The 56,154-nt window shown below is 66.8% G+C and carries 48 protein-coding genes, 1 tRNA gene, 1 other RNA gene and 3 pseudogenes (2 of these 53 cut by a window edge); 20 read left to right on the top strand and 33 right to left on the bottom strand.

From position 1 onward, the window contains the following. Nucleotides 1–232 carry the 3' end of a hypothetical protein gene (locus NMQ03_RS03005; protein ID WP_255174325.1) on the top strand. It extends 545 nt beyond the left edge of the window, so 232 of the gene's 777 nt are visible here — the last part of the coding sequence; the start codon falls outside the window, past its left edge; its stop codon occupies nt 230–232. Between the two features lie 80 nt (nt 233–312). Here the strand turns inward: NMQ03_RS03005 and purL are convergent, their stop codons facing one another. Genes purL through purS form a run of 3 tightly spaced genes read right to left on the bottom strand, consistent with a single transcriptional unit; the run spans nt 313 to nt 3,645 of the window. Beyond that, on the bottom strand, nt 313–2,622 hold the full coding sequence (purL, locus tag NMQ03_RS03010; RefSeq protein WP_255174326.1) for a phosphoribosylformylglycinamidine synthase subunit PurL: 2,310 nt from the start codon (nt 2,620–2,622) through the stop codon (nt 313–315). Continuing rightward, nucleotides 2,619–3,392, bottom strand: a complete 774-nt coding sequence (purQ, locus tag NMQ03_RS03015) for a phosphoribosylformylglycinamidine synthase subunit PurQ (RefSeq protein ID WP_255174327.1) — start codon at nt 3,390–3,392, stop codon at nt 2,619–2,621. Before purQ ends, purL begins: the two co-directional genes overlap by 4 nt. A gap of 1 nt (nt 3,393) precedes the next feature. Next, a complete protein-coding gene (purS, locus tag NMQ03_RS03020) occupies nt 3,394–3,645 on the bottom strand; it encodes a phosphoribosylformylglycinamidine synthase subunit PurS (RefSeq protein ID WP_015935902.1) in 252 nt (83 codons plus the stop codon). Nucleotides 3,646–3,914: 269 nt separating this feature from the next. On the opposite strand from purS, the gene NMQ03_RS03025 reads away from it, so the two are divergent. Together NMQ03_RS03025 and NMQ03_RS03030 are read left to right on the top strand one after the other, a co-directional pair. Continuing rightward, the gene (locus tag NMQ03_RS03025) at nt 3,915–4,100 is read left to right on the top strand and encodes a hypothetical protein (protein ID WP_159633506.1); all 186 of its coding nucleotides are present in this window, start codon (nt 3,915–3,917) and stop codon (nt 4,098–4,100) included. Nucleotides 4,101–4,349: 249 nt separating this feature from the next. Further along, nucleotides 4,350–7,481 (top strand): S8 family serine peptidase, encoded by a 3,132-nt coding sequence (locus tag NMQ03_RS03030; RefSeq protein ID WP_255174328.1) that lies wholly within the window; start codon nt 4,350–4,352, stop codon nt 7,479–7,481. Between the two features lie 89 nt (nt 7,482–7,570). On the opposite strand, the gene NMQ03_RS03035 is transcribed toward NMQ03_RS03030, so the two are convergent. The 4 genes from NMQ03_RS03035 to NMQ03_RS03050 form a co-directional block, all read right to left on the bottom strand. Beyond that, nucleotides 7,571–7,903, bottom strand: a complete 333-nt coding sequence (locus NMQ03_RS03035; protein ID WP_255174329.1) for a serine protease inhibitor — start codon at nt 7,901–7,903, stop codon at nt 7,571–7,573. Next, entirely contained in the window at nt 7,900–8,805 is a 906-nt protein-coding gene (locus NMQ03_RS03040) for a 3-methyladenine DNA glycosylase (RefSeq protein ID WP_255175523.1), read from the bottom strand. The genes NMQ03_RS03035 and NMQ03_RS03040 overlap by 4 nt, the downstream gene beginning before the upstream one ends. Nucleotides 8,806–8,809: 4 nt before the next feature. Continuing rightward, complete coding sequence (locus NMQ03_RS03045; RefSeq protein ID WP_255174330.1) at nt 8,810–9,385, bottom strand: serine protease inhibitor; 576 nt, start codon at nt 9,383–9,385, stop codon at nt 8,810–8,812. A 75-nt stretch (nt 9,386–9,460) separates the two neighbouring features. Further along, a complete protein-coding gene (locus tag NMQ03_RS03050) occupies nt 9,461–9,934 on the bottom strand; it encodes a MarR family winged helix-turn-helix transcriptional regulator (protein WP_255174331.1) in 474 nt (157 codons plus the stop codon). Nucleotides 9,935–10,012: 78 nt separating this feature from the next. On the opposite strand from NMQ03_RS03050, the gene NMQ03_RS03055 reads away from it, so the two are divergent. Both NMQ03_RS03055 and NMQ03_RS03060 read left to right on the top strand, forming a co-directional pair. Continuing rightward, the gene (locus tag NMQ03_RS03055; RefSeq protein WP_255174332.1) at nt 10,013–10,249 is read left to right on the top strand and encodes a hypothetical protein; all 237 of its coding nucleotides are present in this window, start codon (nt 10,013–10,015) and stop codon (nt 10,247–10,249) included. 117 nt (nt 10,250–10,366) lie between these two features. Then, complete coding sequence (locus tag NMQ03_RS03060) at nt 10,367–10,582, top strand: hypothetical protein (RefSeq protein WP_159633488.1); 216 nt, start codon at nt 10,367–10,369, stop codon at nt 10,580–10,582. 82 nt (nt 10,583–10,664) lie between these two features. On the opposite strand, the gene NMQ03_RS03065 is transcribed toward NMQ03_RS03060, so the two are convergent. The 4 genes from NMQ03_RS03065 to ffs form a co-directional block, all read right to left on the bottom strand. After that, nucleotides 10,665–12,023, bottom strand: a complete 1,359-nt coding sequence (locus NMQ03_RS03065; protein ID WP_224024744.1) for an aspartate kinase — start codon at nt 12,021–12,023, stop codon at nt 10,665–10,667. Nucleotides 12,024–12,244: 221 nt separating this feature from the next. Beyond that, the gene (gene recR / locus NMQ03_RS03070) at nt 12,245–12,844 is read right to left on the bottom strand and encodes a recombination mediator RecR (protein ID WP_141158226.1); all 600 of its coding nucleotides are present in this window, start codon (nt 12,842–12,844) and stop codon (nt 12,245–12,247) included. 73 nt (nt 12,845–12,917) lie between these two features. Further along, nucleotides 12,918–16,664 carry a DNA polymerase III subunit gamma and tau gene (locus NMQ03_RS03075; protein WP_255175524.1) on the bottom strand — a complete coding sequence of 1,249 codons (3,747 nt, stop codon included), beginning with the start codon at nt 16,662–16,664 and terminating at the stop codon, nt 12,918–12,920. 21 nt (nt 16,665–16,685) lie between these two features. After that, nucleotides 16,686–16,782: signal recognition particle sRNA small type (gene ffs, locus NMQ03_RS03080), an RNA gene on the bottom strand. A gap of 393 nt (nt 16,783–17,175) precedes the next feature. Between ffs and NMQ03_RS03085 the strand changes: the two genes are divergently transcribed. Next, nucleotides 17,176–17,260: transfer RNA gene (locus tag NMQ03_RS03085), tRNA-Ser, on the top strand. Between the two features lie 79 nt (nt 17,261–17,339). Here NMQ03_RS03085 and NMQ03_RS03090 read toward each other — a convergent pair. Next, on the bottom strand, nt 17,340–18,275 hold the full coding sequence (locus NMQ03_RS03090) for an oxygenase MpaB family protein (RefSeq protein ID WP_255174333.1): 936 nt from the start codon (nt 18,273–18,275) through the stop codon (nt 17,340–17,342). A 600-nt stretch (nt 18,276–18,875) separates the two neighbouring features. Here NMQ03_RS03090 and NMQ03_RS03095 point away from each other — a divergent pair. Beyond that, nucleotides 18,876–19,181 (top strand): annotated as a pseudogene (locus NMQ03_RS03095) (M23 family metallopeptidase); the annotation flags it as partial. Between the two features lie 215 nt (nt 19,182–19,396). On the opposite strand, the gene NMQ03_RS03100 reads toward NMQ03_RS03095, so the two are convergent. Beyond that, nucleotides 19,397–20,059 carry a hypothetical protein gene (locus tag NMQ03_RS03100; protein WP_255175722.1) on the bottom strand — a complete coding sequence of 221 codons (663 nt, stop codon included), beginning with the start codon at nt 20,057–20,059 and terminating at the stop codon, nt 19,397–19,399. A gap of 95 nt (nt 20,060–20,154) precedes the next feature. Here NMQ03_RS03100 and NMQ03_RS03105 point away from each other — a divergent pair, with 95 nt between their 5' ends. Then, a complete protein-coding gene (locus tag NMQ03_RS03105; RefSeq protein ID WP_255174334.1) occupies nt 20,155–20,667 on the top strand; it encodes a glutathione peroxidase in 513 nt (170 codons plus the stop codon). Nucleotides 20,668–20,826: 159 nt separating this feature from the next. Continuing rightward, nucleotides 20,827–21,756, top strand: coding sequence for a phosphodiesterase (locus tag NMQ03_RS03110; protein ID WP_255174335.1), 930 nt, complete (start codon nt 20,827–20,829; stop codon nt 21,754–21,756). 85 nt (nt 21,757–21,841) lie between these two features. Here NMQ03_RS03110 and NMQ03_RS03115 read toward each other — a convergent pair whose 3' ends face one another. After that, complete coding sequence (locus NMQ03_RS03115; protein ID WP_255174336.1) at nt 21,842–23,479, bottom strand: stealth family protein; 1,638 nt, start codon at nt 23,477–23,479, stop codon at nt 21,842–21,844. Between the two features lie 76 nt (nt 23,480–23,555). Continuing rightward, complete coding sequence (locus NMQ03_RS03120; protein WP_255174337.1) at nt 23,556–24,485, bottom strand: hypothetical protein; 930 nt, start codon at nt 24,483–24,485, stop codon at nt 23,556–23,558. A 148-nt stretch (nt 24,486–24,633) separates the two neighbouring features. Between NMQ03_RS03120 and NMQ03_RS03125 the strand changes: the two genes are divergently transcribed. Together NMQ03_RS03125 and NMQ03_RS03130 are read left to right on the top strand one after the other, a co-directional pair. Beyond that, entirely contained in the window at nt 24,634–24,933 is a 300-nt protein-coding gene (locus tag NMQ03_RS03125) for a type II toxin-antitoxin system VapB family antitoxin (protein ID WP_026264985.1), read from the top strand. Continuing rightward, on the top strand, nt 24,926–25,600 hold the full coding sequence (locus NMQ03_RS03130; protein ID WP_255174338.1) for a LytR C-terminal domain-containing protein: 675 nt from the start codon (nt 24,926–24,928) through the stop codon (nt 25,598–25,600). Before NMQ03_RS03125 ends, NMQ03_RS03130 begins: the two co-directional genes overlap by 8 nt. A gap of 9 nt (nt 25,601–25,609) precedes the next feature. Here the strand turns inward: NMQ03_RS03130 and NMQ03_RS03135 are convergent, their stop codons facing one another. Together NMQ03_RS03135 and NMQ03_RS03140 are read right to left on the bottom strand one after the other, a co-directional pair. Beyond that, a complete protein-coding gene (locus NMQ03_RS03135; protein ID WP_255174339.1) occupies nt 25,610–26,260 on the bottom strand; it encodes a TetR/AcrR family transcriptional regulator in 651 nt (216 codons plus the stop codon). Between the two features lie 35 nt (nt 26,261–26,295). Further along, on the bottom strand, nt 26,296–26,994 hold the full coding sequence (locus NMQ03_RS03140; protein WP_255174340.1) for a DsbA family oxidoreductase: 699 nt from the start codon (nt 26,992–26,994) through the stop codon (nt 26,296–26,298). A gap of 214 nt (nt 26,995–27,208) precedes the next feature. On the opposite strand from NMQ03_RS03140, the gene NMQ03_RS03145 reads away from it, so the two are divergent. Continuing rightward, nucleotides 27,209–28,270, top strand: coding sequence for a glycosyltransferase family 4 protein (locus NMQ03_RS03145; RefSeq protein ID WP_255174341.1), 1,062 nt, complete (start codon nt 27,209–27,211; stop codon nt 28,268–28,270). A 57-nt stretch (nt 28,271–28,327) separates the two neighbouring features. After that, nucleotides 28,328–30,508, top strand: a complete 2,181-nt coding sequence (locus NMQ03_RS03150; protein WP_255174342.1) for a glycogen debranching N-terminal domain-containing protein — start codon at nt 28,328–28,330, stop codon at nt 30,506–30,508. A 4-nt stretch (nt 30,509–30,512) separates the two neighbouring features. On the opposite strand, the gene NMQ03_RS03155 is transcribed toward NMQ03_RS03150, so the two are convergent. Then, nucleotides 30,513–31,046 (bottom strand): GNAT family N-acetyltransferase, encoded by a 534-nt coding sequence (locus tag NMQ03_RS03155; protein WP_255174343.1) that lies wholly within the window; start codon nt 31,044–31,046, stop codon nt 30,513–30,515. Nucleotides 31,047–31,071: 25 nt separating this feature from the next. Next, a complete protein-coding gene (locus NMQ03_RS03160; protein WP_255174344.1) occupies nt 31,072–32,031 on the bottom strand; it encodes a D-2-hydroxyacid dehydrogenase family protein in 960 nt (319 codons plus the stop codon). 145 nt (nt 32,032–32,176) lie between these two features. Between NMQ03_RS03160 and NMQ03_RS03165 the strand changes: the two genes are divergently transcribed. Next, nucleotides 32,177–33,370 (top strand): CynX/NimT family MFS transporter, encoded by a 1,194-nt coding sequence (locus tag NMQ03_RS03165; protein ID WP_255174345.1) that lies wholly within the window; start codon nt 32,177–32,179, stop codon nt 33,368–33,370. A gap of 191 nt (nt 33,371–33,561) precedes the next feature. Here NMQ03_RS03165 and aceB read toward each other — a convergent pair. Both aceB and aceA read right to left on the bottom strand, forming a co-directional pair. Beyond that, nucleotides 33,562–35,214: pseudogene (gene aceB, locus NMQ03_RS03170) on the bottom strand (malate synthase A). Nucleotides 35,215–35,315: 101 nt separating this feature from the next. Next, nucleotides 35,316–36,632, bottom strand: a complete 1,317-nt coding sequence (gene aceA / locus NMQ03_RS03175; protein WP_255174346.1) for an isocitrate lyase — start codon at nt 36,630–36,632, stop codon at nt 35,316–35,318. A 150-nt stretch (nt 36,633–36,782) separates the two neighbouring features. Between aceA and NMQ03_RS03180 the strand changes: the two genes are divergently transcribed. After that, complete coding sequence (locus NMQ03_RS03180; RefSeq protein WP_255174347.1) at nt 36,783–38,294, top strand: helix-turn-helix transcriptional regulator; 1,512 nt, start codon at nt 36,783–36,785, stop codon at nt 38,292–38,294. Nucleotides 38,295–38,496: 202 nt separating this feature from the next. Here the strand turns inward: NMQ03_RS03180 and NMQ03_RS03185 are convergent, their stop codons facing one another. From NMQ03_RS03185 to NMQ03_RS03195, 3 genes are read right to left on the bottom strand one after another with little or no spacing between them, the layout of a single operon-like run. Continuing rightward, a complete protein-coding gene (locus NMQ03_RS03185; protein WP_255174348.1) occupies nt 38,497–39,507 on the bottom strand; it encodes a TAXI family TRAP transporter solute-binding subunit in 1,011 nt (336 codons plus the stop codon). Between the two features lie 5 nt (nt 39,508–39,512). Next, a complete protein-coding gene (locus NMQ03_RS03190; protein WP_255174349.1) occupies nt 39,513–40,952 on the bottom strand; it encodes a HAMP domain-containing sensor histidine kinase in 1,440 nt (479 codons plus the stop codon). Then, nucleotides 40,949–41,620: a response regulator transcription factor gene (locus NMQ03_RS03195; RefSeq protein ID WP_255174350.1), complete on the bottom strand. Its 672-nt coding sequence runs from the start codon at nt 41,618–41,620 to the stop codon at nt 40,949–40,951. Before NMQ03_RS03195 ends, NMQ03_RS03190 begins: the two co-directional genes overlap by 4 nt. 237 nt (nt 41,621–41,857) lie before the next feature. Between NMQ03_RS03195 and NMQ03_RS03200 the strand changes: the two genes are divergently transcribed. After that, entirely contained in the window at nt 41,858–43,252 is a 1,395-nt protein-coding gene (locus tag NMQ03_RS03200; RefSeq protein ID WP_255174351.1) for an MFS transporter, read from the top strand. 193 nt (nt 43,253–43,445) lie between these two features. On the opposite strand, the gene NMQ03_RS03205 is transcribed toward NMQ03_RS03200, so the two are convergent. Further along, entirely contained in the window at nt 43,446–43,664 is a 219-nt protein-coding gene (locus NMQ03_RS03205; protein WP_255174352.1) for a hypothetical protein, read from the bottom strand. A 98-nt stretch (nt 43,665–43,762) separates the two neighbouring features. On the opposite strand from NMQ03_RS03205, the gene NMQ03_RS03210 reads away from it, so the two are divergent. Together NMQ03_RS03210 and NMQ03_RS03215 are read left to right on the top strand one after the other, a co-directional pair. After that, on the top strand, nt 43,763–44,386 hold the full coding sequence (locus NMQ03_RS03210; RefSeq protein ID WP_255174353.1) for a TetR/AcrR family transcriptional regulator: 624 nt from the start codon (nt 43,763–43,765) through the stop codon (nt 44,384–44,386). A gap of 84 nt (nt 44,387–44,470) precedes the next feature. Continuing rightward, on the top strand, nt 44,471–46,219 hold the full coding sequence (locus NMQ03_RS03215) for a pyruvate dehydrogenase (protein WP_255174354.1): 1,749 nt from the start codon (nt 44,471–44,473) through the stop codon (nt 46,217–46,219). Between the two features lie 105 nt (nt 46,220–46,324). Here NMQ03_RS03215 and NMQ03_RS03220 read toward each other — a convergent pair whose 3' ends face one another. The 8 genes and pseudogenes from NMQ03_RS03220 to NMQ03_RS03255 form a co-directional block, all read right to left on the bottom strand. After that, nucleotides 46,325–47,182, bottom strand: coding sequence for a hydroxymethylpyrimidine/phosphomethylpyrimidine kinase (locus tag NMQ03_RS03220; protein ID WP_255174355.1), 858 nt, complete (start codon nt 47,180–47,182; stop codon nt 46,325–46,327). A 46-nt stretch (nt 47,183–47,228) separates the two neighbouring features. Next, nucleotides 47,229–48,167: a hypothetical protein gene (locus NMQ03_RS03225; protein WP_255174356.1), complete on the bottom strand. Its 939-nt coding sequence runs from the start codon at nt 48,165–48,167 to the stop codon at nt 47,229–47,231. A gap of 156 nt (nt 48,168–48,323) precedes the next feature. Then, a complete protein-coding gene (locus NMQ03_RS03230; RefSeq protein ID WP_255174357.1) occupies nt 48,324–49,073 on the bottom strand; it encodes a dienelactone hydrolase family protein in 750 nt (249 codons plus the stop codon). A gap of 35 nt (nt 49,074–49,108) precedes the next feature. Then, nucleotides 49,109–50,395 (bottom strand): tRNA guanosine(34) transglycosylase Tgt, encoded by a 1,287-nt coding sequence (tgt, locus tag NMQ03_RS03235; RefSeq protein WP_255174358.1) that lies wholly within the window; start codon nt 50,393–50,395, stop codon nt 49,109–49,111. Between the two features lie 39 nt (nt 50,396–50,434). After that, nucleotides 50,435–51,163 carry an SRPBCC domain-containing protein gene (locus NMQ03_RS03240; RefSeq protein ID WP_255174359.1) on the bottom strand — a complete coding sequence of 243 codons (729 nt, stop codon included), beginning with the start codon at nt 51,161–51,163 and terminating at the stop codon, nt 50,435–50,437. Nucleotides 51,164–51,280: 117 nt separating this feature from the next. Then, nucleotides 51,281–52,307, bottom strand: a pseudogene (locus NMQ03_RS03245) (DUF6707 family protein). 88 nt (nt 52,308–52,395) lie between these two features. Beyond that, complete coding sequence (locus NMQ03_RS03250; RefSeq protein WP_255174360.1) at nt 52,396–52,935, bottom strand: NUDIX hydrolase family protein; 540 nt, start codon at nt 52,933–52,935, stop codon at nt 52,396–52,398. Between the two features lie 9 nt (nt 52,936–52,944). Next, a complete protein-coding gene (locus NMQ03_RS03255; RefSeq protein WP_255174361.1) occupies nt 52,945–53,703 on the bottom strand; it encodes a VOC family protein in 759 nt (252 codons plus the stop codon). 105 nt (nt 53,704–53,808) lie between these two features. On the opposite strand from NMQ03_RS03255, the gene NMQ03_RS03260 reads away from it, so the two are divergent. Together NMQ03_RS03260 and NMQ03_RS03265 are read left to right on the top strand one after the other, a co-directional pair. Then, nucleotides 53,809–54,411, top strand: coding sequence for a YdeI family protein (locus tag NMQ03_RS03260; RefSeq protein ID WP_255174362.1), 603 nt, complete (start codon nt 53,809–53,811; stop codon nt 54,409–54,411). 132 nt (nt 54,412–54,543) lie between these two features. Continuing rightward, nucleotides 54,544–56,154 carry the 5' portion of a glycoside hydrolase family 32 protein gene (locus NMQ03_RS03265; protein WP_255174363.1) on the top strand. Its footprint extends 51 nt past the window's final position, so the window shows 1,611 of its 1,662 coding nt (coding positions 1–1,611); it begins with the start codon at nt 54,544–54,546; its stop codon lies beyond the right edge, outside the window.

A 56,154-nucleotide genomic window follows, 5' to 3' on the forward strand; every position in this document is an offset into this window, starting at 1 on the left:
CCATCAGCCGGACCTGTCCTACCGCAAATACAAGATCGGAATCGAGTACGAGGGCGACCACCACGGCGAGGACAGCCAGATCGCCAGGGACATCACACGCTCCGAACGGTACGCCGCGTTGGGGTGGACTGAGGTCAGGATCTCCAAACGCCACATGGTCAACGATGCGAAACCGGCCGCGGCCAAAGTCCTTGTTGCTTTGGCCCAGGCCGGCTGGCGAAGGGGTTCTTAAAAACGATTGCTCCGCAACCGCCGTTTTGAGGGTTCAAAAGGGCGGTTACGGAGCAGTCGACGGGTGGGTGCCGGTGGAGACTAGCCGAAGTACTTGGGCAGGGTTCCCTCGTGGGCTTCGCGGAGGGCGTCAAGGGAGAGGCTCTCCACGCCGTTGATCTCCAGCTTGCCACTGGCAGCGTCCACTACGCCGATGCGCGTGTGCGCGAAGCCGCGGGCGGTGCACATGTCGGTGAAGCGGACTTCCTCGGACCGCGGGACGCCCACAATGGCGCGGCCCTGGGACTCGGAGAAGAGCGCCGTGAACAGGTCCACGCCGTCCCGGTCCATGATGTCCTGCAACGCGATCCGGGCGCCCACGCCGTAGCGCAGCGAGGACTCAACCAGCGCAGCCGCGAGGCCGCCCTCGGAGAGATCGTGCGCGGAGTCGATCATGCCGTCGCGCGAAGCGTTGATCAGGATCTCGCCCAGGGCGCGTTCTGCCTCAAGGTCAACCTTGGGCGGCTGCCCGCCCAGGTGGCCGCGCATGTTGGCCCACTCGGAACCGTCCAGCTCGGCGCCTGTGGTGCCCAGCATGTAGATGGCCTGGCCATCTTCACGCCAGCCCGACGGCGTGCGGCGCGCGACGTCGTCGAGCTTGCCCAGGACTGCCACCACGGGGGAGGGGTGGATGGGCGTGGTGCCCGTCTGGTTGTACAGCGAGACATTGCCGCCGGTGACCGGGATGCCCAGCACCATGCAGGCGTCGGACAGGCCGCGGATGGCCTCTGCCAGCTGCCACATGACGTCCGGATCCTCCGGGGAACCGAAGTTCAGGCAGTCGCTGACGGCCATGGGAATGGCGCCCGCGGTGGCGACGTTGCGGTAGGCCTCGGCCAGTGCCAGCTGCGCGCCGTGGTACGGGTCCAGGTAGGTGTAGCGGCCGTTGGCGTCGGTGGCCAGGGCCACGCCCAGGCCGGATTCCTCGTCAACGCGGACCACGCCGGCGTCGTCGGGGAACGCCATGGAGGTGTTGCCGCCCACGTACCGGTCGTACTGGTTGGTGATCCAGGACTTGGAGCACATGTTCGGCGACGCCACGAGCTCAGTCACGGCCGCAGCCAGCTCAGCCGGAGCGGCCGGGCGGCCGGCATCCTGCACCGAACCGGTGAAGGTGTCAGCCTGGACGGAATCCTGCCACTCGGGACGGGCGAACGGGCGGTCGTAGACCGGGCCGTCGTGCGCCACGGTGCGGGGATCGACGTCGACAATCACGTCGCCTTCCCAGGTGATGATGAGGCGGCCGGTGTCGGTGACCTCGCCCAGCCAGGAGTACTCCACGGCCCACTTGTCCATGACGGCCTCGAACGCTTCCACGTTCTCCGGGGTGACCACGGCCATCATGCGTTCCTGCGACTCGGACATCAGGATTTCGCCCGGGGTCAACGTGGGGTCGCGCAGCAGGACGGAGGTCAGCTCAACCTGCATGCCGCCGTCGCCATTGGAGGCGAGCTCGGACGTGGCGCAGGAGATGCCCGCCGCGCCAAGGTCCTGGATGCCTTCCACCAGGGAGCCCTTGAACAGCTCCAGGCAGCACTCGATGAGGACCTTCTCCGCGAAGGGGTCGCCCACCTGCACCGCGGGGCGCTTGGAGGGCTTGGTGTCGTCAAACGACTCGGAGGCGAGCACGGACGCGCCGCCGATGCCGTCGCCGCCGGTGCGTGCACCGAACAGGACCACCTTGTTGCCCTTGCCGGAGGCGTTGGCCAGGCGGATGTCCTCGTGGCGCATGACGCCCACGGCGAGGGCATTGACCAGCGGGTTGCCCTGGTAGACGGAGTCGAACACCATCTCGCCGCCGATGTTGGGCAGGCCCAGGGAGTTGCCGTAGCCGCCGATGCCGGCCACGGCGCCGTGCATCACGCGCGCGGTGTCCGGGTGGTCGATGGCGCCGAAGCGCAGCGGATCCATCACGGCCACCGGGCGGGCACCCATGGAGATGATGTCGCGGACAATGCCGCCGATGCCGGTCGCGGCACCCTGGTAGGGCTCAACGAACGACGGCGAGTTGTGCGATTCGATCTTGAAGGTCACGGCCCAGCCGTCCCCCAGGTTGGTCACGCCGGCGTTTTCGCCGATGCCCACCAGCATGTCCTTCTTCATTTCCTCGGTGACCTTCTGGCCGAACTGGCGCAGGTGGTTCTTAGAGGACTTGTAGGAGCAGTGCTCGCTCCACATGACGGAGTACATGGCCAGCTCGGCGCCGGTGGGGCGGCGGCCCAGGACCTTGACGATCTCATCGAACTCGTTCTGCTTCAGGCCCAGCTCGGCCCAGGGCAGCTCGGTGTCCGGAGTCTTTGCAGCGTTCTCGACGGTGTCGATGTTGAACTTCTTGGTGGTTTCGGTGGTCACTTGTCGCCTCCCACAATCTTGTTCAGTACGGAGGTGAAGAAACCGAGTCCGTCGGTGTCGGACCCGCCGATGCCGTCCAGCGACTCGGGGCCGAAGCCCGGTTCCACGGCGTGCTCCGGGTGCGGCATGAGTCCTACCACGTTGCCTGCGGCGTTCGAGATACCGGCGATGTCGCGGCGCGAGCCGTTCGGGTTGAAGCCCACGTAGCGGAAGACGACGCGGCCCTCGGCCTCAAGGGCGTCCAGGGTTTTTTCGTCGGCGATGTACTGGCCGTCCTGGTTCTTCAGCGGGATGGTGATCTCCTGGCCCGCCTGGTAGTCCAGGGTCCACGCCGTGTTGGTGTTTTCGACCCGCAGTACCTGGTCGCGGCACAGGAACTTGAGGTGGTCGTTCTTGATCATCGATCCGGGCAGCAGGTGCGACTCGGTGAGGATCTGGAAGCCGTTGCAGATGCCCAGGACGGGCAGCTTGGCGTCGGAGTTCGCGGCGTCGATGATTTTGGACATCAGCGGCGCGAAGCGGGCAATGGCGCCGGCACGGAGGTAGTCACCGTAGGAGAAACCGCCGGGGATGACCACAGCGTCCACGTCGCCGAGCCCGGTGTCGCCGTGCCAGAGTTCGACGGCGGTGGCACCGGCCAGGCGCACGGCGCGGGCGGCGTCCCGGTCGTCAAGGGTGCCGGGGAAGGTAACGACGCCGATCCGGGCGCCGGCAAGGCGCGGCTCCGCCGCGACGGCCACAGCCTCGCCAATCAGGGGAAGTTCAGTCATCTCAGGCCTCGACGACCTCGACGTTGACGACGTCCTCGATCACCGGGTTGGACAGGAGGGTTTCGGCGGCGTCGCGGGCCTGGGCCAGGATTTCCTCCGTCACCTCGCCGTCGACCGTCAGTTCGAAACGCTTGCCCTGGCGGACAGAGCTGAAGCTGGTGAAGCCCAGCCGGGGGAGAGCGCCAACGATTGCCTTCCCCTGCGGGTCCAGAATCTCGGGCTTGGGCATGACGTCAACAACGATCCGGGGCATCCGGCAACTCCTGTGCGTGAGCTTGGGTAAGGGCGCAGCGGAGTGGTGCCGTCTCACGCCGTACCGGGGTGTCGGGGACAAAGGGTCACCTGCGTTGGTTCACCATGAGGTCGGGCGCTCCGCGAGCTTGCTTTACCATTCTACCGGCCCGGGCGCATCCCTTTGAATCGCGGGGTTCCGTGCGGCGGAGCCGCGCAAAACTCCGGGGCCGCAGGGCCGTTCTTTGGCAGGTTCTGGAGTTGCCGGGAGGCCTTCACTAGGATTGCTGGATGGCTGAGAATTCGAAGTCCGTGCTGTTGCCGGTGGTTGCCGCTGCCGTGTTCGCCGGTCTGGGCCGGATGGTGTTCCAGAAGGTGAAAGCGGACCGGCTGGCCCGCGAGACCCGGGTTGCCGGACCCGTGGATGAAAAGACCAGGCAATGGATCAGTGATGTGGTGCGCACTCCCCGGCAGTAGCGCGGGCAGGCTTCCTCCGCTCCTTGCAGGGCGTCCTTCGGGGCGCCCTTTTTTAGTTCCCTAATCCTTCAGGGGTCCCCGTATGACAAGCGAAATTTTCCTGAATGTGCCCTATGTCATATCGCGCTATCAGTCTGTACTCTGTGAACAGTCTGGTCGCGGCAAATTACAAAACTTGTAATTCCCTCTGCAGTGCCAGTCATTGGGGCGCCCACCAAGTATGGGCCGCACATCGTGAAAGGGTTGCACGTGAAATCAACTGGAAAGAGCCCTTCGCGGGCTGGGGGACTCCGGAAGGCGGCCGCGCTGGCCGTCGGGCTGCCCCTGATCCTGAGCTCGCTGGCCGTGGCTCCCGCTTCGGCGGCGCCTGGCGTCCAAGGCCCGGGAAATGTTTCCTCCAGCGCAAAGGACAGTCAGTTCAAGGACGGCCGGTACATCGTGGTACTCGCCGGCCCGGCCGCCGCGGCATACGAAGGGGGAGCTGCAGGGCTTGGTGCGACCAAGCCCCAGCTGGGCAGGAAGCTCGACGCCGGCAGTCCCAACTACAAGGCGTACGACGCCCACCTGCGCAACCAGCAGCGGGACGTTGCAGCGGCCCAGGGCGTCACCCCCGCCAAGCAGTACACCGCAGCCCTTAACGGGTTCACAGCGGAACTGACCGCGGTGCAGGCCGCCGCACTGTCCAAGGACAGCAGGGTCCTGGCCGTGGCACCGGACGTCGAGAACAATCCCGACTACACCACCACCGACTTCCTCAAGCTCACCGGCCCCGACGGCGCCTGGGCCCAGCAGTTCGGCGGCGAAGCCAAAGCCGGCAAAGGCGTCGTGGTGGGCGTCATCGACTCCGGCTACGCACCGGACAACCCCTTCCTCCAGGGCGAACCGCTGAAGCCGCTGCAGGGCGACCCTCAGGTCGGCGTTCCCTACCGCACCGCTGACGGCAGGATTGCCATGCTCAAGGCGGACGGCACCACCTTCGAGGGCGAATGCCAAAAAGGCCAGGGGACCGGGGCATCCTTTGACGGATCCCTCTGCAATTCCAAGGTCATCGGCGCCCGCTATTTCGCGGATTCCTTCCTTCAGTACGTGCCCCCGGCAGAGCGTGCCCCGGAAGAGCAGATCTCCCCGGTGGACGTGGGCAGCCACGGCACGCACACCGCCACCACGGCCGCCGGCAACGCCAACATCGAACAGGTGATCGACGGAGCCAGCTTCGGAAAGAGCTCCGGCATAGCCCCGGCCGCCAAGGTATCGGTCTACAAGGTCTGCTGGGAGGACACCAACCCGGACACCGGCGGCTGCTACTCCTCGGCGTCGGTTGAGGCCGTGGACGCAGCCATCAAGGACGGCGTCGACGTCCTGAACTATTCCATTTCGGGCAACAACAACAGCACTACCGACCCCGTGGCACTGGCATTCCTGAACGCTGCGGCCGCCGGGATCTTTGTCTCGGCCTCCGCGGGAAACTCCGGCCCCACGGCCTCCACGGTGAACCACGCGTCCCCGTGGCTGACCACGGTTGCTGCGTCCACCTTCCCCAGTGACCTGCTGGGAACCGTCAAGGTGTCCGACGTGTCGCTGTACCGCGGCGCGTCGATCATGAAGTCGGAAGTGGCGGACAAGCCCGTTGTCGTGGCTGCTGCTGCCGCGGCCCCCGGAGCGGCCAACCCCAACCTCTGCGGTCCGGGAACCCTTGACGCCGGCAAAGTGGTAAGCAAGGTAGTCGTCTGTGACCGCGGCGTGGTGGACCGGACCGCCAAGAGCCAGGAAGTCCTGGCCAAGGGCGGCGTGGGCATGATCCTGGTCAACCTCACCAGCAGCTCCGAGGACGCCGACAACCACGTCATTCCCACCGTCCACGTCAACGCCCCCAAGAGCCTGGAACTGAAATCCAAGCTGGAAGCCAACCCGGCGCTGACCGTCAGCCTGGTCAAGGGCGACCTGACCGGCCTGCCCCCGGCAGCCGCACCCCAGATCGCCGGCTTCTCATCCCGCGGACCCACCCTGGCATCCGGCGGTGACCTGCTGAAGCCGGACATCTCTGCCCCCGGCGTGAACGTCCTGGCCGGCGTCTCCACCATCGGCAACCACGGCGCCCAGTTCGGATTCATGTCCGGTACCTCCATGGCAGCCCCGCACATCTCCGGTTTCGGCGCCCTGGTGCTGGGCAAGCAGCCCAAATGGACCCCCGCCAGGGTGAAGTCCGCCATGATGACCACCGCCTATCCGCTGGTCAACGCCGACGGCACCCCCAACACGGATCCCTTCCAGGGCGGCGCCGGTCACATCGACTCCACCCGGGTGCTTGATCCCGGACTGGTCTACGACTCCGGCATCCAGGACTGGCTTGGCTTCCTGAACGGACAAGGGGTGCAGACCGGAGCGCCACAGGCAGGCACCATTGCTGCCCGCGACCTCAACCTGCCCTCGATCGCCCTGGGCAGCCTGGTTGGAGAGGTCCAGGTGAAGCGCAAGGTGACCGCCCTGGTGCCTGGCATGTACCGTCCCGAGGTAAACATGCCGGGCTTCAACGTCAACGTCGAACCCAAGGCCCTGAACTTCGCCAAGGCCGGCCAGACCCGTGACGTAACCCTGACCATCCGGAACGTCAGCGCGCCAATGGGCAAATTCAGCACCGGAAGCCTCACCTGGAAGGGTCCCCGGACGGTGACGTCACCAATCGCCATCCGTCCCGTCGACGCCCAGATCGCCCCGTCCTTCTCCTTCAGCTCGGCTACGGGCACCGGCAGCGGCGCCATGGAACTTGTCTCCGGCTCGGACAACCCCATCGCCGTAGGCGTGGAAGGGCTGGCGCCGCTGGGCCAGACCGCCATCACCAAGACCCCGGGCGCGTATGCCCCGACGAATGATGCGCACAACGCCCTGGTCCAGGTAAACGTGCCGGCCGGCACGTCGTTTGCCCGGCTCGGCATCCAGGCGCAGTCGAACGACGTCGACTGGGACATGGTGGTTTACGCGCCGAACGGAGCGGGTGGCCTCACGGCCACCCAGGTGGCAACGGCATCCGCCAGTGAGTTCCTGGACCTGGAATCACCCCGTCCCGGAACCTACTACGTGGTGGCCAACCTGTACGCCACACCTGACAACGGCCCCGCCACTGCCTCCGTCCAGGCCGTGACATTTGCGGGGGACGCGGGCAATCTCACCGTGAACCCGAACCCCATCGTGGCGCCGAACGGAACCGCCACCTCGGCGACGCTGAACTGGACCGGCCTTGCTGAGGGTTCCTACCTCTCACGGTTGAGCCTTGGCAGCAACGGCATCAAGACGTGGGTGAACGTGCAGGTGGGACCGGGCTCCGCGCCCGCCCCGACTGGCGCTCCCCAGCTTGGCCTGGCGCAGGCGGTACCCGCCACCTGACCGGGAAGACATGGGGGGAGGTCCCGGGTGGTCGTCAGGCTACCCGGGACCTTTTTCGTTCCGGCCGCTTTCGTTCCTGCCGCAGGAAGCTACGTGGCCGTCCCGCCCAGCAGGGGGCCCATGGCCTTCCAGCGTGCGATTTCGCAGCCGTCGGTACGGGAGAAGGTCGATTGGACGGCACGCCCACGGTACATACCCGTGACCACGGCAACCTGCGGGCCCCCGTACTGCTGCGTGCACAGTTTGGGCGGCCCCGGCTTGGGGAAAAAGATGTCTTCGCCGAACCGCTCCACGGCGGCAAGGGCCGCCACGGGCTCGGGCAGGGTGGTCCCGGCAGCCGGGTGCCCGTCCTTTGATACCAGCCGGAACACGTGTTCGGGAGCGTCGGGGTGGTCACGGATGCTGATGGTCAGGTCTATCACCGTGGCGCTCCTTCCGCGATGACCCCGAGTTCCGCTGCCAGCCGTTCGCGCAGGGTACCCGCTTCCGCTGCGAAAGAGCGTTGGTGCTCAACATAGGCGGCCTTGCCATGGGGCGTCTCAATGGGGATGGCGGGATACCCCCAGTCGGCCAGGTCGTACGGCGATGCCTGCATGTCCATAGCCCTGATCCGCCAGGACAGTTCGAAGCAGTCCATCACCAGCTCGCTGGGCAACGCCGGCAGCAGTTTGTAGGCCCATTTGTAGAGGTCCATGTTGGCATGGAGGCATCCCGGCTGCTCCATGTGCCGCTGCGATTCCCGGCTGGGTGAATGCTCGTTGAGCGGGATGGCGTCCGGGGTGTAGAACCGGAACGCGTCGAAGTGGGTGCAGCGGATCCTGTTGTCCTCCACCACCTTGTCCGTACCGGCCGCACCCAGCCGCAGCTGCAGGTATTCATGGCGGAGGTCGAACTTGTCCTGGCGGTAGACCATGGCCCACTCGTGCAGGCCGAAGCAGCCAAACTGCGCCGGCCGGGCGGCGGTCCCGCGGAGGATGATGCCGGCGAAGGCCACTGCATCCCTGCGGTCGGCCAAAAAGGCGTGCCGGTCGAAGGTGACCGCGGTGCTTCCTGCAGGCAGCCCCAGGGAGGCAAGCTCGCCGTCGTCGAGCGTCCGGTAATGCTTCCAGCCGAGCCGCCCGGCTGCCTGGGCGCCGGTGAGGACGTCGCCGGCACCCGGGTGCCAGCGCTTCAGCTGGCCGGGTTTCTGGGTGTAGTAGGTGAAGAGGAAGTCCTCCACCGGGTGTTTCTGTCCCGTGGACCGCCGGGCCAGGTATGGATCGGCATAGCGGCTGACGCGCTGCAGGTGGGCCTCTTCCCTTGCCTGCGCACTGTCCGCCGCCAGGAGCTTAAGAGGCTCCACCGGATGCGCCCAATACGTCCTTGGCAGCGTCCCATGTGCTGATCTCGCATCCGTTGGTCCGCGAAAACTTTGAATCCACGGCGATGCCGTCCACCATGCCCGTGACGGCGGCCGTCTGGGGGCCGCCATACTGCTGGGTGCAGGGCTGCGCGGTTCCCGGTGCGGCCGGAGCCGCGATGGCCGGATTGGCTTTCAGGGCCGCGCAAGCGGCAGCTGCGTTGGGATGGCTGCTTTCCGCGGCCGTCTCGCCTGAGGAGCAGACCAGGGTGTAGTTGACTTCGGGCGCGCCCGGGGACGGCACCAGGGTGATGGCGAGTTCAGCGTTCCCCTGCCCCGGGCCATTGCCAGGCCGTGACGTGGCGGGCGCAGGAGCCGGCACTGACGTTTCGGTGTCGGGGGAGGGGGCTGCGGAGCCCGCGGGAGAGCTTCCCGGGGCCGTGGAGGTTGAAGCGGTGGAAGGCGCTGTTGCCGTGGACGTGCCGCTGTCAGGAGTGCCGCTGCAACCGGAGATCAGCCCAGCGCCGACCGCCAGGAATGCCGCGAGCATCCGAAATTTCCGCATCAGGCCACCTCTCCTTCGTCCAGTAATTCTAGTCGCTTGGCGTACGGCGGCAGGTTTCCGTTTGGCCGCAATCATTCACTGGGAGGTGGCGGCGATTAGTCCCATCATTGACGCGTGCAGTTCGGTGACCTGCCCGCGGGTCAACCCCAGACGCTCCATCATGGTCCCCGGCACCTGGAGCGCCTGCTCCCGCAGGGCGGCGCCTTTGGGTGTCAGTTCGACGGCGAGGGCGCGCTCATTGCCGTCCGCACGGCGCCGGGTGATGAGTTCCGCTGCTTCCAGCCGGCGCAGAAGCGGGGAGATGGTGGCCGGTTCCTGGGCCAGGGCTTCACTGATGTTCCGGACAGTGCGGGGGCTGTCTTCCCACAGGCAGAGCATTACCAGGTACTGCGGGTGGGTGAGGTTGAGCTTCTCGAGCACGGGCTTGTAGGCGCCCACCACGCTGCGGGCAGCCACGGTAAGCGCAAAGCAGAGCTGATGCTCGAGCAGCAGGTCTTCCTCGTGGGCTGACTCGGTTTCTTTTGAGTCCGTTGCCGCTGTGGCAGTCATTGGTCCTCCGATTGTTAGTGCACTAATGATTAGTGTACATTGGCGTTAGGTTGGGTAGTGAGTGGAAGGAACCTCTTCATGGGCAGGTCCGCGGACAAGGGCAACGCCTCCCAGCGCTTCATGCGCGCCACCGGGAAGTTGAGGGCCGTATTCGGTCCCGCCAGCCGCACCGCGCTGGCGCATGACATGACGGACGAGAACCGCCGCCTGCTGGCCCAGCGCCAGGCGGAGACCCAACAGTGGGAGACCATCACCAGGCCGGACGGCAGCACCTATGTAGTGCCGCGGAATCCTGAAGACCGCTCCCTGCGGTAGCGATTCCTTCGCTTTACGCCGGAGCCTTTTCCGCGTCCCGGGCATAAAATGGGGGCACTGGCCCCTGCCGGGGCCGGCTGCACTTTCGCCCGATGGTCGGGAAGGGGGTGGAAAACAGTGGCACATGTCCTTACCAGTTTCATGGGCCTGACTGACAGGCTGCGCTTCGTCTTTGGTCCTGCCACCCGACTGGACGCCGACGCGCCCGTGGTGCACAAACACGACGAATTCGAGCAGGCCTCCGAAGAGGACCTTTCGCATTTCGTGGTGGAAACCGACTCAACCGGCCACCACTACGCGGTACGCCGCGAAGATTTGGAACGCGAAACCTGATTCATCCTGGTGCTTCCAGAGACAGAAAAGCCGGGCTGCCTTCTCCTTTTGGGGAAAGGGCAGCCCGGCTTTTCGTTGGCGATCAGCGGCCGGTGCCGCCGTATACCGTCGCTTCGCTTTCGGTGTCGAGCCCGAATGCCTTGTGGATGACCCGCACGGCCTCGTCCAGCAGATCGGCGTGCGTGACCACCGAGATGCGGATTTCCGAGGTGGAGATCATGTTGATGTTGATGCCGGCGTCGGAGAGTGCCTTAAAGAACGTGGCGGAGACACCGGGGTGGGACCGCATGCCGGCGCCGATCAGGGACAGCTTGCCGATCTGCTCGTTGTATTCGATGGCCTCGAAACCGATCTGGTCCTGCGCGGCGTGAAGGGCGGCCAGGGCATCGGCGCCTTCAACGATGGGCAGGGTGAAGGAGATGTCGGTCTTGCCCGTGCCGTGGGTGGACACGTTCTGGACGATCATGTCGATGTTCGAGTGCGCGTCGGCGATGACCTGGAAGATTGCGGCGGCCTTGCCGGGGATGTCGGGGACGCCGACTACGGTGACCTTCGCTTCGGAACGGTCATGCGCAACGCCGGAGATGATTGGCTGCTCCAAGGCAACTCCCTCTTGAGTGGTGATCTTGTCGTCGGCGCTGGGGATGACCCAGGTGCCTTCATGCTGGCTGAATGAGGAGCGGACGTGGAGCGGGACGCCGAAGCGGCGGGCATATTCCACGCAGCGCAGGTGGAGGATCTTGGCGCCGGAGGCCGCGAGTTCCAGCATCTCCTCGCTGGAGATCGTGTCGATTTTCTGGGCTGACGGGACCACGCGCGGATCGGCGGTGAAGATGCCGTCCACGTCGGTGTAGATCTCGCAGACATCCGCTTCGAGGGCTGCCGCGAGTGCCACGGCCGTGGTGTCGGAACCGCCGCGGCCCAGCGTGGTGATTTCGTTGGTGGCCCGGGTCATGCCCTGGAAGCCTGCCACGATGGCGATGTTGCCCTTGTCCAGGGCGGTGCGGATGCGGTGGGGGTCGACGTCGATGATCCGCGCCTTGCCGTGGATGCCGTCGGTAATCATGCCGGCCTGGGACCCGGTGAAGGACTGGGCGGAGGCGCCGAGCTTGTTGATGGCCATGGCCAGCAGCGCCATGGAAATGCGCTCGCCGGCGGACAGGAGCATGTCCATTTCGCGGGCGGGGGCGGAGTCGGTCACCTGTGCGGCGAGGTCCAGGAGCTCGTCGGTAGTGTCGCCCATTGCCGAGACGACCACCACGACCTCGTTGCCGGCCTGCTGGGCATCAACGACGCGCTTTGCAACGCGCTTGATGCCGTCAGCGTCCGCGACGGAGGAGCCGCCGAACTTCTGCACAATGAGTTGTTTGGTCACCGCGCCGGAGGCGGGTGCCGCCAGCGGCTGTGTTGCGTTGTGCACTTCGGTGGTGGGCGTACTCATGCGCGTACCTTCATCGGATCAATTGGAGTTCTGGAGGCCAGGCAGCCTGACGCTGGACGGCGCGGCTTTCCTCCACAGTTTATCGCCGCCCCCGGAGGGACGTTGAATTGTGACCACATTCCGGCCATGGGGTGCCGCGCCAGCCGCGGACAGGGCTGTGGACAGGGCCGCGGCACGTCCGGCCCGGCGAGGAGTACGACGGCGGGAGGCCGCCGGGTGCCTCAGCCCAGGGCGTTCCGGCGTCCTTCGAAGGCGCGGCCCAACGTGACCTCGTCGGCATACTCCAGGTCGCCGCCCACGGGAAGCCCGGAGGCAAGGCGGGTCACTGCGATGCCGATCGTCTTAAGCATCCGGGCCAGGTAGGTGGCCGTTGCCTCACCCTCCAGGTTGGGGTCGGTGGCGATGATGACTTCCTGGATCTCACCGTCGTTAAGCCGGGTGAGCAGTTCGCGGATCCGCAGCTGCTCCGGTCCCACACCCGCGATGGGATTGATGGCCCCGCCCAGCACATGGTACCGGCCACGGAATGAACGGGTGCGCTCCACCGCCAGGACGTCCTTTGACTCCTCCACGACGCAGATCACGGCGGGGTCGCGGCGGGGATCGCGGCAGATGTTGCACAGCTCCTGCTCCGTGACGTTGCCGCAGACGGTGCAGAACTTCACCCGTTCCTTGACGGTGGTGATGGCCTCAACCAGCCGCTTCATGTCCTGGGGGTCGGCTTCAAGAATGTGGAATGCCAGCCGCTGTGCGGACTTGGGCCCCACGCCCGGAAGGCGTCCAAGCTCATCGATCAGCTCCTGGACAGCACCTTCGTACACGTTTCCCTCTTTAGCTTGGTGTGAATAGCGGATGGATCAGTCAGATGGCAATGCCCGGCGGCAGGCCGGGCCGTCAATAGCGTGGCGTAACCGGGCTTCCGTCCAGGGACCGCTCCTCGATCAGTTTCCCGCCCAGGATGCGTTCGACGGCGGCCCGGCCGAAGACACCTGACTCCTCGATGGTTTCATCGTCGGCGCTTGGTATGTCCTGGACGTAGGCACTCGGGGCGGCGGCGGCCCTGGCAGGCGCCTTGGCGCGTCCTGCCTCAGCTTCGGGGCTGTTGGACAGCCGCTGGTACAGGCTTTGCCGCGTTTCCGTTCGTCCGGCCGCCGGTGCAGAAGTCCCTGCAGAAGCCGGCGCGGCATTTCCTGGCTGTGGCCGGGAGGGTACGGCCGGTGCCTGCGTAACGGAGGCATGCGCCACCGCCGCCTGTGCACCCGGTGCCTGGGAAGCGGTTGCCTGTGTAACCGGTGCCTGAGCAACAGTGGCCTGGGCAGCGGAAGCATGTGTGACCGGTGCAGGTGCGGCGGCCGCCATGGCGAATTCGGGTACCGGAGCGTGGTCCGGGGACTGGGCCTGGTACGCACCCGCAGCCGGCTCCGTCCGGCCGGAGCCGAAAACTGCCCCCGCGGCCCAGTCTGGCCCCGCTGCCGCAGCAGCCGTGGCCGTCGAGGCCACGGGAATGGAGGGCGGCACCTGGGCGGTTGCGGGCTCGTAATGGGGGACGGCGGCGGACGCCCCAATGTTGTCATTCGCGGATGCAGGTGTTGGCTTGGCGCCGACGTTGCTCTTGTCTCCCACTACCCATATGCCGGGTGCCTGTTCCACGGCCCGGGTCCAGGGATCATGGGCGGCACCAGCATGCTGGGAAGCCGGTTGGCCAGCGGGTTGGGAAGCGGTGCTAGAGCCTGGCCCGCCGGGCGCAGTCCCCTGGGGGCGCGCGGCAGCTGCAGGGTGGGCGCCGTCTGCCGCCTGGTCGATGCCAGTGGCAGGGGAGGGTGGTGCCGTCCGGTTGCCCGGACGGGCGGAGGGCTCCCAGTCCATGGGGGGTTCCTCATCCAGCGGGGGAGCGTCCTCATCCCGCGGCGGTCCCCAATCGTCATCAGAGTAGGAGTAGTCGCCTCCGGCAGGCGGGTACGCGGGGTGTGCGGAATTCGTGCCGGAGGTGTCGGCAGCGGTTCCTGCAGCCCGGGCGCTGGCACCGGCGGTGGCACTGGGGCCAGACCCCGCAGGATCCATGCCGTGGTTGCCCCGCGCGTTGGCGTCGGCCGCCGGGCGTGCCCCCGGAGAGGTGGCAGCCGGAGAGGTTGCGCCCGGAGAGGTGGCACCTGCAGGGGCGGCCGTGGGTGCGGCCGAAGGGCTTGCGGCGACAGCGGAACTTCCCGAACTGCCGTAAGGGGCGGTGCTTCGCGCGGCGGGGGTGCTGCCGGCAGCGGCCGGGCTTCCGGAACTACCGCTCAGCGGCATTCCGGTGCCCGCCGCTGCTGCGGGTACGTGAACCGCTGGGGATGCCTGGGCTGGGGCTGGGGCTGGGGCTTGGGCCGGAGCAGGAGCCAGGCCCCAGGCAACGTCAGCTGAGGTGGCCGGAACCACCGGGCTGGCGGGAACTTTTGGGTTTGGCTCAGAGCTCGCTTGGCTGGCGCCGCCGGCAACCGCCTGGATCTGGCAGTCGATGCCGACGGTCTTGTGGATGGCCTGGCGCAGGTTGTCCGAATGGTCCGCCCTGCCGAAGGCGCCGGCAAGCCCGGACGTGGTGAAGGACAGGGTCAGGACACTGCCGTCGAACGCCTGGACCTGCGCATTGGGTTCAACGAGGGCCCAGGTGCTGCGCTTGATTTTGGACAGTGCCTGCAGGACATCCGGCCAGGCCCTGCGAAGGACCTCCACGTCGCCCATGGCCGGGGGGTTGGCTGGGGCGGACCCGCCGGGTGCTTGGTGATGCGCTGCGGGAGCCTGATGGACAGGGGCCTGCGGTCCTGGCACCTGCTGGCCTGGCATTTGAGCGCCGGGGGAGTTGCTGCCGGGCCCGTGGGTGGCAGGCACCTGGTCGCTTTGGGCCTGCGGCCGGTCCGGGACGCGGGGCGCAGCGGACTGGCTGGGCGCTGGCCGGTCTTCCTGTCCCCGCGGCGCTGCATTGTCGTGGCCCTGCGGCGCTGAGTTGTCCTGGCCCTGCGGCACTGCCTTGTTTTGCGGCGCTGAAGAGGCCCGCTCGGCGGGGTTGATGGTCCCCGCGCCTGCGGCAGAACCTTGGGAGCCCTGTGGTGTCCGGGGCCGGGACGGTTCCTCGACGGGCCAGTCGCTGGTGCTGACCCGAGGTGGTGTCAGGGGACTGCGGGCGCCGTCAGAGGCGGGAGCACCCTGTCCGTCCCCGGAACCGGGCATAGCGGGAGCCGCCGGTCCGGCCTGGGCCGACGCGGATTGGGCAGGGGCAGCCTGGGCTGCGGAAGAGTGGGCCGCAGCAGTATTGGCAGAAGGCTCCGGGGCGGCCGAGTCGTGCGCGCGCTGGGAATCCAGCGGGGAACCGGCGGGAGTGGCAGCTGGTGCCGTTGGCTGGACTGCCGCCGCTGGTACCTCCGCCGATGCCGGCGTAACCGTGGCGGGAGCGCCGACGTCGTTTCCGGCGTAGTTCAACCGCCGTTCCACCCGGTCGATCCGGGCTGCCATGCCGCGCTCATTCTGTTCAGCGCTGGGCAGCAGGATCCGGGCGCACAGAAGTTCCAGGTGCAGCCGGGGGGACGTGGCCCCGGTCATTTCGGTCAGGGCCGTGTTGGTAACATCAGCGGCCCGGGAAAGCTCCGCCGCGCCAAGGTTATGGGCCTGGTTCTGCAGCCGCGCGATCTGGTCCTCCGGCATCCCGCGCAGGATGGCGTGGGCGCTCTCGGGCATGGCCTGCACGATGATCAGGTCGCGGAAGCGCTCCAACAGGTCCTCTACAAACCGGCGGGGATCGTGGCCGGTCTGGATGACCCGGTCCACCGCGCGGAAAACGGTGGCGGCATCGGAAGCAGCCACGGCTTCCACGACGTCGTCCAGCAGTGAAGCGTGGGTGTAGCCGAGCAGGGCCACGGCGAGCTCATAGTCCAGCCCGTTGGGTCCGGCGCCTGCCATGAGCTGGTCCAGGACGGAGAGCGAATCGCGGACGGAGCCGCCGCCGGCGCGGATGACCAGAGACAGGACGCCAGGGGCGACAGGAACGTTTTCCTGGCGGCACAGGAGCTCCAGGTACGCCATCAGGGGCTCAGGCGGCACCAGCCGGAACGGGTAGTGGTGCGTCCGGGAACGGATGGTTCCAATGACCTTGTCCGGCTCCGTGGTGGCGAAGATGAACTTGATGTGTTCCGGCGGCTCTTCCACGATCTTCAGCAGGGCGTTGAACCCGGCGGAGGTGACCATGTGGGCTTCGTCGATGATGAAGATCTTGTAGCGGTCCCGCACCGGGGCGTAGGTGGCGCGCTCGCGGAGGTCCCTGGCGTCGTCAACACCGCCATGGCTCGCGGCGTCAATCTCGATGACATCAAGGGAACCTGAACCGCCACGGGCCAGTTCAACGCAACTGGGGCAGGTCCCGCAGGGGGTGTCCGTGGGCCCTTGGGCGCAGTTAAGGCAGCGGGCCAGGATGCGGGCGGACGTGGTCTTGCCGCAGCCCCTGGGGCCGGAGAAAAGGTAGGCGTGGTTGACGCGGTTTTTCCGCAAAGCCGTCATCAGCGGCTCGGTGACATGCTCCTGGCCAATAACGTCAGCGAACGAGTCGGGACGGTATCTGCGGTACAGGGCGGTAGTAACTGTCACAGAGAAAACCCTACCAATCCGGGCTGACATCATGCCGCCCTGTGGGGGAATAGTAAAGACCCCCCATGCACCCGCCAGAGCCCGTCTACCCTTGCTACCTTCCGGTCCTGGGGGAGTTCAACAGGATGACGCCACATGAGGGGCCGTCAGATACTTTACCCGAACATTCGGTCCGACTCGAATCGGACCCGGCGCCGCCGGCGGAGGCCCTGGCCCGTTGCCGGTGCCCTGCCCGTGGATGCCCGGGTACGGATGTCCATTGCTTATCCCCGCCCCAGCCGGGATCATGGCTATGTACACCGATTGGGGCAATCTCAAGGTTGTGAGCTGCGTGGCCTGGCTTAACGGGGCTGGACCCGGCAGCTCAACGGTGCAACAGGGAATGGGCGCATTGGGGGCGTCCATTTTCAGGTTAAGGCAACCATCGCCGTACCCCTTTGAGGCGGGATGCGGCCGGCAAAAAACCGATGCCGGATGGGCCAATTGGGCGATGCGGAAAACTTCAGGTAATCTAGTACCTGCTTTTGATTCAGAAGCAGTTGGAGAATTCGCCTAGCGGCCTATGGCGCACGCCTGGAACGCGTGTTGGGTTAACGCCCTCGGGGGTTCAAATCCCCCATTCTCCGCCGGTCAAGAACCCGGCCCCGGTAACCCGGGGCCGGGTTCTTGCTTTTTCCGCCTCCGTTACAGCCTTCTGGTTGGTGGTCAGGCCAGATCTGCCAGCGGTTCACCAAGCCGCCTCAGGCGCTGCCTCGCTGCTGTTTCGCTGGGACCCATCCCCCTCCGGGGACCGCCCAGGGCCAGGTGGACGACGCCGAGCACCACCTTTGTGGTTAACCGCACGGGCAGGGGAAACGGGCCCAGCCGTGGAAGAGAGAGCCCCAGCATCTGGCGGTACCGGGGTTCCAGGCTGTAGACCGCAGCGGCAAACAGGATCCGGTAGCCAGGCTTCAGCAGCGGATGCAGGGGCGCATTGCGGATGAACTCCACCGTCTCCTTGACGCGGCCGTCCGCCCGCAGCTCGCCCTGCGCGTACCAGCGTTCCAGTTGGCTGCGCATCTGCGCTTCCGTCAGCGGCGGGTCTTCCACACCCATCAGCCGCCCGGCCTGGGCCCACTCCCGCACGTAGGCGTCCTGGCCGCCTGGGATGGGGCTGCCCCAAATTCTGTGGGCTGCGAGGAAGCCGTCCGTGAAGGCCAGATGGATCCAGTTGGCCAACCCGGGATCGTTGGCACTGTAGGTGCGCACTTCGCCGTCGTTGTCCTTGTAGTTGCCCTGGACAGGCTCATGCAGGCGGCGGACGCGCCGTGTTGCCTCCTCCGCGGCGTCCGTGGATCCATAGGTCACCGTAAAGATCCAGCGGATGGTGTTGGCCAGCCGGCGCAGGGGATCGTCACGGAAGTTGGAGTGCTCGTGCACCCCCGCCAGCGCGCCGGGATGGAGCGACTGCATGAGCAGCGTGCGGATTCCACCCACGATGGGCGTCATGGAGCCGTGCACCGCCCACACTGCCGAGCCGGGCAGGTGGTAGCCCACGTCGTCGCCCTCGGCCAGCTTGAGCGTCCAGTCCGGCGGGGCGTCGGCCCTGCCCGAGAAGGTCTTCTTGATTTCGTCCTGCCAGGTACGAAGGACATTGCGCATGAGACATTGTTGCCCATTTGCGCCACGCACGGCTGGATCCGGCAGAGACGCGCAGCTCCGCCCCCTAACGACCCACAAAAAACCCGCATTGTCCGGCTACGGGGTTTCCACGCCTGCGGTCCTGTGGTCCCATGGGACATACCGTCGAGACACCGTGCGGCAGGCCACGTCGTGGAGTCAGTCAATTGGGCAAGAATTCCGTGCCCGGCAACAGCAAGCCGGACCAGCGTACCCTTCCCCCCGTTGCCCGGGCCGTTGCTGCTGCCGGCGTGCTGGCGGCGTCCGTCTGCGCCGTCAACCTTTCCGCCGGCTCCGCTGAACCGCCACAGTTGGCGCGATCGGTTGCCGGAACCGGCACCACTCAGGGCAGTGCCGCCCCGTACGGAACGTCCGGAACGGCGAAGCTCCGGGAAGGGCACAGCGAACCAGCCCCCACGGCAACAGACCAGCTTGGCGCCGCTGCCCTTCCGCGGCCATCTTCTCCAATCCACCTGTGGCATTGGCCTTCCCGCACACGTCCATTGGCGGCGTCGACCAGAGCGCCAGGGCGGCCCTCACGCTGGGCCCGGCCGGTGCCGCAGGCCCTTGCCCGGCTTCCTCATGGCGCCCCTGCAGCTACTGGACCCGAGCTCGCCGTTCGGGTTCCGGGTCAGCCCGATCAGCGGGGCAGCGGGAGACTTCCACCTGGGCCAGGATTACGCAGCCCCCTGCGGAACTCCCGTCTACGCCGCTGACTCCGGTGTTGTGCGGGCGGCCGTCTGGCACCCCTGGGGCGGCGGCAACCGGATTGAGATTGACCACGGCGACGGGCTCATCACCACCTACAACCACCTCGAATCCATTGGTGTGCACACCGGCGACCAGGTGCGGGTGGGCCAGGTCATCGCGCGTGTTGGGACCACCGGATGGTCCACGGGCTGCCACCTGCATTTCGAGGCAATCCTGAATGGCCGCTACACCAACCCCTTGAGATGGAACTTCCTCCAGCTCCGTGCAGTGGACCAGGCCCTTCCGGCTGAGATGGTTTCGTACGTGCCCGGCACGGGGTTGTCCGGCGGCAGGATCAGCTGGACCATCCCCCTCCAGGTTGACCCGGGAGACGGACTCCCCGCAGCCGGGCTTCAGGTTTCACCCTTCCCGCCGCTTTTCGTACCAGGCCCGGCACCCTCGCCATCCCAGGCAACGGGCATCGTGCTGCCCGCTCCGAACGTGCAGTTGACGACGACGGGCCCGCTTACCGCTGAACCGTCGGTAAGTGCCGCGCCGCCTTCGCCCGCGGCGGCACCCAGCGATCCGTCGACGATCCCTGCAAGCCCAACGCTGGCTCCGTCACCGACCGAGCCATCGCCGTCGCCCGCTTCGCCAACCCCTACTTCACCAAGTCCCACGCCGACGCCCGCTCCGACGCCGACGCCCGCTTCGCCAACCCCTACGTCACCAAGTCCCACGCCGACGCCCACTTCGCCAACCCCTACGTCACCAAGTCCCGCGCCGTCGCCTTCGCCGTCTCCCACTGACCCTGCCAGCCCAACGCCCACGCCGACGCCCACGACTTCACCGACTCCCGTCCAGCCCACACCCACCGAACCGGCTCCGGCGCCATCGCCGGTTGAGCCTGCGCCCGCTCCGGCCCCGGCCCCTGCGCCCGCCCCGGCCCCCGCTCCCGCCCCCGAACCGGTGCCAGCACCGGTTGAGCCCGCCCCGGCACCCACCACTGCCGCCCCGGCGCCTGCCCCAACCCTCCCGCCCGCGGAGCCTGCCCCAACGCCGACCCCAACCCCCACCCCTACGTCGACTGAACCAGTACCGACGGCGCCCCCGGCCTAGGGAATTTGCACCCGGAACCCGTACGGCGCCCCACCGGCACCGAATCCCTTGCATGAACATCTCTCCTCTGACACGCAGCCAGCGACCCCTCTATCCGATCCCGCTGATCCTGAACGATGGCACCAGGACAAATTTCGGCCAGTTCAAGGGAAAAGTGGTGTTGGTGGTCAACGTGGCGTCCAACTGCGGCTTCACGCGGCAGTACGCCGCCTTGGAGGCCCTCTACGGCAAGTTCCGCGACCGGGGGTTCGAGGTCCTGGGCGTTCCGTGCAACCAGTTCGCAGGGCAGGAGCCCGGGACCGACAGCGACATTGCGGACTTCTGCGAACGGAATTTCGGTGTCACGTTCACGTTGACGGCCAAGGCAGAGGTCCGCGGCAGAAACCAGCACCTGCTCTATTCAGAGCTCACCAAGTTCAAGACCGGGCTGCTGCCGGGGCTGGTGAAGTGGAATTTCGAGAAGTTCCTGGTCAACCGCGAGGGGGACGTGGTGGCGCGGTTCGCCCCCACGGTCGAGCCCGACTCGCCAGAGATCCTCGACGCCATCGAGCAAGCGCTCGGATAAAGGGTGGCCAGCCGAATTTGCCCTGCAAAAGCGCAGTTCTTTTAACTTTTTCCACATCAGCGGCGGAGATTTACCCCATGTTTGCCAAATGTCTGATTGGATAAATATTACTGAAGGGTACAAGGGAAGAACGGCTTCCCACCGACCATAGAGGTAGCAATGGAGCACATCGAGGCCGAACATCCCCGGCCACGCCACTTCCTACTCCACCTGAGTGATCCCCACCTGTTGGGAGGTCCAGAACCCCTCTACGGAACCGTCGACAGCGAAGCCAGGCTCGCCCAGCTCTTCGATGAAGTCAAAGCGTCCGGGGCCAGGCCGGAGGCCGTGATCTTCACGGGCGACCTTGCCGACAAGGGCGATGCCGGGGCGTACGTGAAGCTTCGGGCCATCGTTGAGCCGGCCTGCAAGGAAATGGGCGCCCAGGTCATCTGGGCCATGGGTAACCATGACGACCGGGCCAACTTCCGCAGGGGACTCCTTGACCAGCCGGGCAGTGACGAGCCGGTGGACCACAGCTACTTCATCAACGGGCTGCGGGTCATCACCCTGGACACCACGGTCCCGGGTTTCCATCATGGCGAGCTGAGCCCGGCGCAGCTGGAGTGGCTGGCCCGCCAGCTTGAAACTCCTGCCCCGGACGGCACCATCCTGGCCCTCCACCACCCTCCGGTCCCGTCAGTGCTGGACCTCTCGGTGCTGGTTGAACTGCGCGACCAGGCGTCCCTGGCCGCAGTGGTGCGTAATTCGGATGTCCGCACCATCCTTGCGGGCCACCTGCACTACTCCACGACGGCGAGCTTCGCCGGCGTTCCCGTCTCGGTGGCGTCGGCTTCCTGCTACACCCAGGACCTGAACGTACCTGTGGGCGGGACCCGCGGCCAGGACGGCGGCCAGGCGTTCAACCTGGTGCACGTGTATGAACACACCATCGTGCACTCCGTGGTGCCGATGGGCAGTGCCCCCACCGTTGGCGAGTATGTGTCTCCCGAAGAGACCGCCCGGCGGCTGGAGGCTGCCGGGATCCGGATCCCGGAAACCACCAAGCAACGCGGCAGCACCAAGCTCGGGGTGCCTACCAGGCGGTAGCACCCCTCCACACAGCACTGGGGCCGGCTCCGTCAGGGCGCCGGCCCCAGTGCTTTGGGCTTGCGGGGGTCGACGCGCGGCCGTCCTACTTCTCCCAGGGTGCCTTGATGGGGAAGTACCTTTCCAGGAAGTCCGTCACCACTTCGGCGCGCTCGTCCGCGCTGACCTCAGGAAAGCTGCCGTCGTTCAGGCAGAAGAAATCCATGTTCCGCTTTGCGAGCAGCTTGGGCAGGTACTTCAGGCCCGAGCGCATGGTGGTGTCCACGTAGCGCACCTTCGCGGCAGTCTGCGTTACGGCGCGGCCGGTCAGCAGGGCGTAGTAGTGGTAGAAGGAATTGGTCACGGAGATGTTGTCCGCTGCACGGAACCGGCTGGCCGCCGTCTTGCGGAACTCCTCCGGGAACTCCTCCTCCATCTGGCCCACCACGCTCCGCCGCAGGGGCGCAGCGGTGTGCTCCAGGTGGCGGGTGGTGATCCGGCCGAACCGGTTCCACAGGAGCTTGCGGTTCACCCGGGCGGCGTTCTCGAACCCGCTGCGCTCGGCGTCGTTCTCGCCCAGGCCAATCCTGGTTTCCGCCTCGATGAACTTGGTGATGCCGCCGGGCGTGAAGAACATGTCCGGGCCCACCGGCCGGTCAAAAAACATGTCGTCGTTGGAGTAGAGGAAGTGCTCGGACAGCCCCTCGATGTGCTGCAGCTGGCACTCCACGGCCTGTGAATTGTGCGTGGGCAGCACCGAGGGATCGGAAAAGAACTCCTCGCTCCGGACGATGGTGACGGAAGGGTGCTCCGCCAGCCAGGAAGGTGCGGGGGAGTCCGTGGCGATGAAGATCCGGCGGATCCAGGGCGCGAACATGTACACGGACCGCAGTGCGTACTTGAGTTCATTGATCTGCCGGAACCGGGCTTCATGGTCGTCGCCTTCGCCCAGGACATGTCCCTTTTGCTGGGCGCGGCGGGCCGCGATGTATTCGGGAGAGCTGCCGTCGACCCAGGAGAACACGATGTCGATGTCGAAGCTGATGTCGCTGGCATGGTCGGCAAACATGTTCTCGATGGTGGGCCACGTGTGTCCGTAGCGTTCCACGGTGCCCCGGACCGCATCCTGGCGCAGCAGCGTCCTGCGGGTCAGGGAGTTCTCGATCGGAAGAATGAGCTGTTCTCCCTCGAAGGACCACAGCTCAATCTGGACGCCGGCGGAAGCGCCGAACTCGAAACCGCCCACCGGCTCCACCCGCGGCCGGTACAGACGGAAGATGCGTCCCTGCCGGTTGGGGGACAGCTCGCCGTCCGCCACCAGGACGGACGTCTTTTTCTTCGCGTCCACGGTCATGGAGTAGAAGGGCTCGTCCCGGCACGCCTCCACCAGGGCAGCCCGGAGCTTCTTCCGGTCTTTCCAGTCCAGGGCCAGCACGGGGCGGTCATTGTTGCCGCGGACCAGGAGGTACGCCAGGCCGGCGTTTGCCAGGACGTTCCGCAGGAACAGCAGGTCTTCCACCATGGCCTGGTATGGCGTCCTGGTGTCATTGATCAGGGCATAGCGGCCCTTGTGCCGGACGACGTCGGCCCGGTGGCTCAGCCGCCGTTCTGCCGCCGCCGATGTGATCTCGGCGTGAAATTGTTCTTCCACTGACGCCTGGGCGCCGTAGTAGACCTCGTCCTGGACCGGTGCTTCTGTAATGGTTGTCTCCGTGCTGGTGGAAGTGGGCATTCTTACCTGCATGATAGTCCTGCCTGGGTAACGGAAGGTTTCGCGGCGTTATTGCGGCGGCGCGGGGAATTCCCGGCCCGGCAGGGGCTCAGGCGTCCAGCGCCTCCCGCCAGGCCCGCAGGAAGGCGCCGCCGGCGTCGTCGTGGATCACCGTGGACTCCAGCCCCAGGTCCGCTGCCGTCAGCACGGGGTAGGGCTTGCTGGGCACACCGTCCGCGGGCCGGACGTCCACGTGCTTCACGGGATGGTCGTTGTGGTGCAGCCAGTCCGCCATGGCGTAATCGGTGCGGGAATCGCCCACGGTCCGCCACGCCTGCGGGGTGATGCCCTGCGCCGCGAGGAGCTCCACCGCACGGCTGGCGCCCAGGTCCTTTCCCAGCCGCACGGACTCAATGTCCGTGGAAATAATGGTGGGATCGACGCGGTAGTCCACCTCGTCGTCGGAATTTGGCACGTGATGGTCAAGCCGGACAACGCCCAGCCCGTGGCGTGCCATGAGTTCCATCGCCTCGGCGTCGAACAGCTTCTGCTCCGCCAGGTAGTCAGCGCTGGGCACATCGATGTGCTGCTCCACTGACACCATGGCGCGCTTGGTCTCGTCAAAGAACATGTGGGCGGCATAGTCCTCCGCCACCAGCCGGCGGATGTCATCCCCGTACGCTGCCGGGACGGCGAGTTCCCGGTCCACGTGGATGGGGCCGGGGCCTGCGGAGGTATAGCTGAACCAGACCGCGCCCTTTTCGCAGACGGCGTGGATAACGGTTCCCGCCGGGATGCTTACCGCGATCATGGGTTCCATTACCTGTTCGCGGATAAAGGCGTCGGAACGGCCGGTGTTGAAAATGACAGGAATCCCGGCTGCTGCGAGGGCCACCAAGTCCAGGATGATGCCCGGCTTTACGTCCCGTGTCACCGGGCTGGCCACCGGCCCGTCCACGTCCAGCAGGAGCGCCAGCGGTGGTGCGGACGGCAGGCGGATTCCGGGTGCGGACACGGCAGGGGACTCGGATACTGTCATGGGTCCATTCTGTCAGCAGGACCGCCGCCGTCCCGTGCGTGCACCCGCCGACCCGGGCGTGTGGCGGTATGGTCACTGTTTGGCTACAACCTGGCGCGGGCCAGCCCTGCTACTTTCGCTGGGGCACCACGGTGCCTACTGTGGCATGGTGATATTCAAAGCTGTGGGCGAGGGCCGCCCTTACCCCGACCATGGTTACAGCACTCCCAAGCAGTGGGCATCGCTGCCGCCGCGGCCGGTGCGGCTGGACGAACTGGTGACCACCAAGCGCACCCTGGACCTGGAAGCGTTGCTGGCGGAAGACTCCACATTTTTCGGTGACCTGTTCCCGCACGTGGTGCAGTACCAAGGGACCCTCTACCTGGAGGATGGCCTCCACCGCGCAGTGCGGACCGCCCTGCACCAGCGCACCGCGATCCACGCCCGGGTCCTGGTGCTCGATGGCTAGCAAGCGGCCCAAGGACCCCGGCATCCTGCATGGCCACCACGTCGTTTCCGGACCGGAGCTGCGCGCCGCCATGGAAGCGGCACGGGACGCCGACGAGACCGTCCGGGTCCGCCGCCGCGTGCTGCACGGAGTGGTGCTGGTCCTGCTGATCGGAGTGATCGCCGCAGGCATCATCGTTGCCCTGGCCATCATCAACGGTAAGCTGAAGCTGCCCTCGGCCGAGCCCGCCCCGACCCCGGTGTCATCCTGTCCGGCCTCAATGTTCGATTACACGCCCACCGACAAGATCAACCTCAACGTCTACAACTCCACCAGCCGGCCCGGCCTTGCCCGCTCCGTTGCGGACGAACTGCTGGCACGCAAGTTCGTGGTGGGAAACGTATCGAATGTCAACGCCGGCTACCGGGGCGTGGCCGCGGTGGTGTCAGGCGCCGCAGGCCAGGCGGCGGCGTTCACGGTGCAGCGCCATGTGCCCGGATCCGATTACTTCCAGGACGGCAGGACAGACGCCAGCGTGGACGTCATCCTGGCGCAGGATTACAAAGCGCTGGTCCCACCGGAACTGGTGGACCAGACACCGGGAAAGCTCAGCTGCCCGCGGGAGAACCGGCGCACGGCGGACACGGACAAGCTGCCCGTCATGCCCGCCGCCGCTCCTACGCCCTGACCGCCGGACTCAGCCGGTCACAGCCGGGAGCTGTCCGACGCGCACGGGCTTACCGCCGTCGTCGAACCTGGCGCCAGCGCCCAACTGGATGAAGCGCACGGTCCGTGCCACGCGCGCCTCCAGTTCCGCCGGCTCGTCGCTGCCCCTCGCGGCACTTGAGGACAAGGTGCCCAGGATCAGCTGGGACTGCTGGCCCACGTCCGCCACCGGCAGGTAGCCCTGCTCCATGCCGTCACGCAGGATGCCCTGCAGCAGGACGCTGAGCTCGCCCACATGGTCCGAGAGCTTGGCAAAGGACGACGGCGACAGCACCGCCCCCATGGCAGGCCCCGGCGGGAGGTGGCGGCGGCTGAGGTCAACCACCTGGGCGCGGACGTACAGCGCCAGCCGCTCCACCGGGTTCTCCAAACGGTTCAGCGATTCGCGCAGGTCGGAGAGGAACTTCTCGGTCTCGTCCAGGGCATAGGAGATCAGCAGTTCTTCGATGTCCGCGTAGTAGTTGTACACGGCGGTGCGGCCCACACCTGCGTGCCGGGCCACATCCGTCATGGTCAACCCCGGAAGGCCGTGGGTGAAAAGGAGCTCGCCGAAAGCGGTGAGGATGCGGCGCTGGGTGTCCGCGCGTTGTTCGGCGTTGCTGGCGGCTGAAATCCTGGGCATGCAGACACTTTACCGCGATGTGTCAGTAAAAGATGCTAAACCGCGCAGCCGTCCGGGCCGCACGCGTCAGCTTCCGAGGAATTGACCAGGACCAGCGGGTTGGCGTCCTGCCAGGCCTGGTTAAGGGCAGCGGTGAACGTCTCCGTGGGCTGGGCGCCGGACAATCCGAACTTCCGGTCGATTACGAAGAAGGGAACGCCGCTGATCCCGAGGCCTTGGGCCTCCTGGAAGTCGAACCGGACCTCGTCCGAGTACTTGTCGGTGGTGAAGAGTTCCTCCACCTCGTTGGTAAGCAGGCCCAGGTCCGCGCCCACGGACGTGAGGTAATCCCGGCTGCCAATGTCCTTGCCGTGCTCAAAGTGGTCGCTGAGCAGGCGCTCCTTGGCCGCATCCTGCCTGCCGTGGGCTGCCGCGAGGTGGATCAGGCGGTGGGCGGTGAAACTGTTGGCCACCACAACCTTGTCGAACCGGTAGTCCAGGCCTTCACCCTTGGCCTGCTGGGCCACGTGCTCGAACATCTGCGAGACCTGCGGCGCGGGCATTCCCTTGCGGCTGCTCAGGTACTCCAGTTCGGTCCCGTCGTAGTGCTCCGGCAGTGTTGGGTCCAGCTGGTAGCTGCGCCACACCACGTCGACGGCTTCACGGTGGGGAAACGCTGCCAAGGCAGCTTCGAACCGGCGCTTGCCGATGAAACACCAGGGGCAGGCAACGTCCGACCAGATCTCAATCTTCATGTCCTGCATAACCCGGCCGCCCGGACAGCCATTCCGGCGCTTGCCGTGAGATGGGCCACATTCAACCCTTGTGGCCGGGGCATTCGTGGGCAATAGTTCTGAAGTAGGTGAAGCAGACGCCATGGAAATGTCGAACACCGCGGGGCAGGCATGCCCGGCGGCGGCAGGTGCCTTGCGGCTGGGGAGCTCGGGCCTCGTCATCTGGAGGCCAGATATGCGTATCGGAGTTATTGCAGGACCGTGGATTCCCATTCCACCGGGTACCTATGGCGGCATTGAAAGAGTGGTGGACACCCTGGCGCGCGGGTTCGTCGCCGCGGGCCATGAGGTGTTGCTGGCGGCCCCTTCCGAAAGTACCTGCCCTGTACCGAAGGTACCGGGGATGCGGCCAGCATCCCGGGATGAGCTGGGCTTCACGATGTCCGAGCTCAGCCATGTCATCCGCGCATACAAGGGACTCCAGGATGTGGACATCATCCATGACCACACACTGGCCGGGCCCCTTTACGCGCACAGGCCTCCTAAGGTGCCGGTGGTAACCACCATCCACGGGCCGCTCCACCAAGACGCCGAAGACCTGTACCGGGCCATGGCCCGGGACGTCGCCATCGTGGCGATATCGCGGGACCAGGCGTCCCATGCCCCGGAAGTCCCCGTCACGCAGGTGATCCATCACGGCATGGACGTTTCCGCCGTCCCGATCGGAAGCGGGCGCGGCGGTTACCTGTGCTTCGTGGGCCGAGCATGCGAGGACAAGGGGCTGCTGGAGGCAATAACCATCGCACGGCAGGCAGGTGTGCATCTGAAAATCGCTGTGAAAATGCGGGAGCCCGAGGAGATCCGCTACTTCCGGGAGGTTATTGAGCCGATACTTGGCCCCAACGAGGATTTTGTGGGGGAGGTGGATGACGCCGTCAAGTACCGACTGATGGGTGAGGCGCTGGCCTTCCTGAACCCCATCCAGTGGTCCGAGCCTTTCGGCCTGGTCATGATCGAGGCGATGGCCACCGGAACTCCCGTCATCGGCACGCGCATCGGCTCGGCCCCGGAAATTGTTGAGCACGGCCGCACCGGCTTCTTGGGGGATACCCAGCAGTTGAGCGGCTTTATTGAAGCGGCCGCCGGCTTGAGCAGGGAACGGTGCCGGGCATCAGTGGAGGAGCGGTTCAGTGCCCAGCGGATGGTGGCACAGCATCTCAGGCTCTTTGATGACCTGCTGGCCGGGAGATTGCCGGGAGGGGTTCCGGTTACCACGCCTGTGCACCAAAATCGATAAGGGGGCGGGCGGCCATTCGGCTCCCGGCAGCAATCCGCCTGAGAAGGGAGTCCTTCCATGACCGCCTGGAACGAAGATAATGAGGCCTCGGGCTCCGACGTGGGTGCCGTCACCGTTCTGGAAGGTTCTTCGTTTTGTATTTCGGCGGGGACCGGCGACATCAGTCACGACGGGGGCACGAACGGGGCGTTCTACCAGGACACCCGGATCGTTTCGCGCTGGGTGCTGCGCATCAACGGCTCGCGGCGCGAACCATTGTCAGCCCAAAAGCCGCAGCCTTTCGAGGCGACATTTGTTGGCCGCGCCACCTGGCCGGGAGGCCGGTTCGACAGTCCCCTGGTAGTCCGCCATGTCCGCCACATCGGGCCGGGCCTGCAAGACGACATCACCCTGCAGAACTACGCTGCGGAACCCGTTGAGTGTGCCATCGAACTTCTCGTGGACGCAGACCAGGCCGACCTCTTCGACGTGAAAGGCGGCCGGACAACAGGACCCGATGACACAACCCGCACCGTGGTGGATGGAAAGCTCATCATTGAAGCATCCCGGCACGGCCAGCAGCGGGGTTCCGCCATCGGGGCCCGGGGTGCTGAGGTGGAGACTGACGGGCTACGGTTCAACGTCACCGTTCCGGCCCGCGGCAAATGGAGCACCAGCGTCATCGTGGTGCCGCTGGTCAATGGGGAAGCCCCGGAAAAGCCCTTCACCGAAGGCCAACTCCCGCACCACCGTGAGGGCGTGCGGCGCCACCTGGCGTGGGAGGAGAACGTTCCGCGGATCAGCATCGAGGACACCAGCTTCCAGAACGTGCTCAACCGCAGCCAAAGTGACCTTGGTGCACTCCGCATTTTCGATGGCCGCCATCCCAACCGCGCCGCGGTCGCAGCGGGGGCGCCCTGGTTCATGGCGCTGTTCGGGCGGGACTCGCTGCTCACGTCCTACATGAGCATGATGGTCAACCCCAATCTTGCCCTGGGCACGCTGCAGACCCTGGCCGGTATCCAGGGGAAGAAGGTGGACGTGGACTCCGAGGAGGAACCGGGCCGCATTCCCCATGAGGTGCGCTTGGGCGTCACTGCCGGCCTGTCGCTGGGCGGCACCGCGTACTACGGCACGGCCGACGCCACTCCGCTCTTCGTATCCACCCTGGGCGAGTTAAGCCGGTGGGGGTTGTCACGGGATGCGATCCAGCCGCTGCTGGCGCACGCGGACCGCGCCCTGGAATGGATTGAAAGGTACGGCGACCGCGACGGCGACGGCTTCGTTGAATACCTGCGGCCAAACGACCATGGCCTGGTCAACCAAGGCTGGAAGGACTCCTGGGACGGCATTAATTTCGCGGACGGGACCATCGCGGAGGCCCCGATCGCGCTCTGCGAAGTCCAGGCCTATGTCTACTCCGCCTACCTTGGCAGGTCGCTGCTGGCCCACTGGACCGGAGATTCGGACCTGGAAAAGCACTGGGCCGACAAGGCGGCAGCCTTCAAGGAGGAGTTCAACAAGAAGTTTTGGCTTCCTGACAAGGGCTATTTTGCGGTGGCGCTGGACAAGGACAAACGGCACGTCGATGCGCTGACGTCGAACATCGGCCACTGCCTGTGGACGGGTATCGTGGACGAGGACAAAGCAACGTCCGTCATGGAAAACCTGATGTCCCCGCAGATGTTCACAGGCTGGGGTATCCGCACCCTCGCCTCCGACATGGGCGCCTACAACCCCGTCAGCTACCACAACGGCTCGGTGTGGCCGCACGACACTGCGCTGGTAGCCACGGGGTTGATGCGTTATGGGTTCGTGGACGAGGCCAAGAGGGTGGCCCTGGGCATCCTCGATGCTGCCCAGCATTTTGACGGTAAGCTGCCGGAGCTGTTCTGCGGGTTCGACCGCGGCGAGTTGCCGGGCCCCGTTCCCTATCCCACCGCATGCTCACCGCAGGCCTGGGCCGCGGCCGCACCGGTGCAGCTTGCACGGATCCTGTTGCGTTTCGACCCTGTGTTCACCCGCGGGGTGGTGCACTTGGCGCCGATCCTGCCGGAGTCCGTGGGTTCGTTCAGGGCCGAAAATGTCCTGCTGGACACCAGCCGGGTGACCATCAGCGCCACCGGATCGAGCGGCACCATCGAGGGCCTCCCGCCTGGGCTGAAGCTCCTGGCCGAACCGCGGCCGCCGCTGGCCTACCCGTTGGAGGAACCACTGGCAGGCCCAGGCATCCGGAGGCTGCATCAGCCGGGAACGTGAGCGGTTATGGCAGGGGACGCTCCAGGACGAAGTCGTGCTCCACGGTGCTGCCCAGCCGGAACGATTTGGTACCCACCTTCCGGAATCCGGACTTCCCGTAGAAGCGGATGGCGCGGACATTCTGGCTGTTCACACCCAGCCAGGCCCCGGCGCCGCCGGAAGATGCGGCCGCCTGGAGGCTTGCGTGCATGAGTTCTGCGGCCGCGCCCAGCCCGTGATAGTCCGGGTGGACATAGCATTTGCTGATTTCCACGGACGGCAGCAGCGTCAGCACGGAAGCCACGTCCGGGTCCGCTGCGGGCCTGTCCACCAGGAGGCTGTAGCCGCAGAGCTGCCCGTTGGTGTCGATGACCAGGACGGTGATGTCCGGGTCGGCGAGGTAGCCCTTGAAGTGCTCCTCGCTGAGCGTGTTGGCCAGGTGGGCGGCAATGTCGGCAGGTGACGACGACGCCGGGCAGGCCAGCGGAAAGGTGACGGCTGCCAGCCCGGCGAGGGGGCCGGCGTCGTCCGCTGTTGCCGTGCGGATGATGTGGGTCATTCGGTTGCTCCGGTAGTAAAAAGGGTCAGGCCGTGAGGGTTCGGATGGGGGAGCCGGCAAGCCAGGCGGTGACGTCCTCCAGGGCGCCGCCGTAGAACTGGCGGTAGCTTTCCTGCGTGACATAGCCCAGGTGGGGGGACAGCACGGTGTTCGGGGCGGCCAGGAGCGGGTGGTAAGCCCGCAGGGGTTCCTGGTCGAAGACGTCCAGGGCGGCGCCGCGGATCCATCCTTCGTTCAATGCCCTGATCAGGGCTTCCTGGTCAACGAGTGGCCCCCGGGCGGTGTTGACGAGGATGCCCTCCGGTCCCAGCAGCCGCAGCTCGGCCTCGCCCACGGTGTTTTCCGACCGCGGGGAGAGCCTCAGATGGAGGGTGGCGACGTCGGCCACCGTGAAGAGCTCCTCCTTGGACACCAGCCGGGCCCCGGCCTCTTTGGCCGTCTCCGCCGTGAGGTTCTGGCTCCACGCCACGACGTCCATCCCGAAAGCCTGCCCGTAAGCGGCCACCCGCCGGCCGATTTTGCCCAGTCCCACGATGCCCAGCGTCTTGCTTACCAGCTCAAAGCCCACCGTTGACTGCCAGGTACCCGCCCGGAGGGAGCTTTCCTCGGCAGGAAGGTGCCGGGCGATGGCCAGCAGGAGGGCCCAGGTCAGTTCGGGCGCGGCCGTGGGTGAGCCGGGCGTGCCGCACACCGTCACCCCGTGCTCGGCCGCCGCCGCCACGTCGATGGCGGCATTCGCCATCCCCGTGGTGACCAGCAGCTCAAGCGCCGGCAGTTTCTCGAACACTTCGCGGGGGAACGCCGTCCGCTCCCGCATCGCGATCACCATGGTGGTGTCCGCCAGCGCCGAAACCAGCGCGTCGCCGGAAGCAAAAGGCTCCCGGTAGGACGTCACCGTGACCCCTTCGGCCTCCAACGCCGTGAAGTCGGCGAAGCCGTGGGCCACGTCCTGGTAGTCATCGAGGATGGCAAGGCGGTGCGTCATCGGTGTCCTTCGCAGTGTGTCCTACGTCCTTGGGTCACGTTCATCGTATGGCAGGGCCGTCCGGGAGGGTGCCTGAAACTCCAGCACCGCGGAGCGTGATAGCAATGGGAGTGATGAATCCACGCCCATTCCCGATTTTGACCCTGTGAGCAGCCGCGTCCTGTCCCGCGTCCCGAAGAGCTGGGTCCTGCTGGCCTGCATCGGCCTGCTGGCGCTGAACCTCCGTGGCCCGTTCGTGGCCGTTGCGCCCCTGGTGGACCTCATGCAGGCGGAACTGCACTTTTCGCCGGTCATGCTGGGGCTGCTGACCAGCATCCCTGTGCTCTGCTTCTCGCTCGCGGCTCCGCTGGCGTCCCTGGCCGCCCGGAAGTTCGGTGCCGAGTTCGCCGTGACGCTGACCATCCTGGGGGTCCTGGCCGGCGTGCTGCTCCGCTCCGCGGGAGGACCGGTCCTGGTGGTGGCCGGCACGGTGGTCATCGGGGTGGCCATCACCATAGGCAACATCGCGGTGCCATTGATCATCCGCCGCGATTTCGCTCCCCGACGGCAGGGGACCGCGATGGGAATCTACACCGCAGCCCTGAATATCGGGTCCTTCCTGACCTCGGTGATCATGGCCCCGCTCGCGGCAGTGACCGGGTGGCGGCTGGCCTTGGGTGCCGTCGCCGTCCTGGCCGTCGCCGCGGTGGTGGTGTGGGTGCTGGCAGTGGGGCCTCGGACGGCTTTCCTGGCCGAGGCCGAAGACGGCGGGGACACGCCCCGGGCCCCGGCAAGCCGTTCCGGCTGGACTACCGCCGGGCTCACGGCCGGCTTCGGCGGCCAGGCGTTCTCCTATTACGGCGTCACGGCATGGCTGCCGAGCTACCTGCACGACGAACTGGGAATGAACGCAGCCCAGGCCGGCGCCGCGTCCTCAATCTTCCAGATCCTGGCCATCGTGGGCGGACTCGGCGTGCCTTTCGCGGCCAAATACATGAATACGACGGCGGTGGCGGTCACCCTGGGTACGTTGTGGCTTGCCGTTCCGGTGGGGCTGCTGTTCCTGCCGCAGCTGTGGTGGCTGTGGTCCACCTCCGGCGGGATCGCCCAGGGCGGCGGCATCACCCTGATCTTCATCGCCATCATCAAGCTGGCCCGCGACCAGGCCTCGGCCGGTCGGATGTCCGCCACTGTCCAGGGCCTGGGATACTGCCTCGCCGCCGTCGCGCCGCCGCTGGTGGGCTTCGTCCACGACAGCTCCGCATCGTGGACGCCGGCCCTGCTGGTCATCCTCGTGTCGGTGCTGACCTTCTTCGTCAGCACCACCCTGTCCGTGCGGCAGGTGCCGAAGGGGCGCTAAGGCGAGGCCCGTCGTCGGACGTTCCCTTAGACGCCCGCTCACTGCAGCAAACAAGGCAACGCCCGCCCACTCTCCCTGGGGAAAGTGGGCGGGCGTCATACGGGGTGCTCCGTTGCCGGACCGGCGCCCCGGATTTCGGGGGGCCTGTTGCGAAGGGCGTGCCGGCCCGGCAGACGGAAGTACTGGTGGGGTCAGGCCGCGGTGAGCTCCTCGACGGTGGCCTTTTCACGGGCCTCGGTCAGGTAGCGGGCGTAGGCCGGCAGGGTGAGGAAGGACGGGAACTCACGGCTGAGCGTGACCTCCTCGAAGATGTCGCGGGCGTCCTCGAACCGGTCGCCGTCGAAGCGCTCCAGCCGGGCGAATTCCTCGTCCAGCAGTTCCTCCACCCACTCGTGGCTGATGATCTCGCCGTGGTCCGTGATGGCCCGGGCGTAGATCCACTGCCAGAGCTGGGACCGGGAGATCTCGGCGGTGGCGGCGTCCTCCATGAGGTTGTGGATGGCCACCGCGCCGTTGCCACGGAGCCAGGATTCGATGTAGCGGATGCCTACCTCGATGTTGTTCCGGATGCCCTGTTCGGTGATGGTGCCGGTGGTGGCGGCAACGTCGATCAGGGCGCGGTCGTCCGGGGTGACGTCCTCGCGGAGCCGGTCCAGCTGGTTGGGCTTGCTGCCCAGGACGCCGTCGAACACTTCGCGGCACACGGGCACCAGGTCGGGGTGGGCCACCCAGGAGCCGTCGAATCCGTCGTTGGCCTCGCGGGTCTTGTCTGCGCGGACCTTCTCCAAAGCGTTGGCGTTGGCTTCGGGGTCCTTGCGGTTGGGGACGGCTGCTGCCATGCCGCCGATGGCCATGGCGCCGCGCTTGTGGCAGGCGCGGACCAACTGTTCGGTGTAGGCGCGCATGAAGGGCTGGGTCATGGTGACCTGGCCGCGGTCCGGCAGGACGAAGCGGGGGCCGCGGGTGCGGAAGTTCTTGATCAGGGAGAAGATGTAGTCCCAGCGGCCGGCGTTCAGGCCTGCGGCGTGGTCGCGCAGTTCGTAGAGGATCTCCTCCATTTCGAACGCTGCGGTGATGGTCTCGATCAGCACCGTGGCGCGGATGGTGCCCTGCGGGATCCCGAGCAGGTCCTGGGCCAGGATGAAGATGTCGTTCCACAGCCGGGCTTCGAGGTGGTTCTCGATCTTGGGCAGGTAGAAGTACGGTCCCTTGCCCTGGGCGAGCAGGCGGCGGGCGTTGTGGAAGAAGAACAGGCCGAAGTCCACGATGCCGCCGGCGATGGGCTGGCCGTCGATGAGCATGTGCTTTTCCGGCAGGTGCCAGCCGCGGGGCCGGACCACAATGGTGGGCAGCTCGCCGGCGGGGCGGAGCTTGTATTCCTTGCCCTCTTCGGACGTGAAGTCGATCCGGCGCTCCAGGGCGTCGGTGAGGTTCAACTGGCCCTTGATGACGTTCCGCCACGTGGGGGTGGAGGAGTCCTCCATGTCAGCCAGCCACACCTTGGCACCCGAGTTCAGGGCGTTGATGGTCATCTTCTTGTCCACCGGGCCCGTGATTTCGACGCGGCGGTCCTCCAGGCCGGGGGCCGGGGGCGCGACCCGCCAGGACGGGTCATTGCGGATGTGCTCTGTTTCCCTCAGGAAACGGGGGTCCGCTCCGGCGGCGATGTCAGCCCGCCGTGTGCGCCGTGCCTGGAGCAGCTCCTGCCGCCGCTCGGCGGTGGCCCGGTGCAGCTTCGCAATAAAGGAGAGTGCGTCCGGGGTCAGCACCTCGTCCTGCCGTCAAATCGGCTGCGCGGTCAAGGTAATGCCGTTGATCGTAAAGCTATCGGTGAAGCTGTTCATGGGAATCTCCTGGTAACCCCGGTTGCTCTATCACTTTTGGTTGCCAAGGCGGCCTGTTAGGAGCCAAAAGTGATAGAGCAACGAGCGGGAAAGGCTGGGTTTTAGTGGAACTGTCCCTCTTCGGTCGATCCGACCAATGCGAGGGTGGACGCGTTCGGGTTGAGCGCCGTGGAGATGGTGTCGAAGTAGCCGGTACCGACTTCGCGCTGGTGCTTGGTTGCGGTGTAGCCGCGGGACTCGGAGGCGAATTCCTTTTCCTGGAGTTCGACGTAGGCGCTCATGCCTTCACGGGCGTAGCCGTGGGCGAGATCGAACATCGAGTAGTTCAGGGCATGGAAGCCGGTCAGGGTGATGAACTGGAACGTGAAGCCCATGGCGCCGAGTTCACGCTGGAACTTGGCGATGGTGTCGTCGTCCAGGTGCTTGCGCCAGTTGAACGACGGCGAGCAGTTGTAGGAGAGCATCTGGTCCGGGAACTCGGCCTTGACGGATTCGGCGAACTTGCGGGCCAGCTCCAGGTCCGGCGTGCCGGTTTCCATCCAGATGAGGTCGGAGTACGGGGCGTAGGCCTTGGCGCGGGCGATGCAGGGTTCGATGCCGTTGCGGACCTTGTAGAAGCCCTCCGCGGTGCGCTCGCCGGTGATGAATTCCTGGTCGCGCTCGTCGACGTCGGAGGTGATCAGGGTGGCGGCCTCGGCGTCGGTGCGGGCGATGACGACGGTGGGGGTGCCGGCGACGTCGGCTGCCAGGCGGGCCGCGTTCAGCGTGCGGACGTGCTGCTGGGTGGGAATCAGCACCTTGCCGCCGAGGTGGCCGCACTTCTTCTCCGAGGCGAGCTGGTCCTCCCAGTGAACACCGGATGCGCCGGTCTGGATCATGGACTTCATGAGTTCGTAGGCGTTCAGCGGGCCGCCGAAACCGGCTTCGGCGTCGGCAACGATCGGGACCAGCCAGTCCTCGACCGTCTGGACGCCTTCAGAGAATTCGATCTGGTCTGCCCGGAGCAGGGCATTGTTGATCCGGCGGACCACAGTGGGGACCGAGTTGGCGGGGTAGAGGGACTGGTCCGGGTAGGTGTGGCCGGAGTTGTTGGCGTCCGCGGCGACCTGCCAGCCGGAGAGGTAGATGGCGCGGAGTCCGGCCTTGACCTGCTGCACGGCCTGGTTGCCGGTGAGGGCGCCCAGAGCGTTGGTGTAGCCGCCGGTCTTATGCTCTTCGGTGAGCTGCTTCCACAGCTTCTCCGACCCGCGGCGGGCCAGGGTGTGCTCTTCGGAGACGCGGCCGCGGAGGCGGACGACGTCGGAGGCTGAGTAGTCCCGGGTCACACCTTCCCAGCGGGGGTTGGCGGCCCACTCGAGCTCCAGGGCGGCGGCCTGCTCTTCGGGCGTCTGCTGGGTGGGCTCAAATGCTGCAGTCATCGTTGATCTCCTTGATTGAGCTCCGGACGGGGTAGGTGGGAACCGCGTCGTTGAGGTTCCCACCGGCCTTATCCGGTGCGGTGTTTCTTTCCGTGACAACTACTTTTCAGCACTTTCAACCCCCTTTCTAGATAAAAAGCATGGAAAGAAATGCACTTCTTCACGTATTCTTCAGAAATGGCGCCTTCAAGTTGGAACAGGGACGTTTCCCAGCCACCGTCAGCCGCCGCAGCGGAACTGGACGTCATCGCACTGGGCCGCCGCGTCCGCCATCTCCGCAAACAAGCCGGGCTCACGCTCGATGACCTGAGCGCCGCCGTCGGCACCGCTCCCAGCCAGCTAAGCCTGATTGAAAACGGCAAACGCGAGCCCAAACTGACGCTGCTCCAGCACCTCGCGGGCGCACTGAACGTCAGCATCGACCAGCTGCTTGGGGCAGAGCCGCCCAGCCGCCGCGCCGCCCTCGAAATCGAACTGGAACGCTACCAGCGCGGGCCGCTGTACGAATCGCTGAACCTGCCCAAAATCCGCATCAGTTCGCGGCTTCCAGTTGACGTGCTCGAGGCCCAGGTGGGGCTGCTGCACGAGCTGGAACGGAAGATGAACGAGCAGGTGGCCACCCCGGAGGAAGCCCGGCGCGCCAACGGCGAGCTGCGGGCCATGATGCGGGAGCGCGGCAACTATTTCCCGGAGTACGAGGCAGAGGCGCAGAAGGTCCTCAAGGAGGTGGGTTACACCACCGGCCCACTGAGCCAGCACGTCATCGCGGACATCGCCGAGCACCTCGGTTTCACCCTGCACCACGTCGGGGATTTGCCGCATTCCACCCGCTCCGTGACGGACTTGAAGAACCGCAAAATTTACCTGACGCAGAGCCAGCGGCAGGACCACGACCCCCGCTCGGTGCTGCTGCAGGCCCTGGGCCACTACGTCCTGGGCCATGAAACCCCCAAGAACTACGGTGACTTCCTGGCCCAGCGGGTGGCCACCAACTATTTCGCCGCCGCCCTGCTCCTGCCCGAGCAGGCCACCGTCGAATTTCTGCAGAAAGCCAAAGCGGCCAAGGAAATCGCGGTGGAGGACATCCGGGACGCCTTCGCCGTGTCCTATGAGACAGCGGCGCACCGCTTCACCAACCTGGCCACCAAACACCTGGGCATTACCACGCACTTCCAGAAGACGCACCAGAGCGGCATCATCTACAAGGCGTACGAGAACGACGGCGTGAACTTCCCCCAGGACCACACCGGAGCCATCGAGGGCCAGCCGTCGTGCAAGGCCTGGACCTCCCGGGCCGTGTTCGATGTGCCGGACAAGTTCAGTGCCTACAGCCAGTACACCGATACGCCGTCCGGCACGTACTGGTGCACCGCCCGCACCGAGCGGTCCGCCAGCGGCGAGTTCTCGCTCAGCATTGGCGTGCCGTACCAGCACGTGAAGTGGTTCCGCGGGCGGGAGACCACCGCCCGCGCCAGGTCCAACTGTCCGGATCCCAATTGCTGCAAGCGGCCGCCTGCCGAACTGACCAACCAGTGGGCCGGGAACGCCTGGCCGTCCGCCCGGGCCCACTCGCACCTGCTGGCCGCGATGCCTCCGGGAGCCTTCCCCGGCGTGGATGAGACCGAGGTGTACAGCTTCCTGCAGGCGCACTCCGGCTCCTAGGAACGCCCCATCAGTTCCCGCCGGTTTCCTCCGGACGCCCCATCACTTCCTGCCGGTTTCCTCTGGACGCCCCATCACTTCCGGCCGGTTTCCTCTGGACGCCCCATCACTTTCCTGACGAAAGTGATGGGGCGTTTGGCTTTGTGCCGCCAAAGGTGATGGGGCGTTTGGGTTCAAGCGGCAAATGGTGATGTGGCGTTGGTCAGCCGTGCAGCGTTCGATACGCTGCCGCGGCGGCGGGGTGCAGCGGGATCCCGGCGGTGTTGATGAGGCTCTCCGCGCTGAGGAACTGCACTCCGAGGGTGGACTGGGGGATGAGTTCGCCGGCATTGTGGACCAGCAGCTGGACTGTGCGCTCCACGGTGGCGCTGTCCAGGTCCCTGCGGCAGAGCAGCAGGTTGGGAGCACCCACCGTCCACACCGCCGGTATGCCGGGGTAGCTGCCTTCCGGTATCAGGACCCGGTCGTACATCCCGCCGTACCTCCGCCGCAGTTCCGGCAGCAGCGCGGACAAATCCAGCAGTCCGAGCGCCACGTCCTGCTGCGCGGTGGCGATGGCCGCAGTGGGCACGCCACCGGACCAGAACAGGGCATCCACGGTCCCCGCCTTGAGTGCCGCGATGCCGTCATTCAGGCCAAGATGTTCGACGGCGGCAGTTCCGGCGGAGGGTGCCGAGACATCCGCGGAGGTGCCCAGGCCCGCTGCTTCGAGCAGCCGGGGAGTGGTAAGCGAGGTGCCCGACCCCGGCTGGCCCACGGCAACCCGCCGCCCCGCCAGCCCGGAAATGTCCCGGATCCCGCTGTCCTTCCGTACCACGCAGTGGACGTAGTTTTCGTAGACCTTCCCGATGGCGGCAATCTCAGCTCCGTCCCCGCCCGCCTGGCCGTCGGCATCGGCCAGGGCCACGGCAAAGTCCGCCCGGCCCGCCCGCAGTTCCGCGATGTTGTCCAGGCTTCCGCCGGTGGCCACGGCCCGGGCATGGCCGGCTACGCCGTGCCGTTCAAGCGCCGCGGCCAGCAGCGTCGAGAACTCGAGGTAGAAGCCGCCCGGTTCGCCGCCGGCCACCACCAGGTTCTCCGGCCGGTCGCCTCCGGTGCACGCACTGAGGGCAGGCGGCAGGCAGGCTGCGAGTCCGACGGCGAAGGCCCACTTAAGCACGGACCGTCGCGGCGGCAGGGAGACAGGGCGCCCCGGGGCAAGTGGTTCACGCATTGGCATCACCACTCCTGGTGCCCCGGAAGCACCTGATCAGAAGCTGGAGCGGGAAACTCGAGCCGGGCCGCGAGCCCATGCGGGGCCGCTTCGCCCAGCACCAGGCGCCCACCGTTGGCCGCGGCAAGCTGGCCCACGATCGTCATGCCCAGCCCGGTTCCCGGAACCGACGAATGCTGCGGGGACCGCCAGAATCTGGTGGCAGCCGCGGCCCGCTCCGGGGCAGGAAGCCCTGGACCGTCGTCGGAAATCTCCACCACCATTGTGCGGCCCTCCAGCTGGGCCGCGGCCGTCACGGTGGCACCGGGGGCGTACTTGATGGCGTTGTTGAGGAGCTCGGCCGCCATCTGGGCCAGCTCCGCCGGGTGGCAGGCAACCAGTGCCGGCGGCTGCGGCGCCGGAGCAAGGACCAGCCTGCAGCCTGCCTGTTCTGCCAGCGGTGCTGCCCGCTCGATTTCACCCTGGAGGACCGGGAAAGGGTCCACCGGATCCGGCGCAGGGAGGCTTTGCAGGCTGCCGGCAGCCCGGAGGTACCCCTCGGATGCGCGGTGCTCTGCGGCGGCGAGTTTCAGGACCCCGTCCAGGATCTCCTCAACCCGCTCCAACTCCGCCATGGCCCGTTCGGCGGCGTCGTGTTCACGGGCCGTCTTCAGTTCCAGCTGCAGCAGGTCCAGCCGGAGCCGAAGCGCCCCCACCGGGTTGCGCAGCTGGTGCGACGTGTCCGCAATCAGCTGCCGCTGCGCTGCCATGCTGGCGCTCACGGTCCGGGCCATCACGGTGAAGGACCGGCTCAGTTCCCGCAGCTCGGGCGGCCCGTCCTCCGGAAGGCGTCCCGCACGGCCGGTACTTTCCAGTTCGTGCACCGCCGAGTTCAGCCGTTGGACGGGCCGGAGGACCCATCCGGTGACCCGGGCCGCGCCCAGCAGGAGCACGGCGGCAAGGGCAAGCGCCGCCACCCCCACCGCGAGCCACCGCTCCCGGAGCTTCTGCTGTGCGGTGCCGGCGTCCACGTCCAGCACCACGGCGCCCAGGACCTGGCTGGCGCTGCCGAAGGGCCGGAAGATCACCCGGGAGCCGGAACCGAAAGGTTCCAGTGGTTCCAGGGCGGTGTTGCTGACGTTTAACCGTGCCAGGGACAGCGCTTCCTGCACGTCGGACCGTCCGGCATCAAGATTTCCGGACTGAAGGGTGGCCTGCTGGACACGCACCACGATCCCTTCCCCGTACAGCCCGGAGTACGTGTCCATCTCCCGCTGCAGCCGTGCCGTGTCCCCGTCGGCGGAGGCATCGAACGCAACCTGGGCGAGCCGGTTCAGGGACGCCGCCCGGTTGATCTGCAGCTCCTGGGTCAGCTCGCGGGAAGCTGAGGTGAGGATGGTGCCCGAGATCAGGAAGACCACCACCAGGCAGAGCACGCTGAGAACGCCCAGCACCCGCAGCCTCATCCGGAAGCCGCCTCCACCCGGTACCCCACGCCACGGACGTTGATGATGAAGCCGGGTTTCTGCAGTTTTGCCCGCAGCCCGGTGAGGTGGACGTCCAGGGACCGGGAGGAAGCCAGGAAGGCGTCGCCCCACAGCGCGTCAAGGATTTGTTCCCGGGTGACCACCGAGCCGGCATGGCGTGCCAGCAGCGCGAGGAGTTCGAACTCCGTGGCGGTCAGGGCGAGCGGCGAACCGGCTTTGGAAGCAGTGCGGCGGTTCAGGTCGATCGCCAGGTCATCCAGCACGATGACGTGCTCCTGCGGGGTGCCGCCGCCGCGGCCGGCCCGCCGCGTCACCGCTTCGATCCGGGCCAGCAGCTCCACCAGCTTGACGGGTTTGACCAGGTAGTCGTCCGCGCCGGAACGCAGCCCGAGCACCACGCTGCGTTCGTCGTCCCGGGCGGTCAGGATCAGGATGGGGACATCGGTGACCTGGCGCAGTTTGCGAAGCACCTCCAGCCCGTCCATGTCCGGCAGGCCAAGGTCCAGGAGGATCACCTGGAAGTTCCGGTGGGACAGCAGCGCATCAGCGCCCCGCGCCAGCCGCTGCGGGTGGTGTCCGGCGCTTTCGACGGCGGCGGTGAGGGCACCGGCCATGGCGTCGTCGTCCTCGACGATCAGCACGTCCATTGCCATCTTCCTTGCGTTGTGCGGTCTCCCGGATCATCCCCCGCCTTTGGAGACTACCGCGTGCTGAAGGGTTTTGCCCGACGGCGGCGGGAGCCAGGCGGGGCCGGCGGCGCGGGCAAAACCTAAGGAAGTGTTAGGAAATGCCCCGCCACGTTGGCTGTGCGGTGGATCACCCATACCGTGGATGAGGCCCTCCGGCGTTGGAGGACGCACGTCACCACAAGGAGGAACTCACCGATGAGCACCCAACAAACCGCGCCCCTGACGGAGGCCGCCCAGACCCGGCGGGCCGTGGGCAACATCCTGAAGGGTTCCGCCGGCAACCTGGTGGAGTGGTACGACCTCTACGTCTACACCGTTTTCGCCGCCTACTTCCAGTCGCACTTCTTCAATTCCAAGGACGACCTGCAGGCGGGCCTTGAGGCCATGGCCGTCTTCTCGACGTCGTTCCTCATGCGTCCCATCGGTGCCTGGTTCTTCGGCCGCTACGCCGACCGCAAGGGGCGCAAGGCCGCGTTGACGCTGAGCGTGACCCTGATGTCCGCAGGCTCCTTCGCAATCGCCATCCTGCCCACACAGCAGCAAATTGGGCTGTGGGCCATGATCCTGCTGGTGCTGGTCCGCGTCATCCAGGGCTTCTCCGTTGGTGGCGAGTACGGCACCAGCGCAACCTACATGTCCGAGGCCGCAACCTCCAAGCGCCGCGGCTTCTTCTCCAGCTTCCAGTACGTCACCCTGATCGGCGGCCAGATGCTCGCCCTGTTGGTCCTGGTGATCCTGCAGAACGTCATGCCCAAGGGCGACCTGGGTGAGTGGGGCTGGCGCATCCCGTTCGCCATCGGCGGCGTAGCTGCCCTGGTGGTGCTGTGGCTCCGCCGCTCCATGGAGGAGACCGTTTCCGCCGAGCAGATCGAGGCCGCGAAGACTCCCGCGGTTGCCGGACAGGCCCAGCCGGGCACCATGAAGCTGCTGTTCACGAGCTACTGGAAGCCGCTGCTGGTCTGCATCGGCATCACCCTTGGCGGCACCGTGGCGTTCTACACCTACACCAACTTCATCCTGAAGTTCATGAACGATACCTCCGGCATCGCCAAGACCGACACCTCCGTGATCAACTTCTGGGCCCTGTTCATCTTCATGCTGCTCCAGCCCGTCTACGGCATCATCTCGGACAAGGTTGGCCGCAAGCCGCTGCTGCTCTGGTTCGGCATCACCGGCGTCCTCTTCACCTGGCCGCTGCTCTCCACCCTGGCCGGCACCAAGGACCCATTCACCGCGTTCCTGCTCATGATGGGTGGCCTGGTGATTGTCGGCGGCTACACCTCGATCAATGCCCTGGTGAAGGCCGAACTGTTCCCCGCCTCCATCCGCGCGCTCGGCGTGGGCCTGGGCTATGCAATCGCCAACTCGCTGTTCGGCGGCACCGTGCCCCTGATCGGCGCGGCCTTCCAGAAGGCGGAGCGGGAGGACCTGTTCTTCACCTACGTGACCATCGCCATCGCCATCTCGCTGGTGGTCTACATCTTCGCCCTGAAGAACAAGAAGGCCACGCACCTGGACGACGAACAGGGCCACGCCTGGGAGCAGGCGCCGCAGGGTGGCGGCAAGGACAAGGACGCGCTCGGCGTCTAGCGCCGGGGGACACCAAAGTACCTGATCCGTAAGGAGGCGTACGACGGCGGCTGCCGGGCCGCCGTCGTACGCCTCCTTTTTGCGCTGCGGGGGGAGTCCTAGCGGCGGATGCTCCGCCTGGCGGCCAGGGCGCCGTGAAGGGCGAACAGGCGCGGGAGCACGAGATAGACCGCGGTGGGAACCACCACCATAGTCATCCCATGGCGCGGAAGATGGGGTGCCACGTTTCCATGAGGGGAGCGGCCGCCATCATGCCGATGGCCACAAGCGGAAAAATTGCCAGCCAAGTGATGGCCGCGCGGACATGGATGGACGGCGGGCCGGCGACCGCTACAGGCGCTGCAGCCTGGACGCCGGTGGACGGCGCGGGCTCGGCAGTGGAGGGGGAAGCGGGTGATGAAAGCGTGGCCATGAAAATCTCCAACTAGTTGGTTGCTTTTGCTTGCATCGACAATAAGTGTGCCCGGACGCAATTGCAACTACCTGGTTGGAATTGCGTAGACTTGTGTCATGGCATGGAACACGGAGCGGACCAAGGAGTTGCTGCTGGCGGCTGCAACGGAGGAGTTCAGCGTCAAGGGCCTGGCCGGCGCGCGGGTGGACCGGATCGCAACGGCCGCCGGCGTGAACAAGGAACGCATCTACCAGTACTTCGGCAAGAAGGATGAGCTGTTCGACGCCGTCCTGGCTGCCGAAATGGTCCGGGTAATGACCGAGGTGCCCATCACCGGCAGCGGACCGAAGGCGTTCGGTGACTACGCCGGTCGCCTCTTCGACCGGCACACCACTGATGGGGTCCTGCCCAGGCTCCTGTTTTGGGAAGGCCTGGAGCGGGGCGGGGAAACTGTCAGCCGCGCCACCCGGTCCGACCACTGCGCCGTCAAGGTGGGCCAGGTGCTGGACGTCCTGCCCGGGATCGACCGGACTGACGCCGCGGACCTGCTGATCACCGTCATCACCCTTTGCGACGGCTGGCCCGTCCTGCCCCAGATCGACACGCTCCTGGCGGGCAGCAGTGCGGACCGGACCACCCGTCGTCGGGCGTTCATTGTGCGGACCGCAACCCTGCTCGCTGAAGCCCTCGCCGCCGAGGTGCGGGCGGCACCCGAAGCTGCCCTGGACCACGCGGGCTAGCAGGCCTGCCAGGGAAGCCGGCCGGGTGGGCGGACTATATTGGGCCATGTCAGCACACCACCACCATCGCGGGAGTCTGCACCCATGGCCAAGGAACTTGCCACCCAGCTCATCGAACAACTCCAGGCTGCCGGCGTGCAGCGGATCTACGGGATTGTGGGCGACAGCCTCAACCCGATCGTGGACGCCGTCCGCCAGACCGGCGGCTCCGCGAAGGGCGGCATTGACTGGATCCACGTCCGCCACGAGGAAGCCGCCGCCTTTGCCGCCGCAGCCGAAGCCCAGCTCACCGGCAAGCTTGCCGTGTGCGCGGGTTCCTGCGGCCCCGGAAACCTGCACCTGATCAACGGCCTGTATGACGCCAACCGCTCCGGCGCGCCGGTGCTGGCCATCGCCTCCCACATTCCCAGCAAGCAGATCGGCAGCAGCTTCTTCCAGGAGACCCACCCGGACCGTCTGTTCAACGAATGCTCGGTGTACTCGGAACTGGTCAGCACCGCAGAGCAGGCTCCCCGGGTGATGCACAGCGCCATCCAGCACGCGCTGGGGCTTGGGGGAGTGGCCGTCGTGACCCTGCCGGGCGACATCGCCGGGCTGGAGGCTGCCGGCCCCACCCCGCTGCCTGCCACCTTCCGGCCCGCCAGCCTGGTCCCGGACCCTGCCAGCGTCCAAGCCCTCGCGGACGCTATCAACGACGCCGGCAAGGTGGCCATCTTCGCCGGCGCCGGCGTGGAAGGGGCACACAGCGAGCTGATGGCGCTCGCCGACCTGGCCAAGGCGCCGGTGGGGCACTCGCTGCGCGGCAAGGACTTCGTCCAGTACGACAACCCGTTCGATATCGGTATGACCGGGTTGCTGGGCTACGGGGCCGCGGCCGAAGGCATTGAGGACGCCGACCTGCTGATCCTCCTGGGCACGGACTTCCCGTATGACCAGTTCCTGCCGGACACCCGCACCGCGCAGGTGGACCGGGTGGCCCACCGGCTGGGCCGCCGGACCGACGTCGACATTGCCGTCCACGGCGACGTGCTGCCCACCCTGCGCGCGCTCCTGCCGCTGGTGAAGGCGAAGAAGAGCCGCCGGTTCCTGGACCAGATGCTCAAAAAGCACGACCGGCTGATGAACAAGGCCGTGGGCGCGTACACCCGGAAGGTGGAGAAGAAGCAGCCCATCCACCCCGAGTACGCGGCATCGCTGCTGGACCAGGTGGCCGCAGAGGACGCCATCTTCACCGCGGACACGGGCATGTGTAATGTCTGGACCGCGCGGTACATCAACCCGCTGGGCACCCGCCGGCTGATCGGGTCCTTCCTGCACGGCTCCATGGCCAACGCCCTGCCGCACGCCATCGGCGCCCAGTTGGCGTACCCCGGGCGGCAGGTCATCTCGGTGTCCGGCGACGGCGGGCTGTCCATGCTGCTGGGCGAGCTCATCACCGCCGCCGCCTACCAATTGCCGGTGAACGTGGTGGTGTTCAACAACTCCACCCTGGGCATGGTCAAGCTTGAGATGCTGGTGGACGGACTGCCCGATTTCGGCGTGGATGTCCCCGACGCCAACTATGCGGCCGTGGCACAGGCCCTGGGCTTCCACGCGGTGCGGGTCACGGATCCGGCGCAGATCGAGGCAGCGTACCGGGAAGCGTTCGCGCACCCCGGCCCGTCACTGGTGGAGCTCATCACCGACCCCAAGGCGCTGTCCATTCCGCCGAAGATCTCCGGCTCCCAGGTGATCGGATTCGCCACGGCCATGTCCAAGGTGGTCCTGAACCGCGGGGCGGGCGAGGCCGTGAGCATGGCACGCAGCAACCTGCGCAACATCCCGCGGCGCTGACCGGGTCCAGACCCGCCATCAGATCCTGCCCTTAAACCCGGAACGCGTCTGCAAAAAGTGCAGACGCGTTCCGGATCTTCATGCGAAAAGTGATGGGTCGTTTGGTCAGCGGGCGCCGCCCTGCCACAGGGCATCGAACGGGGCGCCGGAGGCAACGCGGTTGCGGATGCCGGCGGTGACAAAGTCCTTGGCGGTCCGGGCGGCCTCCAGCGGGCTGGCGCCCTTGGCCAGTTCTGCCGTCACGGCCGCGGCGAGCGAGCAGCCGGCGCCGGACACGGCCACCTCGCCTACCTTCGGGGCGCTGAGGACTTCGAGGGTCTCGCCGTCAAAGAACACGTCGACGGCGTCCGGGCCTTCCAGCCGCACCCCGCCCTTGGCCAGGACTGCTGCGCCGCTGAGTTCATGGATGCGCACCGCAGCGGCCTTCAGCGACTCCACGTCCGTGATCTCCAGGCCGGACAACGACTCCGCCTCGAAGTGGTTGGGGGTGACGAAGGTGGCGAGCGGCAGGATCTGCGACTTCAGGGCCTGGTCCGTGTCCAGCGCGTGGCCCGGCTCCTGGCCCTTGCAGATCAGCACCGGGTCCAGCACCACATTGGTGAAGCTGTTCTCCTGCAGGGCACCGGCCACCGTGTTGATCGTCGCCGGGCTGCCCAGCATACCGATCTTCACCGTGTCCAAAGCCGAAGGGGCGCCCGACGCCGGACCGTAGGCCGCCGTCGTGGCCTCCAGCTGGTCTGCGATCACCTGCTGGTCCACCGGCACGAAGCGGTGGTTCCAGCTGTCGTTCGGGTCGAAGGACACGATGCAGGTGAGGTTTGCGATGCCGAAGACGCCCAGTTCCTGGAAGGTCTTCAGGTCAGCCTGCGCGCCGGCACCGCCGGTGGCTTCTGACCCGGCGATGGTGAGGACGACGGCGGGACTTGCGGCGGGCAGCGTTGCGTCAGGGGTAGCGGAAGTCATGCACCCATCCTGCCACCCGGCGTCGGACGCCTGCCAAACCGGTGCCTCAAGTCCCCACACGCCGGAGGATACGGGCTTTGAACTCATGCTCCCGGAAAAGATCGGCCCAGGTCACTCGGACAAAGGTCCAACCATTTTCGGTGAGGGCCTTCTCGCGCTGCCGTTCCTGAAACAGCACCTCAGGCGTAGGCCTGTAGTCGAAGTACTTCGTTTTCCCGTCGAATTCGAGGGCCACCTTCTTTTCCTTCCAGGCGAAATCCAGCCGATACCGGCCAGCACGGGTAGCCACCGCGACCTGGGGCTCCGGCAGGGGAAGTTTCAGCCGTATCAGGAGTTCACGTGTGAGAGTCTCACCGGCCGACTCCGAGCGCGGATCTGCGTAGGCGAGCGCCAGGCGAAGAGTCCGGATCCCGCGGCGCCCCTGCAGGCCGTCAGCCATCGTTTCCATGAGGAACTTGTCAGCACCGAGCCGCAGGGCGTGGTCCATCAGCACCAGCGCCTGCCGGTAGCCCAGCATCATGGCGCAATCCACTGCCGTGCGCTCGAGCGAGGTCACCCGGAGGCCGCCGAGCGTCACCACCTCCAGCGCAGTCCACGCTCGGGTATGGCCGCGGACATCCTTGCCGAGCCGTTCGCTGGAAGGGTTTCCCGGCAGCAGGATGTGGATGAGGTCATCAACATCCCATAGATACAACCCGTGCAGCCGGGCCGCCGAGGTGTGGCTGTTAACGTAGCCGCCGGCCGAAGCGGTCAGCGTCCCGTGCGCATGGGCGCGAATCAGCTGCCTGCTGCGGACGGGGCGTGTCTGCTTCTCCCACAGCTCGGCGCGGATGTAGCAGCCGTGGCGGAGGCGGACCAGCTGCCCGTGGAGGATCAAGGCCTTGATAGCCCGGGAATTGAGGCCCTTCTCCTGCAGTTGCCCCGTTCGCCACAGGTTGCCGGTGCCCGGAAGCGCGGGGAGCGGGACTGGCCGTTGCGGTGTCATCCCGACAGCATCCGGCCGGTGCGTCAGCTCCGGAAGGCGCCGCCGTCGTCATGTGGAAAACGTCCCGAGTCCGGGGACCGCCGGAACCCGCCCGGATCGCCGCAACTTTCCGGCGATCCGGCAGGTTTCCGGCGAGTTCGACGGCGGCCGGCCGGGTCAGGCCTTCAGCGTCCCGTCCAGCAGGGCCCGCAGCTCCCGGAAGTGCCGCTCCGTGGCTTCCGGGTGGAACGCCGAGGTGTCCGCCATGGTGTAGCCGTGCGGCGCCCCTTCGTAAATCTCGTTGGATGCCTCAAGTCCTGCGTCCTTGAGCGCTTCGCCGAGGCGGGCGACGGCCTCGGGGGCCATGCTCCGGTCGTGGTCTGCGTGGCCGAAGACGAACCGCGCCCGCGCGTTGCCAAGCCCCAGGTGCGGGCTGTCCTGTTCCTCCGTCGCCAGTCCGCCACCGTGGAAGCCGCCACACGCTGCCACCAGGCCCGGGTGTGAGGTGGCGGTGCGGACCGCGAGCCGGGCACCCATGCAGTAGCCGGTGGTGCCGATGGGGCCCGGCGCCACGCCGTCGAGAGCTGCCAGCGCGGAAACCCAGGCATCAATGTCCGGCAGGGCCTTGTCCGGGGTCAGCCGCCCAACCCGGGGGAAAGCAGCCTTGCCGGCGGCTTCCCGGCCCTCCTCGGTGGACATGTCACCACCCGGGGCCAATTCGGCGGCCGTTCCTTCACGGTAGAAAACGTTGGGTGCCAGCACCACGTAACCCCAGTCGGCGATGCGCTGGGCCATCTCCTGGATGCGCGGGCGCAGGCCGAACGCGTCCATGTACAGGATGACGCCGGGAAACGGGCCGGTCCCGGTGGACGGGCGGGCGACAATGGCTTCGGCAGGGCCTGCTGCGGCCTGGATCTCGATGAGCATTTGGTCAGGATAGCGGAGCCACCCGGGAGCCACGCTCAGGAGTAGTACCGGCCCAGGGTTTCGGCCTTGAAATCGAAGAAGGTGCCGGACTCGATGGCCAGCCGGGCGTCGTCCACCATCTTCACCACGAACCGCTCGTTGTGGATGGAGATGAGGGTGGCGGACAGCATTTCCTTGGCCTTGAACAGGTGGTGGATGTAGGCCCGCGAATAGTTGGCGCAGGCGTAGCAGTCGCAGCCCTCCTGCAGCGGCCCAAAATCACGCTTGTACTTGGCGCCGGAAAGATTGAACCGGCCCTCCGGTGTGTAGAACGCGGAGTTGCGGGCCACCCTGGTGGGGGAGACGCAGTCAAAGGTATCCGCCCCGTTTTCGATGGCCGTGAAGACGTCATCCGGCTCGGAAATACCCAGCAGGTGCCGCGGCTTGTCCTCCGGCAGTTCCTCGTTGCACCAGCGCACGATGGTCCCCAGGTTTTCCTTCTCCAGCGCCCCGCCGATGCCGAACCCGTCGAACGGCATGGCGCCAAGGTCGCGGCAGGCCTTCCGGCGCAGGTCTTCATACTGGGCGCCCTGGATCACGCCGAAAAGCGCCTGGTAGGGCTTGGCGGCCCGTTCCTCCGTCAGGCGGAAGTGTTCCTCGATGCACCGCTCCGCCCACAGCCGGGTGCGTTCCAGTGATTCCTCCTGGTACCGCCGGGAGTTCTGCAGGGTGGTCAGCTCGTCGAACGCGAACATGATGTCCGCGCCGATCTGGTGCTGGACCTGCATGGAGATCTCGGGGGAGAAGCGGTGCCGGTCGCCGTTCAGGTGGGACTTGAACCAGACGCCGTCGTCGTCAATATGGGCGAGGCGTTCCTTGCCCGGGGCCACGGCGTCATCCGGTCCGGAGGCGTCCACGGATTTCATATCGATGACCTTCTTGAACCCCGAGCCGAGGCTCATCACCTGGAATCCGCCGGAGTCGGTGAAGGTGGGGCCGGACCAGTTCATGAAGGCACCCAGGCCGCCGGCCGCGTCCAGGATGTCCGGGCCCGGCTGCAGGTACAGGTGGTAGGCGTTGGCCAGCAGCGCCTGGGCGCCCAGGTCCGCCATGGACTCCGGCAGCACGGCCTTCACGGTGGCTTTGGTCCCGACGGCGATGAAGGCCGGCGTCTGGATGTCACCGTGCGGGGTGGTGATGGTGCCGGTGCGGCCCAGGAATTCCCCGTCGTTTTCTGCTGCCTGAGCCGCCGACGGCGGGCAGGAGTCCGCCAGGCGGGTGCCGACCGTGAAGGAGAACTGTGATCGGGTTTCAGGCAGGGCGAAGGCGGGGTTGGCTGGCACCGTACCAGTGTGCCAGCAAACCGCCCGGCCCCAGTAAACTCAGCTGGCTGGTTCCGAGGCCGGGTAGTTCTCGGACCGCCAGGAATCCCAGGATTGCCGGATGGCGTCGAAGGCGCCGGCGCCAAGGTCGTACGTGGAAGCGATGACCAGCGAGCCGTCCCCCTCCGCGCGGACGTCCTTGATGGCTGGATGGTCCGCCACCACCAGCAGTCCTTCGCCGTGTTCGGCGTAGCTGTGCACCGTGAGCCCCAACTGGTGGCTGGTCCGGTACCAGACCTTGCCGCTGATGTCCTCGCCGGTGCCGAGCGTCAATTGGTATGGCTCGCCCGGCGCCGGAAGGTCGGAGAGCCCCAGCTTCTCAATGGCGGAGGCTTTGCCCTCGGTCAGGTGCAGGAACAGGGTGTGCCGTTTGCCGTGCGGGTGGCGTTCCAGGGCGAAGCGGAGCTGCTGCAGGAAGGTCAGCCAGCCCTGCGTGATGTCCTCGTCCCAGGCAGCCCATTCGGAGTCATGGTCCACGGCGGCGCGGGTGACGCTGACCCGGGTTCCACCGGCTTCCGGGTGGAGCTCGAACGTGTCCCCGCCGTGCACGGTGAGGCTGGTGTGGTCCGGTGCTTCCTGCACGTCGCCGGAGAAGTAGATCTCCTTGATCTCGGACTCGAGGTCCTCGGCCTGCCAGCCATGCCACTGGGCCACCTTGGACGGTTCACGCAGCATGGTCCAGACCTGCGGCGCGTCGGCGTTGATCACTACGCTGAGATTGTTGGTCATAGCCCCGAATGTACGCCCCGGACATAGCCTCGGGTAGGGGCAATTTCCCATTGCCGGAAGACGCCGGGAAGGCGCCGGGAAGACGCCCGGGAGACGTCCGCAGGACGCCCCCGCGGGTCAGGAGCGGACAGCCTCCAGCTCGTTGCTGATGCGCCGTTCCAGTTCGGACGTCCCGATGGTTTCCGAGCCGCCGTGCGCCCGCAGGAACAGCAGGGATTCCAGCCGCAGCAGCCGCCATTCGCGCTCGGCGTCGTGGTTGGAGTTGTCGATGGAGCGGAAGATTTCCTTGTCGTACAGGTTGGGCTCGTTGAGCGAGCGCTGCCGCACCTTGGCTGCCATGCGCGCCTTAAACGGGTCCGTTTCCTGGTTTTCCGGGGTGCGGATCAGCTTTTCGTAGACTTCCGCGCGCTCATTTTGGCCGTCCTGGCGGCAGATGTAGCTGGCCAGTGCCAGCGCCGCCTCCACCGAGGTCCACCGGCCCGGGTTTCCGTCATAGGGCAGCACGGTGATCAGGTCCGCCACCGACAGTGCGCCATCCGCGTCCTTGAGCGTGATGAACAGTTCGTGCGCCAGGTCGCTGAGGTCCTTCAGGCAGCTTCCGGACTTGAAGTTGACGCCCTTGGAGAGCCTGTCGGCCAGGAGCAGGACGCCCTCCGCATCCGGGTGCGCCTCCGCGGCGGCCTCCACCACCGATTCGGGAGTGCGGCGCCGGGATGAGTGCCAGTTCCTCCTCGCTGGGCCCGGTCGCTGCAGGCGGCGCCGGCGGGAGGGGAGGGACGACGACGGCGGGCGCCACATTGAGGGGACCCGTCCCGGCGCCGGGCTGCTCCTGCGCGCCGTGCCGGGGCGTCAGGGTTTCCGCCGGTGGTGCGGCCTCCGGAAGGTCCGCCGGCAGCGGAAGCTGGGTGACGTCGTCGTGCGCTCCGTCCACCACCGTGACCATGGTGCCGATGGCCACCCGCAGTGTTCCGCCGCCGGAAAGGCTGGCCAGTACCAGTGCGGGGGAGCCAAAGTCGTCGTGCTCAAGCTCCACCTGGTCGATTTCGGCAGTGCGCTTACCGTCGGGGAGGAGGATGTGGCTGCCGGTGGTCAGAGATCCAGCCTGCTGTTCACGGTGGTGCCTGGCGGCTGGTGATTCGGTCATGGGAGTCCTTAAGTTCTCTTGCGGTCCGCCCTACAGTCTACAAAGGCGGGCACTCAAAACCGGGGACCCCCACGTCCCGGCGGGGTGGTCAGAAGCCCACGCCTGCAAACGCCAGGGCCTGCCGGATCAGGCCGCCGCGGCCGCCGGCAAACTCCATCTGGACGCCCGGGCTGAGGACTTCCTCCGGCGTCATCCAGGTCAGTTCCAGGGCGTCCTGGCGGGGCTCGCACTCGCCCGTAACCGGGATGACGTACGCCAGGGACACGGCGTGTTGCCGCTCGTCGGTGAATCCTGTCTGGGACGGTGCCGGGAAGTATTCGGCCACCGTGAACGGCACGGGGCTCAGCGGCAGCTGCGGGAACGCCAGGGGGCCCAGGTCCTTTTCCATGTGCCGCAGGAGGGCGGCGCGGATGGTTTCGCGGTAGATGACGCGCCCGGACACCAGGGAACGCACCATGGTTCCGTCCGCGTCCGCCTGCAGCAGCGTGCCCACTTCGTTGACGTAGCCAAGCGGGTCCAGGCGGACCGGTACTGCCTCGACGTACACCATGGGCAGCCGCCCCCGCGCCTCAAAGAGGTCTTCTTCAGAGAGCCAGCCGGGATTCGGGTCAGGTGTGCGCACGTTCATGCTTAAGTTCTACCCCATGGGGCGCCGCTGGGAGATCCACACCGTGGCGGGCGCGTTGGGGTTGCCTGCATCCGGATTGGCTACGTGGAGGGTGCTTCCAAAAGCCTCCTCGGTCAGGCTGGCGGTGAGGCCCGCGGCGGTGAGGCGCTCCTGCAACGGTTCCAGCCCGCCGTCGTACTCGAACCCCAAACCTGACCTGGACGGTCCGGCGGCCGGTCGCACCAGCAGGACGCCACCGTTTTTGGCAGTGAAGTCCGCCGTTTCGTCATTGTCCGGGACAGGGCGGGGGCGGGCACCGGCATGCAGCAGCGTGCGGACGGCCCCCTCCGGGTCCGCGGTGTACCAGACCGCCACGACGGCCAGGGCGGCATCGGCGTCGGCGCACTGGGCGAAGTGGGCGGCCTTGTCTGCCAGAAAGCTGAACCCGTCAGGGGCGCTGATCCTGCAGGCTTCGCCGTGATCGGCGGTGACCAGCTCCACCGGCGGCGGTCCTTCCTCCCGTGCCCCCTCTTCCTGCGCTTTCTCCTCCTCTGCGGACAGGTTGGTGCGGCGCGCGAATTCGGCCACGTCACCCACCTCGACCGCAAGCACCGTCCGGCCGTCCTGGCCTGACCCCGCCTCCGCGGAGTGGAGCGCCACGCGGCCCGACGCCGAATCAAAGACCTGCCACCCGCCGTCGTCCTCTGTCTGCACCATCCCCAGGGCGGTGAGGAGCTGCTTCCAGGACTCGGTGCGGGAGGTGAAATGGACGGGGCGGACTCGGAGCATGGCGTTGTCCTCAGGTGGCGGATGGATCTGTAGGGCCATGATGCCACGCGAAACTGCTCTGCACACGGGGCTTGTGGCACGGGATTCCACGGGCAGAATTAGGCCATGGCCAATGAGCTTGAGGAACTGCTGCTCCCCGATGCCGCTGCCTGGCGCGCCTGGCTTGAGGCGAACCACAGCACCAGCCCGGGCGTGTGGCTGGTCCTTTCCAAGAAAGGCGGGACAGCTACCGGACTGGACTATCCAGGCGCTTTGGACGAGGCCCTGTGTTTTGGCTGGATCGACGGCCAGGGCCGGCGCCGGGATGACCACAGCTCCCTGCAGCGGATGACGCCCCGGCGGCCCAGGAGCGTCTGGTCGGCGCGGAACGTGGGGCACATCGCGCGGCTGGAAGAGGCGGGCAAGATGACCGACGCCGGCAGGGCGGCGGTGGAGGCCGCCAAGGCCGACGGCCGCTGGGACGCGGCCTACGGCGGCCAGGCCGACGTCGAAGTTCCCGCAGACCTGGCAGCCGCCATCGCCGCCAACCCCGCCGCGCAGGCGATGTTCGACGTCCTGACGAAAACCAATCTGTTCTCCCTGGTGTACCGGACGAATTCGGCCAAGCAGGCGGCCACCCGGGAGCGCAGGATCGCGGGCTTCGTGGACATGCTGGCACGCGGCGAGACGCCGTATCCGCAGAAGAAGCGCCCCGCCGGGCAGGGTTAGCACCGGCTGTGTGACGCCCGGGATTCTGCTCCCGCCGGGCTGGCCGGTAAAATTGACGGTTCACTTGCGCTGGTGCCGTTCCCCGAACCCGGGGGACGGCACTTGTGCGTTCAGCGAGGGATAGACACCGCCATGCCCCCCAAAATTCCGGAAACCGTCCTTGCCGCCGTTCGGCGCCGCCCCGTCCTTTGGGCCCTGGCGGCCGTCGCGGTGCTGGTGCTGGCAGGACTGCTGGTTCCCGCCGGACTCGGCGGGACCGGTGACGGGCAGTCCGGCGACGGGCATGCCGGACCTGGGCCGTCCGAAACCGGGCAGGCGGGCGATCCGCCGGCAGCTGCCCCCGCGGACGATGCAGGCTACCGGCCCGCGTACCACCTCACACCTGACCAGCACTGGATGAACGATCCGCAGCGGCCCTTCTTCCTCGATGGCCTGTGGCATTACTACTACCTCTACAACGCCGACCACCCGGCGGGGAACGGCACCGAGTGGTTCCACGCCACCAGCACGGACCTGGTGCACTGGAAGAACGAGGGGGTGGCCATTCCCAAGTTCCGCAACGGCCTGGGCGACATCGAGACCGGGTCCGCCGTGGTGGACACCGAGGGGACAGCCGGGTTCGGCAAGGGAGCCGTGATCGCCGTCCTCACCCAGCAGCACGACGGCGTCCAGCGCCAGTCCCTGTTCTACTCCACTGACAAGGGCTACAGCTTCCAAAGCTATGGGCAGAACCCGGTGATGGAAAACCCCGGCGCCGAGCACTGGCGGGACCCGCGGATCGTCCGCGACGAGGCCTCCAACCAATGGCTCATGCTGCTCGCGGAGGGCCACAAAATCGGCTTCTACACCTCCCGGGACCTCAAACAGTGGACCTACGTGTCCGGCTTCCAGCAGGAGGGGCTGGGAATCCTCGAGTGCCCGGACTTCTTCCAGATGGACGTGGACGGCGACCCGGCCAAACGGACGTGGGTTTTGGCTGCGGGCGCGAACGGTTCGGCGGAGGCCCGCACCACCGGCGTGGCCTACTGGACCGGCAGCTTCGACGGAAAAGCCTTCACCCCGGACGGTGGACACCAGTGGCTCGACGGCGGGCCGGACTTCTACGCGGCCGTCACCTGGGATGACCCCCGGCTGGATGACGCGCAGCGGAAAGAATCCCGGCATGCCATCGGCTGGATGAACAACTGGGCCTACGCCCGGCAGCTTCCCACAGAGGGCTGGTACGGGTCGGCATCGGTGGTGCGCGACATCCGCCTGGCGTCCAACGGCGGGGCCTTGGTGTCCGCGCCCACCGCCGCGCTCCAGTCGCTGGAAGGGGACCCGGTCCAGCTGCCCGGCGGCAGCATCGGGGGCGGGACGGCACTGCCGGTTCCGGACAGCGGCGCCTTCAAGGCCGACGTCGAGGTGGCCAAGCCCGCGGACGGGACCGGGGAGGCGCGGCTGCTGCTGCAAAGCGGAGGCGCAACCTATGCCACGGTGGGCTACGACTTCGCGGCCGTCCGGGTGTTCGTGGACCGCCACGGTGACGCGGCGGCCGATGCCAGCGCCCTCGCCGGAGACGCGGAGGCCCGCGCCGAATACCGGCAGGCGCGTTCGGTGGACGCGCGGCCCACCGGGGACACGGTCCGCCTCACCGTCTACGTGGACAGGTCCTCTGTGGAGGTCTTCGTTGACGGACAGGTCCTGACGTCCCTGGTGTTTCCGCCGGCGGGTCCCAGGGAAGTGCGGCTGGCGGCCGACGGT

Source organism: Arthrobacter sp. DNA4, assembly GCF_024362385.1.
GTDB lineage: Bacteria > Actinomycetota > Actinomycetes > Actinomycetales > Micrococcaceae > Arthrobacter.

Bases quoted from the DNA above. Each gene is read 5' to 3' on its own strand.
- NMQ03_RS03160 (WP_255174344.1), bottom strand. From the start codon at position 32,031: ATGACGCACCGCCTTGCCATCCTCGATGACTACCAGGACGTGGCCCAC.
- NMQ03_RS03205 (WP_255174352.1), bottom strand. From the start codon at position 43,664: ATGGCCACGCTTTCATCACCCGCTTCCCCCTCCACTGCCGAGCCCGCG.
- NMQ03_RS03210 (WP_255174353.1), top strand. From the start codon at position 43,763: ATGGCATGGAACACGGAGCGGACCAAGGAGTTGCTGCTGGCGGCTGCA.
- NMQ03_RS03115 (WP_255174336.1), bottom strand. From the start codon at position 23,479: ATGCAGGTAAGAATGCCCACTTCCACCAGCACGGAGACAACCATTACA.
- NMQ03_RS03230 (WP_255174357.1), bottom strand. From the start codon at position 49,073: ATGCTCATCGAGATCCAGGCCGCAGCAGGCCCTGCCGAAGCCATTGTC.
- NMQ03_RS03135 (WP_255174339.1), bottom strand. From the start codon at position 26,260: ATGCCCAGGATTTCAGCCGCCAGCAACGCCGAACAACGCGCGGACACC.
- NMQ03_RS03215 (WP_255174354.1), top strand. From the start codon at position 44,471: ATGGCCAAGGAACTTGCCACCCAGCTCATCGAACAACTCCAGGCTGCC.
- NMQ03_RS03240 (WP_255174359.1), bottom strand. From the start codon at position 51,163: ATGACCAACAATCTCAGCGTAGTGATCAACGCCGACGCGCCGCAGGTC.
- NMQ03_RS03090 (WP_255174333.1), bottom strand. From the start codon at position 18,275: ATGCGCAATGTCCTTCGTACCTGGCAGGACGAAATCAAGAAGACCTTC.
- NMQ03_RS03260 (WP_255174362.1), top strand. From the start codon at position 53,809: ATGGCCAATGAGCTTGAGGAACTGCTGCTCCCCGATGCCGCTGCCTGG.
- NMQ03_RS03220 (WP_255174355.1), bottom strand. From the start codon at position 47,182: ATGACTTCCGCTACCCCTGACGCAACGCTGCCCGCCGCAAGTCCCGCC.
- NMQ03_RS03065 (WP_224024744.1), bottom strand. From the start codon at position 12,023: ATGAGTACGCCCACCACCGAAGTGCACAACGCAACACAGCCGCTGGCG.
- NMQ03_RS03075 (WP_255175524.1), bottom strand. From the start codon at position 16,664: ATGTCAGCCCGGATTGGTAGGGTTTTCTCTGTGACAGTTACTACCGCC.
- NMQ03_RS03120 (WP_255174337.1), bottom strand. From the start codon at position 24,485: ATGACAGTATCCGAGTCCCCTGCCGTGTCCGCACCCGGAATCCGCCTG.
- NMQ03_RS03105 (WP_255174334.1), top strand. From the start codon at position 20,155: ATGAACATCTCTCCTCTGACACGCAGCCAGCGACCCCTCTATCCGATC.
- purQ (WP_255174327.1), bottom strand. From the start codon at position 3,392: ATGACTGAACTTCCCCTGATTGGCGAGGCTGTGGCCGTCGCGGCGGAG.
- NMQ03_RS03150 (WP_255174342.1), top strand. From the start codon at position 28,328: ATGACCGCCTGGAACGAAGATAATGAGGCCTCGGGCTCCGACGTGGGT.
- NMQ03_RS03190 (WP_255174349.1), bottom strand. From the start codon at position 40,952: ATGAGGCTGCGGGTGCTGGGCGTTCTCAGCGTGCTCTGCCTGGTGGTG.
- NMQ03_RS03185 (WP_255174348.1), bottom strand. From the start codon at position 39,507: ATGCGTGAACCACTTGCCCCGGGGCGCCCTGTCTCCCTGCCGCCGCGA.
- NMQ03_RS03255 (WP_255174361.1), bottom strand. From the start codon at position 53,703: ATGCTCCGAGTCCGCCCCGTCCATTTCACCTCCCGCACCGAGTCCTGG.
- NMQ03_RS03025 (WP_159633506.1), top strand. From the start codon at position 3,915: ATGGCTGAGAATTCGAAGTCCGTGCTGTTGCCGGTGGTTGCCGCTGCC.
- NMQ03_RS03130 (WP_255174338.1), top strand. From the start codon at position 24,926: ATGGCTAGCAAGCGGCCCAAGGACCCCGGCATCCTGCATGGCCACCAC.
- NMQ03_RS03225 (WP_255174356.1), bottom strand. From the start codon at position 48,167: ATGACACCGCAACGGCCAGTCCCGCTCCCCGCGCTTCCGGGCACCGGC.
- NMQ03_RS03145 (WP_255174341.1), top strand. From the start codon at position 27,209: ATGCGTATCGGAGTTATTGCAGGACCGTGGATTCCCATTCCACCGGGT.
- NMQ03_RS03140 (WP_255174340.1), bottom strand. From the start codon at position 26,994: ATGAAGATTGAGATCTGGTCGGACGTTGCCTGCCCCTGGTGTTTCATC.
- NMQ03_RS03045 (WP_255174330.1), bottom strand. From the start codon at position 9,385: ATGCGGAAATTTCGGATGCTCGCGGCATTCCTGGCGGTCGGCGCTGGG.
- purS (WP_015935902.1), bottom strand. From the start codon at position 3,645: ATGCCCCGGATCGTTGTTGACGTCATGCCCAAGCCCGAGATTCTGGAC.
- NMQ03_RS03110 (WP_255174335.1), top strand. From the start codon at position 20,827: ATGGAGCACATCGAGGCCGAACATCCCCGGCCACGCCACTTCCTACTC.
- NMQ03_RS03250 (WP_255174360.1), bottom strand. From the start codon at position 52,935: ATGAACGTGCGCACACCTGACCCGAATCCCGGCTGGCTCTCTGAAGAA.
- NMQ03_RS03180 (WP_255174347.1), top strand. From the start codon at position 36,783: ATGCACTTCTTCACGTATTCTTCAGAAATGGCGCCTTCAAGTTGGAAC.
- NMQ03_RS03155 (WP_255174343.1), bottom strand. From the start codon at position 31,046: ATGACCCACATCATCCGCACGGCAACAGCGGACGACGCCGGCCCCCTC.
- NMQ03_RS03050 (WP_255174331.1), bottom strand. From the start codon at position 9,934: ATGACTGCCACAGCGGCAACGGACTCAAAAGAAACCGAGTCAGCCCAC.
- NMQ03_RS03055 (WP_255174332.1), top strand. From the start codon at position 10,013: ATGGGCAGGTCCGCGGACAAGGGCAACGCCTCCCAGCGCTTCATGCGC.
- aceA (WP_255174346.1), bottom strand. From the start codon at position 36,632: ATGACTGCAGCATTTGAGCCCACCCAGCAGACGCCCGAAGAGCAGGCC.
- NMQ03_RS03200 (WP_255174351.1), top strand. From the start codon at position 41,858: ATGAGCACCCAACAAACCGCGCCCCTGACGGAGGCCGCCCAGACCCGG.
- NMQ03_RS03195 (WP_255174350.1), bottom strand. From the start codon at position 41,620: ATGGACGTGCTGATCGTCGAGGACGACGACGCCATGGCCGGTGCCCTC.